General features: G+C 34.1%; 51 protein-coding genes, 1 tRNA gene and 2 pseudogenes (1 of these 54 running past the window's edge). 31 read left to right on the forward strand and 23 right to left on the reverse strand.

Annotation, left to right across the window (positions count from 1 at the left end; translation table 11 throughout):
- Positions 1-124: 124 nt before the first annotated feature.
- From CW751_RS11310 to prmC, 10 genes and pseudogenes are all read right to left on the reverse strand, one after another.
- Positions 125-199 (reverse strand) — tRNA-Pro (locus tag CW751_RS11310).
- Positions 200-244: 45 nt separating this feature from the next.
- On the reverse strand, positions 245-1,141 hold the full coding sequence (locus CW751_RS11315) for an FKBP-type peptidyl-prolyl cis-trans isomerase (protein ID WP_101335146.1): 897 nt from the start codon (positions 1,139-1,141) through the stop codon (positions 245-247).
- A 2-nt stretch (positions 1,142-1,143) separates the two neighbouring features.
- On the reverse strand, positions 1,144-1,674 hold the full coding sequence (locus tag CW751_RS11320) for an FKBP-type peptidyl-prolyl cis-trans isomerase (RefSeq protein ID WP_165779295.1): 531 nt from the start codon (positions 1,672-1,674) through the stop codon (positions 1,144-1,146).
- Positions 1,667-2,674 (reverse strand): DHH family phosphoesterase, encoded by a 1,008-nt coding sequence (locus CW751_RS11325; protein WP_101335148.1) that lies wholly within the window; start codon positions 2,672-2,674, stop codon positions 1,667-1,669. The genes CW751_RS11320 and CW751_RS11325 overlap by 8 nt, the downstream gene beginning before the upstream one ends.
- Before the next feature lie 9 nt (positions 2,675-2,683).
- On the reverse strand, positions 2,684-3,184 hold the full coding sequence (locus tag CW751_RS11330; protein WP_101335149.1) for a hypothetical protein: 501 nt from the start codon (positions 3,182-3,184) through the stop codon (positions 2,684-2,686).
- Between the two features lie 9 nt (positions 3,185-3,193).
- The gene (locus CW751_RS11335; protein ID WP_101335150.1) at positions 3,194-4,075 is read right to left on the reverse strand and encodes a hypothetical protein; all 882 of its coding nucleotides are present in this window, start codon (positions 4,073-4,075) and stop codon (positions 3,194-3,196) included.
- A gap of 63 nt (positions 4,076-4,138) precedes the next feature.
- Positions 4,139-5,026 (reverse strand): 4-hydroxy-tetrahydrodipicolinate synthase, encoded by an 888-nt coding sequence (dapA, locus tag CW751_RS11340; protein ID WP_101335151.1) that lies wholly within the window; start codon positions 5,024-5,026, stop codon positions 4,139-4,141.
- Positions 5,026-5,463: a DUF6913 domain-containing protein gene (locus tag CW751_RS11345; protein ID WP_101335152.1), complete on the reverse strand. Its 438-nt coding sequence runs from the start codon at positions 5,461-5,463 to the stop codon at positions 5,026-5,028. Before CW751_RS11345 ends, dapA begins: the two co-directional genes overlap by 1 nt.
- Positions 5,464-7,475 (reverse strand): annotated as a pseudogene (ligA, locus tag CW751_RS11350) (NAD-dependent DNA ligase LigA).
- A 3-nt stretch (positions 7,476-7,478) separates the two neighbouring features.
- Positions 7,479-8,327: a peptide chain release factor N(5)-glutamine methyltransferase gene (gene prmC / locus CW751_RS11355; protein ID WP_165779296.1), complete on the reverse strand. Its 849-nt coding sequence runs from the start codon at positions 8,325-8,327 to the stop codon at positions 7,479-7,481.
- Positions 8,328-8,438: 111 nt separating this feature from the next.
- Between prmC and CW751_RS11360 the strand changes: the two genes are divergently transcribed.
- The 4 genes from CW751_RS11360 (at position 8,439) to CW751_RS11375 (ending at position 12,922) form a co-directional block, all read left to right on the forward strand.
- Positions 8,439-9,281 (forward strand): transketolase, encoded by an 843-nt coding sequence (locus tag CW751_RS11360; protein WP_101335154.1) that lies wholly within the window; start codon positions 8,439-8,441, stop codon positions 9,279-9,281.
- Between the two features lie 24 nt (positions 9,282-9,305).
- On the forward strand, positions 9,306-10,658 hold the full coding sequence (locus CW751_RS11365) for a vWA domain-containing protein (RefSeq protein ID WP_133122205.1): 1,353 nt from the start codon (positions 9,306-9,308) through the stop codon (positions 10,656-10,658).
- On the forward strand, positions 10,658-11,614 hold the full coding sequence (locus tag CW751_RS11370) for a transketolase family protein (RefSeq protein ID WP_101335156.1): 957 nt from the start codon (positions 10,658-10,660) through the stop codon (positions 11,612-11,614). The genes CW751_RS11365 and CW751_RS11370 overlap by 1 nt, the downstream gene beginning before the upstream one ends.
- 99 nt (positions 11,615-11,713) lie before the next feature.
- Complete coding sequence (locus CW751_RS11375) at positions 11,714-12,922, forward strand: aspartate aminotransferase family protein (protein ID WP_101335157.1); 1,209 nt, start codon at positions 11,714-11,716, stop codon at positions 12,920-12,922.
- Positions 12,923-13,076: 154 nt separating this feature from the next.
- Here CW751_RS11375 and CW751_RS11380 read toward each other — a convergent pair whose 3' ends face one another.
- Both CW751_RS11380 and CW751_RS11385 read right to left on the reverse strand, forming a co-directional pair.
- Complete coding sequence (locus CW751_RS11380; protein WP_101335158.1) at positions 13,077-13,769, reverse strand: Crp/Fnr family transcriptional regulator; 693 nt, start codon at positions 13,767-13,769, stop codon at positions 13,077-13,079.
- Positions 13,770-13,930: 161 nt separating this feature from the next.
- A complete protein-coding gene (locus CW751_RS11385) occupies positions 13,931-16,114 on the reverse strand; it encodes a glutamine synthetase III family protein (RefSeq protein ID WP_101335159.1) in 2,184 nt (727 codons plus the stop codon).
- 189 nt (positions 16,115-16,303) lie between these two features.
- Here CW751_RS11385 and CW751_RS11390 point away from each other — a divergent pair, with 189 nt between their 5' ends.
- The 4 genes from CW751_RS11390 (at position 16,304) to CW751_RS11405 (ending at position 19,152) form a co-directional block, all read left to right on the forward strand.
- On the forward strand, positions 16,304-16,663 hold the full coding sequence (locus CW751_RS11390; RefSeq protein ID WP_101335160.1) for a hypothetical protein: 360 nt from the start codon (positions 16,304-16,306) through the stop codon (positions 16,661-16,663).
- Entirely contained in the window at positions 16,590-17,537 is a 948-nt protein-coding gene (locus tag CW751_RS11395; protein ID WP_133122206.1) for an alpha/beta hydrolase, read from the forward strand. The genes CW751_RS11390 and CW751_RS11395 overlap by 74 nt, the downstream gene beginning before the upstream one ends.
- Before the next feature lie 817 nt (positions 17,538-18,354).
- The gene (locus CW751_RS11400) at positions 18,355-18,912 is read left to right on the forward strand and encodes an REP-associated tyrosine transposase (protein WP_101335162.1); all 558 of its coding nucleotides are present in this window, start codon (positions 18,355-18,357) and stop codon (positions 18,910-18,912) included.
- Positions 18,913-18,963: 51 nt separating this feature from the next.
- Positions 18,964-19,152, forward strand: coding sequence for a hypothetical protein (locus CW751_RS11405; protein WP_101335163.1), 189 nt, complete (start codon positions 18,964-18,966; stop codon positions 19,150-19,152).
- A 48-nt stretch (positions 19,153-19,200) separates the two neighbouring features.
- Here the strand turns inward: CW751_RS11405 and CW751_RS11410 are convergent, their stop codons facing one another.
- Complete coding sequence (locus CW751_RS11410; protein WP_101335164.1) at positions 19,201-19,533, reverse strand: hypothetical protein; 333 nt, start codon at positions 19,531-19,533, stop codon at positions 19,201-19,203.
- Between the two features lie 40 nt (positions 19,534-19,573).
- Positions 19,574-19,909 (reverse strand): helix-turn-helix domain-containing protein, encoded by a 336-nt coding sequence (locus tag CW751_RS11415; protein WP_101335165.1) that lies wholly within the window; start codon positions 19,907-19,909, stop codon positions 19,574-19,576.
- A 463-nt stretch (positions 19,910-20,372) separates the two neighbouring features.
- Here CW751_RS11415 and CW751_RS11420 point away from each other — a divergent pair, with 463 nt between their 5' ends.
- From CW751_RS11420 to CW751_RS11425, 3 genes are read left to right on the forward strand one after another with little or no spacing between them, the layout of a single operon-like run.
- Complete coding sequence (locus CW751_RS11420) at positions 20,373-20,930, forward strand: REP-associated tyrosine transposase (protein ID WP_101335166.1); 558 nt, start codon at positions 20,373-20,375, stop codon at positions 20,928-20,930.
- 51 nt (positions 20,931-20,981) lie between these two features.
- Positions 20,982-21,158: a hypothetical protein gene (locus tag CW751_RS15450; protein WP_165779297.1), complete on the forward strand. Its 177-nt coding sequence runs from the start codon at positions 20,982-20,984 to the stop codon at positions 21,156-21,158.
- Positions 21,139-21,867, forward strand: a complete 729-nt coding sequence (locus CW751_RS11425) for a hypothetical protein (RefSeq protein WP_101335167.1) — start codon at positions 21,139-21,141, stop codon at positions 21,865-21,867. Before CW751_RS15450 ends, CW751_RS11425 begins: the two co-directional genes overlap by 20 nt.
- Before the next feature lie 521 nt (positions 21,868-22,388).
- Here the strand turns inward: CW751_RS11425 and CW751_RS11435 are convergent.
- From CW751_RS11435 to CW751_RS11445, 3 genes are read right to left on the reverse strand one after another with little or no spacing between them, the layout of a single operon-like run.
- Positions 22,389-22,928, reverse strand: coding sequence for an NADPH-dependent FMN reductase (locus CW751_RS11435; protein WP_101335169.1), 540 nt, complete (start codon positions 22,926-22,928; stop codon positions 22,389-22,391).
- Positions 22,925-23,791 carry an aminotransferase class IV gene (locus CW751_RS11440; RefSeq protein ID WP_101335170.1) on the reverse strand — a complete coding sequence of 289 codons (867 nt, stop codon included), beginning with the start codon at positions 23,789-23,791 and terminating at the stop codon, positions 22,925-22,927. The genes CW751_RS11435 and CW751_RS11440 overlap by 4 nt, the downstream gene beginning before the upstream one ends.
- Position 23,792: 1 nt before the next feature.
- Positions 23,793-24,422, reverse strand: coding sequence for a rhomboid family intramembrane serine protease (locus CW751_RS11445; RefSeq protein WP_101335171.1), 630 nt, complete (start codon positions 24,420-24,422; stop codon positions 23,793-23,795).
- A gap of 78 nt (positions 24,423-24,500) precedes the next feature.
- On the opposite strand from CW751_RS11445, the gene CW751_RS11450 reads away from it, so the two are divergent.
- Positions 24,501-26,093: a L,D-transpeptidase family protein gene (locus CW751_RS11450; protein ID WP_101335172.1), complete on the forward strand. Its 1,593-nt coding sequence runs from the start codon at positions 24,501-24,503 to the stop codon at positions 26,091-26,093.
- A gap of 46 nt (positions 26,094-26,139) precedes the next feature.
- Positions 26,140-26,790 carry a ribulose-phosphate 3-epimerase gene (gene rpe / locus CW751_RS11455; RefSeq protein WP_101335173.1) on the forward strand — a complete coding sequence of 217 codons (651 nt, stop codon included), beginning with the start codon at positions 26,140-26,142 and terminating at the stop codon, positions 26,788-26,790.
- Between the two features lie 101 nt (positions 26,791-26,891).
- Here rpe and CW751_RS11460 read toward each other — a convergent pair whose 3' ends face one another.
- Complete coding sequence (locus tag CW751_RS11460) at positions 26,892-27,374, reverse strand: Dps family protein (protein ID WP_101335174.1); 483 nt, start codon at positions 27,372-27,374, stop codon at positions 26,892-26,894.
- A 50-nt stretch (positions 27,375-27,424) separates the two neighbouring features.
- The gene (locus CW751_RS11465) at positions 27,425-27,625 is read right to left on the reverse strand and encodes a hypothetical protein (protein WP_101335175.1); all 201 of its coding nucleotides are present in this window, start codon (positions 27,623-27,625) and stop codon (positions 27,425-27,427) included.
- A gap of 233 nt (positions 27,626-27,858) precedes the next feature.
- Here CW751_RS11465 and CW751_RS11470 point away from each other — a divergent pair, with 233 nt between their 5' ends.
- Together CW751_RS11470 and CW751_RS11475 are read left to right on the forward strand one after the other, a co-directional pair.
- Complete coding sequence (locus tag CW751_RS11470; RefSeq protein ID WP_101335176.1) at positions 27,859-28,434, forward strand: RNA polymerase sigma factor; 576 nt, start codon at positions 27,859-27,861, stop codon at positions 28,432-28,434.
- Positions 28,409-29,563 carry a tetratricopeptide repeat protein gene (locus CW751_RS11475; protein ID WP_101335177.1) on the forward strand — a complete coding sequence of 385 codons (1,155 nt, stop codon included), beginning with the start codon at positions 28,409-28,411 and terminating at the stop codon, positions 29,561-29,563. The genes CW751_RS11470 and CW751_RS11475 overlap by 26 nt, the downstream gene beginning before the upstream one ends.
- Positions 29,564-29,671: 108 nt before the next feature.
- Here the strand turns inward: CW751_RS11475 and CW751_RS11480 are convergent, their stop codons facing one another.
- Both CW751_RS11480 and CW751_RS11485 read right to left on the reverse strand, forming a co-directional pair.
- Entirely contained in the window at positions 29,672-30,829 is a 1,158-nt protein-coding gene (locus CW751_RS11480) for a 3-hydroxyacyl-CoA dehydrogenase NAD-binding domain-containing protein (RefSeq protein ID WP_101335219.1), read from the reverse strand.
- Positions 30,830-30,874: 45 nt separating this feature from the next.
- A complete protein-coding gene (locus tag CW751_RS11485) occupies positions 30,875-31,648 on the reverse strand; it encodes an enoyl-CoA hydratase-related protein (protein ID WP_101335178.1) in 774 nt (257 codons plus the stop codon).
- Positions 31,649-31,752: 104 nt separating this feature from the next.
- Here CW751_RS11485 and CW751_RS11490 point away from each other — a divergent pair, with 104 nt between their 5' ends.
- The 13 genes from CW751_RS11490 to CW751_RS11550 all read left to right on the forward strand — a co-directional run bounded on the left by CW751_RS11490 (position 31,753) and on the right by CW751_RS11550 (position 48,677).
- On the forward strand, positions 31,753-32,343 hold the full coding sequence (locus tag CW751_RS11490; RefSeq protein ID WP_101335179.1) for a pseudouridine synthase: 591 nt from the start codon (positions 31,753-31,755) through the stop codon (positions 32,341-32,343).
- The gene (locus CW751_RS11495) at positions 32,312-32,995 is read left to right on the forward strand and encodes a hypothetical protein (RefSeq protein WP_101335180.1); all 684 of its coding nucleotides are present in this window, start codon (positions 32,312-32,314) and stop codon (positions 32,993-32,995) included. The genes CW751_RS11490 and CW751_RS11495 overlap by 32 nt, the downstream gene beginning before the upstream one ends.
- Before the next feature lie 8 nt (positions 32,996-33,003).
- Positions 33,004-33,645, forward strand: coding sequence for an NUDIX hydrolase (locus CW751_RS11500; protein WP_101335181.1), 642 nt, complete (start codon positions 33,004-33,006; stop codon positions 33,643-33,645).
- A 241-nt stretch (positions 33,646-33,886) separates the two neighbouring features.
- Complete coding sequence (locus tag CW751_RS11505) at positions 33,887-39,469, forward strand: alpha-2-macroglobulin family protein (protein ID WP_101335182.1); 5,583 nt, start codon at positions 33,887-33,889, stop codon at positions 39,467-39,469.
- An 8-nt stretch (positions 39,470-39,477) separates the two neighbouring features.
- Entirely contained in the window at positions 39,478-41,322 is a 1,845-nt protein-coding gene (pbpC, locus tag CW751_RS11510; RefSeq protein WP_165779298.1) for a penicillin-binding protein 1C, read from the forward strand.
- A gap of 2 nt (positions 41,323-41,324) precedes the next feature.
- Entirely contained in the window at positions 41,325-41,885 is a 561-nt protein-coding gene (locus CW751_RS11515) for a penicillin-binding protein 1C (RefSeq protein ID WP_101335184.1), read from the forward strand.
- 230 nt (positions 41,886-42,115) lie between these two features.
- Positions 42,116-43,870, forward strand: a complete 1,755-nt coding sequence (locus tag CW751_RS11520) for a BatA domain-containing protein (protein ID WP_101335185.1) — start codon at positions 42,116-42,118, stop codon at positions 43,868-43,870.
- A gap of 80 nt (positions 43,871-43,950) precedes the next feature.
- A complete protein-coding gene (locus tag CW751_RS11525; protein ID WP_101335186.1) occupies positions 43,951-44,154 on the forward strand; it encodes a hypothetical protein in 204 nt (67 codons plus the stop codon).
- A 1-nt stretch (position 44,155) separates the two neighbouring features.
- Positions 44,156-45,418: a dihydroorotase gene (locus tag CW751_RS11530; RefSeq protein WP_101335187.1), complete on the forward strand. Its 1,263-nt coding sequence runs from the start codon at positions 44,156-44,158 to the stop codon at positions 45,416-45,418.
- Positions 45,419-45,422: 4 nt separating this feature from the next.
- A complete protein-coding gene (locus CW751_RS11535; RefSeq protein ID WP_101335188.1) occupies positions 45,423-45,989 on the forward strand; it encodes a class I SAM-dependent methyltransferase in 567 nt (188 codons plus the stop codon).
- Between the two features lie 352 nt (positions 45,990-46,341).
- Positions 46,342-46,536, forward strand: coding sequence for a hypothetical protein (locus CW751_RS11540; protein WP_101335189.1), 195 nt, complete (start codon positions 46,342-46,344; stop codon positions 46,534-46,536).
- 461 nt (positions 46,537-46,997) lie between these two features.
- Positions 46,998-47,807, forward strand: coding sequence for a universal stress protein (locus CW751_RS11545; RefSeq protein WP_101335190.1), 810 nt, complete (start codon positions 46,998-47,000; stop codon positions 47,805-47,807).
- Between the two features lie 39 nt (positions 47,808-47,846).
- Positions 47,847-48,677 carry a CvfB family protein gene (locus tag CW751_RS11550; RefSeq protein ID WP_101335191.1) on the forward strand — a complete coding sequence of 277 codons (831 nt, stop codon included), beginning with the start codon at positions 47,847-47,849 and terminating at the stop codon, positions 48,675-48,677.
- A gap of 421 nt (positions 48,678-49,098) precedes the next feature.
- Here the strand turns inward: CW751_RS11550 and CW751_RS11555 are convergent, their stop codons facing one another.
- Together CW751_RS11555 and gyrA are read right to left on the reverse strand one after the other, a co-directional pair.
- Positions 49,099-50,313, reverse strand: a complete 1,215-nt coding sequence (locus tag CW751_RS11555) for a tetratricopeptide repeat protein (RefSeq protein WP_101335192.1) — start codon at positions 50,311-50,313, stop codon at positions 49,099-49,101.
- Positions 50,314-50,331: 18 nt separating this feature from the next.
- Entirely contained in the window at positions 50,332-52,911 is a 2,580-nt protein-coding gene (gene gyrA / locus CW751_RS11560; protein WP_101335193.1) for a DNA gyrase subunit A, read from the reverse strand.
- 221 nt (positions 52,912-53,132) lie between these two features.
- Here gyrA and CW751_RS11565 point away from each other — a divergent pair.
- The 3 genes and pseudogenes from CW751_RS11565 to CW751_RS11575 all read left to right on the forward strand — a co-directional run.
- Positions 53,133-55,681: pseudogene (locus CW751_RS11565) on the forward strand (ATP-dependent Clp protease ATP-binding subunit).
- A 59-nt stretch (positions 55,682-55,740) separates the two neighbouring features.
- Positions 55,741-56,598, forward strand: a complete 858-nt coding sequence (locus CW751_RS11570) for a hypothetical protein (RefSeq protein ID WP_101335194.1) — start codon at positions 55,741-55,743, stop codon at positions 56,596-56,598.
- A gap of 40 nt (positions 56,599-56,638) precedes the next feature.
- On the forward strand, positions 56,639-57,671 hold the 5' portion of the coding sequence (locus CW751_RS11575; protein WP_101335220.1) for a CCA tRNA nucleotidyltransferase. It continues 380 nt past the right edge of the window; only the first 1,033 of its 1,413 coding nucleotides appear in the window; the start codon lies at positions 56,639-56,641; the stop codon falls past the right edge of the window.

Consider the following 57,671-nt stretch of genomic DNA (forward strand, 5'->3'; position numbering starts at 1 on the left):
GTGGTAGACATCAAAATTTATAACGCATTGCATGCGTTTAAAACCAGAAGACCCAATAAAATTAAAAACGAGTTTTTAATTTTATTGGGTCTTCTGGTTTTGCCTTCGGCTATAAATTTTGATGTCGGGATGAGAGGATTTGAACCTCCGATCTCTCGCCCCCCAGACGAGCACTTTAACCGGACTAAGCTACATCCCGAATATTGCAAAAAGGCAAATATAGAATTTTATTTGAACTTTTAATTTATTTTGATTTGATAACTTTTGCTATCTGAATATCATAGAATATATCTTCATTAGGTTCTACCTGATTAACAAGCCCTTCACTTCCGTATGCTTCTTTGGCAGGAATTTTAATCATTAATCTATCTCCTTCTCTACCAAAATGCAGTGCCTTGTAAAGTCCAGGTACAATGTTGCCATCTCCCATGATTAATTTAAATGGCTTTCCACGCATATAATTATTATCATAACGAGGTTTACGCTCACTACTAACCCAATAATTTAAATGTACTTCGTCTTTAAAACCTATAGAATCTCCGGGTTCGTCTAATTCATCATATTTCCATATTTGGATATCATCTACAACCTTAGTAGGTTCGAATCTTTCTATAATGCGGAGTGAAATGATATTATTAGCATTAGGAGGCACAAGCCCTTTAATTCCTTTCTCTCCTCTAGCATAAGCAGCCGGTAAAAAGATATCAACATCATCACCTACTTTTAACTCCTGTAGTGCAATATCCCATCCTTTCGTTTGCTGATTCCATCCTACTAAATAAGGAATAGACTTCTTTTTAACCAGATGATTTCCATCGAATACTGTCCCGTCTTCTAACTTTGCACGATAATCAATCTTTATCATTTCACCTTTTTTAAGTTTGGGCCCACTACCCTTCTTAAAATAAGTGATTCTTATTCCATTTTGGAGTGTAAGTGTATCACTAGGCTCTTCTTTAATCTTTACCTTTTCCGAACTATCATTTTCTAATTCGTTAGCATTAGTATCCTTTAGACTTTTTGTCGTATCTAACTGCTTGTCTATATCTGTTTTGTTTTCTACAGACCCAGAATCAACGCCTTTAAGTTCACAACTATAAAGAAATAATAATGCGAATACGCAATAACTAAATTTTATCATTATCAATAAATTTTTACAAGCTCTAAATCAATCAACAATACTTCAATAGGTGGGATTTTTCTAAAATCCCCGAGCAGTCCATGCCCTAAATGACTGGGAATAATCATTTTGGCTTTATCTCCTTCAGACATATACTTAATCCCTTCCATGACACCTGATTCAATATCGGATTTATCTACCTTAAAATTACTCAATTCGTTTTCTGATGTACTGTATAACAATGAATCGTTTAAAAGTCTTATTTCAAAACGAACATCCACAATATCATTTTCTTTCGCTTCAACACCTTCAACATCTTCGTAAATCCATAATCGTAAACCTGAACCTGTTTCAATCACATCCCAATGTTCACGGAGTTTCAGATATGACTTAATTTTAAGATTCTCATCAAAACTCAATCTTTTATTTAATTCGGAAGATTGTTCTTTTGTCCAAATCGGTTTATCAACTGCTTTATTTGATTCAGATTGACAAGAAAAAAGCAGATAGAAAGAAATAATTAAAACAATAGATGGTCTCAATACTTTAATCATATTCTGGTAATACATTTTTAATTTTTTGGATCGCTTCTGCTAGCGTACCATTCCATTTTCCTCCAGAAGCATTAGCATGCCCACCTCCTTCGAAGTGAGTTGCGGCCATTACATTAACTGGATTGTTCTCTCCTTTCGAACGAAAAGAAATCTTAATTATTCCATCCTCTTTTAAAAAAATTGATCTTTTGATTCCATTTATAGATAAACCTACATTTACCAAACCTTCGGTATCACCTTTAACATAGTTATACTTCTTGAGTTCTGCTTGAGTCAAAGAGATTATAGCAGTTTGAGAATCGGGGATAATTTCTAACTTTTCATTAATTGCATAACTTCGTAAACGAAGTTTATCTAATGTATTGGTATCAAAAACAGCTTCATGTATTTTATATGGTTTCACACCATATTTCATTAGCAATGCAATTACCTCATGCGTATGAGAAGTAACGCTAGAAAACCTAAAAGATCCTGTATCTGTCATTATCCCAGTATATATGGCTTCTCCAATATTTTCATCTAACAATTGCTCATCGTTCATACACAATATAAAGTCTGCTATCAATTGTGCAGTTGAACAAGATGCTGGGTCAGAAAAATTGATATCAAATTCATCACTTGGATGTAAATGATGATCAATCATAATTTTTTCTGCTTTGGAATTCTCAACTACTTTGCTCATTCCTCCGATCCTATTCAAGGTGTTAAAGTCCAAACAAAAAATCACATCAGCTTCTTCTAGCTTTGCTTTAACAGCATCAGGTGTTTGCTCATAGTTGATGATTGTTTCTGTCCCCTTCATCCAATCTAAAAAGTATGGATGCGGATCTGGGTGACATATTGTAACATTGATTTTTTTCTTTTTAAGATAATGGTATAATGCCACAGAACTACCTATAGAGTCACCATCGGGTGATTTGTGAGCTGTAATAACAAAGTTCTTTTTTTCTAGAAAAAGGTTTTGAACTTGAGTCAGTTTTGACTCAGTAAATATCTGCATATAGAGAAATTAATTGAGACCGAATTTAGAAGCTTTTTTTGCTTCTACTAAAATTGCTGCACATTGAACCAAATTTGATTTTTCACCGCCTTTTATTTCCACCTTAATTGTTAATCGGCGGGTGCGTTCTGATAGAAAAATTGCTTCATCATCAGAAGATTGACTATCATACAAAACTACCTCTTTTGCTCTGTAAGATGTTCTACCATTCTCTTGTGACTTTTCGATTTGCTTACCAATTACTTTAAAATCCACATTATCCTCAGAAAAATCTTCAACTCCTGCAGCAGCACTAATGCGGTATTTAATGCCTCCTTGAATAATAAACCTCATTTCATACGTTTCTCCTGGTCGAAGTTTTCCAGATTTTGATTGTGAATTTTCACCCCAGTCGTTCTTTGTGTCAACTGAAATGACCTTACTAGCTGAAGGACATTGAGCATTTGTAATACCCGAAGAAAATACACTTAATAAAACTGTTAATGCTATTGTTTTAATGTTTGTCATCATGATAATTTTTTAGGAAACAATTGAATTTCTGATTTCGAAAACTGTTGATTTCATTTTAGTGAAAGTTGATTCGTCAAATACACAAGATAATCCGCCGTTAAGCATTACCGTTCCTTCTTTTTCTTCAATTTCAAGATTTGATTCTTGACAATCCATATCCTCATAAACTGAATTTATTTGATTTAGTTGAGCTAAAACATTCGTGACTCCGTCATTTTGATCATAATTTTTGATGAATCCAATTAGATTTTCAAGTACATAACGTTGATCAATGATATATTCTTCTATTTCATAATGCTTATCATATTCTTCAGCAGTGTTGAATAAAATATACATAGTTTCAATCCAAGAACCAGCCAAAATCATAGACAATTCAGCTCCTTTCTCATTTTCTATGAGCTGATCATAAATTGAAATATAATTTTCAGAAGAAATTTCATAGAGTCTTTCGTCGTCTGCTCCTACGTTTTCTATTTCCTCTATTAATTCTTCTCCGTAAATCTTAGTTATATCAATATTTTGTCCCAGCTTATCTAAAGAAGATAAATAATCTAAGAATACCTTCTTCCCTTGTTCATATCTCAAAAGATAAGCAGCATCAGAGAGGTAAACTCCGAAATTCAAGGCTTGTTTTTCTATTGTTGTGTAGTTATTAACAGCAGAAAGAGGATTAACGATTTCCTTTTTTACTTCTTCACTTAATGAACGCAATAAATCGTATTGATCATTTGGTGATGGAATAGCATAAACAATTTCGTTCTTAGGCGTATCTTCCTCTGAGGTCACTGTAACATCCTCTTTTGAAACGTCTTTCAACTTTTCTTGTTCTGTATTACAAGAAGTCAAAGCGAAAAAAATAACAGCTGATGAATATATGTATTTTTTAAACATTAGTTAAAATTTAAATTTTTATCAAACTTAGTTAAATTTAAAAATAAACTCTAAAAAAACAATTTATTTCTTTGAAATTAAATCGATTCCATTGAATTCTTGTTGCATTTTAGCTTTCAATTCATCACTTATTGTAGTTAGTGGAAGTCGGACTGTTTCCTCTCCCAATCCGAGTAACTGAAGACAGTATTTTATACCTGAAGGATTTCCCTCTTTAAATAAACTTTCCGTGATTGCTAATAAATCGAAATGATGTTTCCTTGCCAAACTTAAATCCCCATTATTAACTGAACGAATCATAGTTGAAAATTCAGCAGGAAAAGCATTAGCAACAACTGAAATTACTCCATGTCCTCCCATTGCGACTATCGGCATGGTTAAGGCATCTTCTCCTGATAAAACCACAAAGTTTTCCGGAACAGATTTAAGAAGTTCCATCACTTGATTAATATCTCCTGATGCTTCTTTAACACCTATTATATTATTGATTTGCGCGAGTTCTAGAATCGTAGTCACCGACATATTACTCCCTGTTCTTCCTGGAACATTGTATAAAATAATTGGTTTTTGAGCTACTTCTGCTATAGCTTTAAAATGAGCCACAATTCCTCTTTGACTGGGTTTATTATAATGTGGTGAAGCACTTAAAAAAGCATCAATTCCTTTGTGATTAAAGCCAGAGATTGATTCTACTAACGCAGCAGTATTGTTATCAGCCAAACCTAAAACGATTGGGATTTCTCCATTCACTTCTTCAACAACTGTATTCAGTACCTGTTCTTTTTCCTGGTTATTTAAAGTTGCTGTTTCACCTGTTGTACCTTGCACAACAAGAAAGTCCACATTGTTAATGATATGATACTTTACAAGCTTTCGTAAATTGTCTACATCTACACTTCCATCTTTTTTGAAAGGTGTAACCAAAGCAACACCTGTCCCTTTTATTTCCATTAATTTTTAATTTTATGTAAATAATTATTTGTTTTTTCAAAAAACTCTTCTGTTGTGCCAGCTTCTATAGCAATTGCCAAGTTGTTAAATGACAAATCAGATAAGTTTATTCCCACACTAATCAATCGTGAGTTTTTTATGATTTTTTTAAGTATACTTCCAGACCCTTCAACGTTAATAATTAAATAATTAACGTCTTTTTCCTGAAGAATCTGTTTAAGCATTGTATTTCTTAACTTTCCAAATAAAGAAAAGTCTTTTGAAGTCAGATAAATATTTTTTTGAGGACAATCTTCAAACGAGTGTTTTTTATCATGGGTGTAAAATACATAATCAATTCTAGAGAACCCTAAAACTTTACGTTCAACAATAGACTCAATGTCTCGCATTGTTTTTTTATCAATCCACTCAGAAACTATAACAATCCCCTTCTCCATTCAACTTTCTATTAATGACTTAAACTCTTCTTCATTCAAAACATCAATTCCTAATTTATTGGCCTTTTCTAATTTTGCTGGTCCCATATTCTCACCGGCAACAACAAAAGACGTTTTAGAAGAGATACTTCCTACGTTTTTACCTCCATGCTGCTCAATTACCTCTTTCAGCTCCTTTCTTGAGAATTGGTGAAAAACTCCAGAAACCACTATTGATTTTCCTTTTAATTTATCACTTGCCAAAACTTTCTCTTCAATTTCAAATTGCAGTCCTGCTGATTTTAATTTTGAAACTATTTCTATATTTTCAGGTTGTTTAAAATGCTCAATAACAGCAATTGCAATTTTTTCTCCTACTTCATCAATGGCAATTAACTCATCATAACTAGCACCAACAATCGCGTCTATATTTTTGAGTGCTTTCGCAATTTTTTTGCAACAGTTTCTCCAACATACCGAATACCTAGAGCAAATAAAACACGTTCAAAAGGAACATTTTTCGACTTTTTTAGACCTGCCAGCAAGTTATTAGCTGATTTGTCTCCCATTCGTTCTAAAGATGTAATTTGATCGAAAGTTAAACCATACAAATCTGCGCTATTTTTAATCAGTTTTTCATTGAACAACTGCTCAACAGTTTCTGATCCAATACCATCGATATCCATTGCTTTTCTCGAAATAAAATGGATTATTTTTCCAGTTATTTGAGGCGGACATCCCAATTCGTTAGGACAATAATGATGTGCCTCTCCATCAAATCGTTTCAGCGGTGTTTTACACTGAGGGCAAACTTCAATGAACTCAATTTTTTTGGCATTGTCTTTACGACACGACAAGTCTACTCCAACAATTTTCGGTATTATTTCACCTCCTTTTTCTACGTAAACTGTATCAAATTCATGTAAACCCAACTTTTCAATTTGATCTTGATTGTGAAGCGAAGCTCTTTGGACAATTGTTCCCCCCAAAGCAACAGGAGAAAGGTTAGCTACCGGTGTTACCGCACCTGTTCTCCCAACTTGATAGGTCACCTTTTCTAATTTTGCACTTGCTTGTTCGGTTTGAAACTTATAAGCTATAGCCCATCGTGGAGATTTAGCCGTGCTACCTAACTCTTCTTGTTGCGCGTAGCTATTCACTTTTATAACTACTCCGTCTATTTCTAAAGGCAAGTCTACACGATGTTCATCCCAAAAATGAATAAAGTCCATTATCCCCTCAATAGAATCTGTTTTTAGTATGTATTTATTATCTACATCGGGTGTTTTAAATCCCCAACGATTTGCTTTTAAAACAGAATCATAATGCGTTTCCGCTGGTAGGTCTTTACCAAAAACACCATACAAATAGCAATCTAATCCTCGATCAGCAACAACTTTTGAATCTTGCAACTTTAAAGTCCCAGAAGCTGAGTTTCTGGGGTTTGCAAATAACTCCTCACCTTGTTCTTCACGTTTTTTGTTGATTGCATTGAAGGTTGATAAAGGAAAAAATATTTCACCTCGAATTTCAAAGTATTCTGGAAAATCACCTTTTAATTGTAAGGGTATCGTTCGAATGGTTTTAACATTTGTAGAAACATCCTCTCCCTGTGAACCATCTCCACGCGTAACTGCCTGAAGAAATTTACCATTTTCGTAACGAACTCCAATAGCAACACCATCGTATTTCAATTCACAAACATATTCTACCTTTCCAGCGACTAACTTTTTAACTCTATTTTCCCAATCTACAATCTCTTCTTCTGAATAGGTATTGGAAAGAGATAACATTGGATATTCGTGAGCAACCGTTTGAAACTTCTTTGTTATATCACCTCCTACTCTTTTCGTTGGACTATTTTCATCTGCTAAATCAGGAAATTGATCTTCCAATTCCTGAAGCTCTTTCAAACGCTTATCATATTCAAAATCAGAAACTTCAGAAATATTCTCCACATAATATTTATGATTATAGTGATTTAATTCCCGAGAGAGATTTTCAATTCTTTGAAGTGCTTCTGCTTTTTTCATCATTTATAATTGTGCGTGAATCATTCTTTCTTTGTCTTGCAAATCTTTCTTTACTTCTATCTTTGAAAATCCTAGCTTTTGTAACGTAGACTTAACCAACTGCGCTAAATTTTCATGTACTTCAAAATATAAACTCCCACCATCATTCAAATGATTTTTGGCATAAATACCAATTGCTTTGTAAAAAATCAACGGATTTTCGTTAGGAACAAACAAAGCTGTTTTAGGCTCATGTTGAATCACATTGTCTTGCATTTCTGTTTCTTCCTCAATTGGTATGTAAGGTGGATTAGAAACAATTACGTCCCATTTTTTTGAAGAAAAGGAAGACAAATTCATTGCATTTGCAAATTTAAAAGACACATCAAGGTTTAGGTTTTCTGCATTTTCATTTGCTAAATCGAGCGCATGCTGAATCACATCAACACCTGTAACTCTGCTATTTTCCAAGTTAGCTTTTAAAGCTAAAGCTATACAACCAGATCCTGTTCCTACATCTAAAATGTTAATATTTGTATCCTTCCATTTTTTAAGGATCCAATCTACAAGCTCTTCAGTTTCTGGTCTTGGAATAAGAGCTCTAGGATCAGATTTTATTTCTAATCCATAAAAATGAGAGGCTCCCAATACATATTGCACCGGTGTACCGTTATTAATTTCTGTAATGACCGTTGAAACACGATTTTTAATATTCTCTGGAACCTGTTCATTTTTATTCAATATCAATTCAGAACCATCATAAGACATATAATCCATCATAAACAACTTCCCGATTTGTTTTTTTTCTCTATTTGAAAAATCATCATTCAATTCAGTATTGAATTTTAAAAGCATTTGGCCAACTGTATTCATATCAAATATCATTTGTGCAAAAGTAGTAATAAATAAAGGAGCTTAACCACTAAAATTATCACAAATTAACTCTAAGTTTGTAACCATATTAATTTTGTATAATAGTTGAGTATGGATAACAAAACATTGGAGCAATATGCTTCACAAACCAGAAGAGATATAGTAAGAATGGTAGCAGCCGTTAATTCAGGTCACCCTGGAGGTTCACTCGGATGTGCTGATTTTTTTACCGTTATGTATCATAAAATAATGAAACATAATCCAGAAAAATTTACCATAGACGGACAAAATGAAGATTTATTTTTCTTATCTAATGGTCATATTTCTCCAGTTTGGTACAGCACACTTGCCAGAGCAAAATACTTTCCTGTATCAGAATTAGCTACTTTCAGAAAATTAAATTCACGATTGCAAGGTCATCCAAGTATAGATCACAACCTTCCAGGTATTAGAGCTGCTTCCGGTTCACTTGGTCAAGGTTTATCTATGGCTATTGGAGCAGCTGAAACAAAAAAATTGAACAATGATGATCGTTTTGTTTATGCTTTAATGGGTGATGGAGAATTGCAAGAAGGACAAATTTGGGAAGCAGCAATGTATGCGGCTGCAAATAAGGTGGACAATTTAATTGCAACCGTAGACTACAACGGACGTCAAATTGACGGAGATGTAGAAGATGTCTTATCTTTGGGTAATCTAAAAGATAAATGGCAAGCTTTTGGATGGGAAACTTTAGAGGTTGACGGTCACGACATGCAAGCATTAATTGATGTTTTTGAAAAAGCACAATCATTATCAGGTAAAGGAAAACCAATTATTGTTTTAATGAAAACTGAAATGGGACAAGGCGTTGACTATATGATGGGGACACACAAATGGCATGGAGCCGCTCCAAATTCAGAACAATTAGAAAGTGCATTAAATCAATTAGAGGAAACACTTGGAGATTATTAAACAATAAGGAAAAAGAATTTATTCGTGAAAAAAATACTTTTCATACTTTTTATTGGATTGGCTAGTTTTAGCTATTCTCAGGAGGAGTACACACGTATTTTATTTATTTTGGATGCTTCCAATTCCATGAATAAAAAATGGGGAAATGAATCTCGATTTATAACTGCAAAAAGAATATTATCAAATGCTGTTGATAGCTTAAAAAATATTCCAAACGTTGAAATCGGCCTGCGGGTATATGGTCATCAATCTCCTGTTACAGCAACTTATCAAGACTGTGCTGATACAAAACTCGAAGTACCATTTGGTAAAAACAACCACCAAGCAATTCTTAACAAAATAAAAACCATTCGGGCCAAAGGTACTACACCAATTGCACGATCGCTTGAACAAGCAGCAAGCGATTTTCCGGATCGAAAGGCAAGAAACATAATTATTCTTATTACAGATGGAATTGAAGCGTGTGATGACGAACCTTGTGTTATTGCTGATAAATTAAGAGAGAAAGGAATTACAATTAGTCCATTTGTCATAGGATTAGGACTAGATATGTCTTATTTATCACATTTTGACTGTTATGGAAATTACAAATCGGCAGAAGACCCGATGGCTTTTGAAGCTGTATTAAAAAATGTTGTAAATAAAGCTTTAGTTAACACCACTGTTCAAATAAACTTGAACACCATCAATGGAAGACCACTCGAAACAGATGTATCTATGTTGCTCTATGCGTCAGGAACTAAAGATTTAAAACATGCCTACACCCATACATTAAACAAGGTTGACCTTCCTGATACTCTTGTTTTAGATCCGAGTATAAAATATGATATACTCGTTAAAACCCTGCCTCCTGTTGAAAAGAGAAATATATCTTTAAAACGAAACATACACAACACCATAAACATTGACGCACCACAAGGTATTTTAAAGTTTGAATTTTTACAACCTACAAAATACAGCTTTGTTGATGTACGGATAATGGAGAAAGGAAAATCTAAAACACTAAATACTCAGAAATTTTCTGAACCTCAAAATTATATTGTTGGTCAATATGATGTTGAAATCCTTACACTTCCTCGCAGATACAAAACTGTTGATGTTCATCAGAGTTCTACAAATACCGTTTCAATTCCAGCACCCGGCATCTTAAACTTATCGAGTTATAAAATTGTCACTGGACAAATATTTGAAATCAAAGGTAAAAATGAGCTTGAATGGGTGTGTGATCTTGATGAAAATACTACCCGTAATAAATTCATTCTTCAACCAGGTAATTACAAAATAATTTACCGTCAAAAAGAATTAAAAGAAACCACCTATACTAAATCAAAAGAATTTAATATTTACTCAAATAAATCATTAACGATAAATTTATAATGGAAAAGGAAATAAAAATATTAGGAAAACAAGATACGCGTTCAGGATTTGGAGAGGGTTTACATGAATTAGGAAAATCTCATCCCAATGTTGTGGCTTTGTGTGCAGATTTAACTGGTTCTTTAAAAATGAATGCTTTTGAAAATGATTTTCCAGATCGTTTTTTTCAAGTAGGAATTTCTGAAGCAAATATGATCAGTATGGCAGCAGGAATGACCATTGGAGGTAAGGTTCCATTTACTGGAACTTTCGCTAACTTTTCTACAGGAAGAGTTTACGACCAAATTCGTCAGTCGGTAGCTTATTCTGATAAAAACGTAAAAATTTGTGCATCACACGCTGGATTAACTTTAGGTGAAGATGGCGCAACGCATCAAATCTTAGAAGATATCGGAATGATGAAAATGATGCCTAATATGACCGTTATTGTTCCTGCAGATTTTAACCAAACAAAACAAGCAACGAAAGCCATTGCAGACCTAGACAGTCCTGTTTATCTTCGTTTTGGTCGGCCAAAAGTGCCTATTTTTATTGCTGATGATGCAGAATTTGTAATCGGAAAAGCGGATACCATTTTTGAAGGTAAAGATGTTTCGATTATTGCATGTGGACACATGGTTTACAAATCCATTGAAGCTGCACAAGAATTAGCGAAAGAAGGAATTGATGCTGAAGTAATTAACATGCATACAATTAAACCTTTAGATGAAAAAGCGATTTTAGAAACAGCTAAAAAAACAGGTTGTATAGTTACCGCAGAAGAACATATGATTAATGGCGGTTTGGGTGATGCGGTTGCACAAGTTTTGAGCAGAAACAATCCGACGCCACAAGAATATGTTGGGGTTAATGATACTTTCGGAGAAAGTGGAACGCCAGATGAGTTGATGACAAAATACAACATAGACACAGCGGACGTTATTAAAGCAGCTAAGAAAGCAATCGCTAGAAAATAATATCTTAAAAATTCCCTGTGGAGATTTTTCACGGGGATTTTTTATCTCCTTCACTCCTATTTCATTCGTTTAATTTTTTTCAACTATTCACTTTTTTTTATGGAGAAAAAATCTTCAATTGCAGAAAAATTCAAAAGCATTCAAGGACAAACCAGTCCATTTCCTTTTTTAATCGAAGTTGATTATGCAAAAGGAAGTTACCTCTACGATAAAACTGGAAAGGCTTATTTAGATATGATAGCAGGCGTGGCGGTAAACAATATTGGTCACAACCATCCAGAAGTTGTAAAAGCCCTAAAAGCACAAATTGACCGACACTTGCATGTTATGGTTTATGGAGAATTTATTCAAGATGCTCCACTAGAAATGGCTGAACGTTTAACAGCAATGCTTCCCTCCTCTTTGAACGCTGTTTATGCCGTAAATTCTGGAACAGAAGCCAATGAAGCTGCAATAAAACTAGCCAAACGAGTAACCGGGAGAAGAGAAATCATTTCTTGCTACGGCGCTTATCATGGAAGTACAAACGGAAGCTTGAGTCTTTCAAGTAAAGAAATTAAGAAAAAGCCATTTGAACCGCTTTTGCCAGAAGTTAATTTCATTCACCATAATATTATTGAAGATTTAAGTAAAATTACAGAGAAAACGGCGGGTGTTTTTCTTGAAACAATACAAGGTGACGCTGGAGTTCGACAAGCAACAACTGAATACCTTACAGCGCTTAGAAAAAGATGCGATGAAACTGGAACCCTATTAATTTTCGATGAAATTCAATGTGGTATGGGACGTTCAGGAAAGCATTTCGCTTTTGAACATTCAGGAATTGTTCCCGATATTCTGACACTTGGAAAGGCCTTGGGCGGAGGAATGCCAATTGGAGCTTTGGTGAGTAGTCAAGAAAATCTTGATTTATTTAGTCATGATCCAATGTTGGGGCACATTACAACATTTGGTGGACATCCGGTAGTTTGTGCAGCAGCTGCGGCTGGATTAAAAGTTTTGTCAGAAATTGACTACGAAGAAGTAGATAGAATTGGTCAATTTATTGAAGACGAACTACTCAATTTTAAAATTGTTAAGGAAATTAGACGTGTAGGAATGATGTTCGCCATTGATATGGAAGATGCCGAAATCGTGAATCAAATTGTTTTAAAATGCCTCGAAAAAGGAATGCTGTCGTTTTGGTTTTTATCTCATCCAGAAAGTTTTAGATTAAGTCCTCCATTAACATTAAGTTGGGATGAAGCGAAAGAAGCGGTTGATATTTTGCGAGCAGCTTTTGGGGAATGTTTGATTAATTATGAATGATGAACGATGAATTATGTACTTTGTACTTCCCTAAATAGCGTTGACCGTTTTGGTAATATTCATCATTTACTCCAATTAGATAATTATTGTCTGTCTTATTTTAAAAGAGAGAACAGCATTCTGCATACATTTTTTTCCTAAACAAATAAAACAACTACCTCAACATTTTCAAATCATGAACAAGAATAGCGTTTCGCTCTAAGTGAATTAAGCCTTCCTGCTTCAATTCATTGAGTATGGTAGTTACCTTTTGCCTAGATATACCTGTCATATTCGCAATTTCTTGATGTGTTAAATTGTGCTTGATTAAAGTTTCGTAGCCAATAGGTCGGCCGATGTCAACTGCTAATTCATTTAAGAAATCAATGATAATTTGTTTCGACTTTTTCAGCATTATTGAGCTCAACCGATTATCAACTTTTCTGAACGTGTTTACCGTTTTCTGATATAATAATTGGAAAATTTGTGGATGCTGATTGCATAATTTCTTGAAAAAGTCGAGTGAAACAGCAGCTACGATCGTTTCCTTATCCATTGCTTTGGCTGCACTTTCGAAATGATTAGCCTCCTTTACATCTACAAGCGCATATTCTCCCCAGAAATCTCCAGCATACAGAATACGCTTGATACTTGTTTTTCCATTTTTAAAGGAGTTTAATATTTTTACTCGTCCTTGGAGTACAAAATAAACACGGTCATTGGTTTGCTCATTATCAAAAAGATAATTATTTTTCTTTAAAGTCAGAATTTCAAGATTATTTAAAACTTTGTCTTTACTGTTTGCTGGCAAGTTTTCAAACAAACTAATTTCGTTATAAAAATGAGTTTTTTCTGTATTGTTTAGCATTTTAAATCACTTTGATTACACACGTTTGTAATGTTCTGTCGAGAATAAAACAAAGTGAAGTAAAAAAGGTTCGAAAACCCTGACAATAAGACAAAAAAATGCTGCAAATATATTACAGCATTTTTTTTATTTTTTCAAGATACCATCTCCACGCTACTCACTTAACTAGTAAATAACATTTCTCTTAATTTAGGAAAAGGCCATGTTTCATCATCAACTAAAATCTCTAGTTTATCTGTATGATATGAAATTTTATCAAAGTAAACACGCACAGTATCACGATAGGCTTCCGATCGTTTCGCAATGTCTTCGATTTTATTTGCCTTTTTTCGGTTTTCTAGCATTTCACGCGCATACTCTTGCATTTTATTCATGTGCATAGAAAGATCAACCAAAATTCCTTTTTGAGCGACGATTCCCTGTTCAGCATCCTTTCCTAAAACACTTTTTATTCCTTGAATATTTTCAATTAACTTATTTTGATAATCCACCACAACAGGAATAATGTGGTTTTGCGTTAGATCACCAATCAAGCGTGCTTCAATTTGAATACGCATAATGTATTTTTCATATTCAATTTCTTGTCGTGCTAATAATTCCCTTTTTGAAAAGACTTGCATTTTTTCAAAAACATCAATTACATCTTGGCGTTCCCAAACTTTCAAAGCACTTGGTGCATCTTTTAAATTACTTAAGCCTCTTTTCTCTGCTTCTTTAATCCAACTTTCACTGTATCCATTTCCTTCAAAACGTATAGATTTAGATTCTTTTATCAACTTTTGAAGCTCCTTGAGAATTGCTTCATCTTTGCCATTACCAGACTTAATGCGCTTATCAACAGCAATTTTAAACTCTTCCAGCTGATTAGCAACAATCGTATTGATTGTAATCATAGGTTGTGCACAATTGGCCAATGATCCAACCGCTCTGTATTCAAATTTATTTCCAGTAAACGCAAAAGGTGAAGTTCTATTTCTATCGGTATTGTCCAATAATATTTGTGGAATTTTACCAATATTAAGTTTCAACTCTGTTTTATCCGCAGGTGTCATTTTACCGGCTTTAATATTTTTTTCTAAATCATCCAACAAAGTAGTTAAATACGAACCAATAAAAGCAGAAACAATCGCTGGAGGAGCTTCGTGTCCGCCTAAACGATGGTCATTTGAAGCACTTGCAATAGAGGCGCGTAAAGTATCTGAATGTTCATGAATAGCCTTTATTGTGTTAACAAAAAACGTAAGGAACTGTAAATTACTTTTGGGATTTTTCCCAGGAGCCAATAAGTTCACACCCGTATCTGTAGCCAATGCCCAGTTGTTATGCTTTCCAGAACCGTTTAATCCCGGAAATGGCTTTTCATGTAAGACGACTCTATAATCATGTTTTCTAGCAACTTTCTCCAGCAAATCCATCAATAAAAGATTATGATCATTGGCTAAATTACATTCTTCAAAAATCGGAGCACATTCAAATTGATTAGGAGCAACTTCGTTGTGGCGCGTTGCAACAGGAATACCCAATCGAATGGCTTCCATTTCAAAATCACGCATAAAATTGGTTACACGTTCTGGAATAGATCCAAAATAATGATCATCTAACTGCTGACCTTTCGCCGGCGGATGTCCAAATAAAACACGTCCCGTCATCATTAGGTCAGGTCGGGCATTATAAAATGCTTTATCAATTAGAAAGTACTCTTGTTCCCAGCCTAAGGTAGCATTAACTTTTGTTACCTTTTTATCGAAATATTTACAAACTTCCACCGCTGCTTTATCTACCGCATTTAAAGCTTTTAAAAGTGGCATTTTATAATCTAATGCTTCACCTGTGTAGGCAATAAAAATCGTTGGAATACATAATGTATTAGATATTACAAAAGCAGGAGAAGAAGGATCCCAAGCTGTATAACCTCTGGCCTCAAAAGTATTTCTTATTCCTCCATTTGGAAATGAAGATGCATCAGGTTCTTGTTGAACCAATAAATCTCCACTAAATTGCTCTATGGCCCTACCAGGACCGATAGGCTTAAAGAAAGCATCGTGTTTTTCAGCTGTTGCACCTGTCAATGGCTGAAACCAATGCGTATAATGTGTCGCCCCTTTTTCAAGCGCCCATTCTTTCATAGCAGAAGCAGCAACATCAGCAATATTTCTATCTATTTTCGTTCCGTGTTGAATCGCACTTTTTATTGATTTGTAAGCTTGATCTGGCAAGTACTCACGCATTTTATCTTCATAAAATACATTTTCTCCAAATTTCTCTGATATTTTCCCTTCCCATTCAAATTTTTTAGAAGTTCGATGTAAAACATCTTGGTATGCATTTTTTCTCGCTGATGACATTTTATATTTTTTTGTCAAAAGTAGAAAAAGGAAAAAGAAAGTTATGTTAATTTTTATATTTTTTTTCAACACCCCTATTTTTTAAGGGGTATTTTTGGAATAAATCATATTTTACTTAAATCAACCCTATAAAAAAAGAACCTATTCACAAAAAATAGACACAAAAGAGCAGGAACGAAAATTGAAGATATGACTTACCGTTATCAGAAAGATGGAGATGGTAACTTGTTGCGTAATCGATTGTACCATATTAATGATGCTGTTGCGAGCAATATTGACAGTACAGATATTGATGATATGGGATTATATACTTCAGATCCAACTTTGATAAACACAGATAACAATTATTCTTATGATGCTGAAGGACGATTGGTTAAAGATAAACAAGAAGAAATTGATACAATAATCTGGACGGTGAGCGGAAAAGTAAAAGAAATACGTAGAAGTTTGGCAAGTGAAAAGAAAAACGTTATTTTTGAATGGAAGTGGAAATGGATATGTGGTGATGGGAGGATATCGTTATGGCTTCCAAGGTCAGGAAATGAATGACGAGGTTAAAGGTGAGGGCAATAGTGTGAATTACAAGTATCGTATGCACGATCCAAGGGTTGGAAGGTTCTTTAATGTTGACCCATTAGCTTCTAAATTTCCACATAATAGTCCATATGCTTTTAGTGAAAATAGAGTTTTAGATGCGATTGAATTGGAGGGGCTCGAAGCCTTTTTTATACATGGAACTAAACAAGATGGTCAGTCATGGTCTAATAATGAAGCTGATAGAAAGTTAATGAAAGAGCTTCTGAAGTTTACTAATAATCAGACGACAAATTCCACTTTTGATTGGTCGGATTTGGCTTTTCAAACAAACTCAAAAGGTGAAAGACGTGAAGCAGCTGGAAGGTTGGTTGAATATATAATACAATTTAGAAAAGAAAATGCTATAATTGACGAAGAAATCACTTTGATTGGATATAGTCATGGTGGAAATGTAGCTATACAAACAGCAGATATGATTTATGAAAGATTTGGTATTAAGGTAAATTTAATAACATTAAATACACCTGTCAATCCTTCTGCTGTTGACTTAAATCCATTTGAATATAAAAGTTGGGAAGATCCTGAGGCAACAACGGGAGTTAATGACCATATACATTTTTGGACGTTTGAGGATAAAGTCGCTGGTGGTCTTAGCGGTTCAGATTATTATGGACAAAGGATCTTTTGGGATGATAAAGTGAAAACAACTAATTACATGTTGCGTAGCAAATCTAATGTATCAGGATTATTTAACAGTCATTTTTTAGAGAATGTTGGACCAATGAATATCAAGCTTAAAAAGGATAGAAAGTTAGATCCATTAGATAAACCTACAAGAATTCCTAGTATTGAGGTAGGAGACCTTGAACAAGAACAAATGAAATAATTCGACACTTATCTGATTTATGAAGGCTTTACGATTGTATATTTCAATATTTTGTAGTATCTGTATTTTATACCTTGCAATTTGCTTATTAGATTCCAAATATGGATATGAGATTTTCTTAATTTTTGGTGTTTTTGCTCCTATAAGAATAATTATGATTTTAACGAATGATGTCTTAATTCTAAAAAATAGATTTATAATTTTAATATCTTCTGTAATAATTATCTGTTTATCGGTTTACTGGGGAAAACATAATGAGACATACTTATTAGCATGCATTCTAATACTTTCCTTTATAGACTTACTTATAGACTTAATCATTTTATACCGACTAAAGAAGAATCGTTTTTGAGTGCATATTCCGCAACAAGAAAATATCAATTGATAAATGGACATCAAGGCTATTATTAGTCAAGGTAAATTAAAAACGTATGGTGTAAACAGTAGCTTTTTACAAATTTATTGGTCTCATCCATCACTAAAAGAAAATAATTTTTACTTGTTTGTATTTACCGCGCAAGTCCCGAGACAAAAGCGAAAAGAACTCTTCGTTACAACGAAGTTGATAAATAAGGGGGAATACTATAAATCCCAATTTTTAATTCTTTCAGGTGCAGATTTTTACCAATAGAATTTGAAAAGAATGAATAAGAAAGTAATCCCCAAGCTGCCGCGAGATTTAGCGCAGCTTCTCGTGGCCTTGGGTCTCCAAACATATATCTCAGTCAAAAAAGCTCACAAAAAACATCATTCCATAAACCTTGATTGAATAATTTTCACTAACTTATTTAGTATTAACCCAATAAGCCTAAATCAAATGAGTAGAAATTATCGGTTTCACAACCCTGAAGCACCTTATTTTGTAAGTTTTTCAGTTGTAGAATGGTTAGATGTATTTACAAGAAATGAATACAAAGACATTTTAATTGACAGTTTACATTATTGTCAAGAAAAAAAAGGAATGGAAATTTACGCATGGTGTATAATGTCAAATCATGTCCATTTAGTTTTTAGAAGTACTGAAGGAATACCACCAGGTCAGTTACTCGGAAGTTTTAAACGACATACAAGCATGGCTGTCGTAAAAGCAATTAAAGAAAATGACAGGGAAAGTAGAAAAGAAAATTTGTTGGAAACTTTTAAACACAATGGAAGTAAAAAATCTAATGTAACATATAATCAATTCTGGCGACAAGACAATAAACCAATCGAATTATGGAGTAATTTTGTAATTTCTCAAAAAATTAGATATATCCATAATAATCCTGTAGAGCAAGGACTTGTTTTTAGACCAGAAGATTATCCATACAGCAGCGCAGTAGACTATAGTGGTGAGAAAGGTGTTTTAAATGGAGTTGTGGTTGTTGGATTGTAAAATATTTGTATTTTTAAACAAGGTAATAGTTAGGATTCAGACTACCACGAGATGAAATCTCGCGGTAGCGGGGGGATTACTAAGCATTGGAGAGAAGATGGTATTAAAGAAATTGAAAATACAATTCGACGCAATGAAAGTGAATTACAAGGTGTACAGAATAGTTTAGAAGTTAAAACTAAAGAACTTAATTATCTTATAGATAACTATACTGAGGGGATTAAGAAACAGGAGGATTGATTTAATGAATTGTATGTTATGTATTTGAGTCTATAAGGATAGCATAAACTATTTTTTTATAAAAGTTTTACGCACTATTTTTCCTTTTTCTTTCAAAGCTAAAACGAGAGTATCTTTTGAGGCCTGTATTACTTTAATAGAATCTTTTAATTTTAGTTCATTAGTGAAGTATAGATAGTCATTCTTATTCTCATAGTTAAGCTTAAGTTGATGATTCTCTTCAGGTATTTTAAAAGTCAGTTCATTTTTGTTAATTTCTAAGATGATGTTTGAATCTTCATTAAACCAATGACCAATGATTTTATTCTGCCCACAACTGTAGAGTAAAAAAGCTATGAACAATGAATAAATGTATAAATGTTTATTTTTAAAGACTTTCATTAGGATAATTATTTGCTTTGAATTACTTTGCTGTGCACTTTCATAGCGCAGTAATATTTTTAAGTTTAGCAGCTTTAATCAAATTATCAAGGGCATAAAATATATGAACTTTATCTTCTTTTGAAAGTTGTTCTATGTCTTGTAATCGTTGCATTGTTTTTTTATCCAGAATCATTTTGTCTGTTTTCCCGAGTAAGTAATCCATACTTACGCTTAACGCATCTGCAATTTTAGAAGCTACCTCAATAGACGGTTTAATTTCTCCTCTTTCATATCTTCCTACAATAGGTGCAGAAGTTCCAATTTTCTTAGCTAAATCATCTTGCGACAATTTTAGTTGCTTTCTTAATATTGATATTTTTTCTCCAAAAGTCATACTTAAATGCTTTATAACCCTCTAAACACAAGGTTATGGCAAATATACAATACTTTTTGGTGATAAAAAACATCTATAAAAACAAAAAAGCCGAGAAAGTTACCAACACGAATGCACACTCCACATAACTCCGCAACAAAACTGTTCCAATATTGGTCAGCCGTGAAAAGTCACCTCAATTTCAAGGATTTTAAATTTTCTCAATCCAAAATTTCTTGATTTGAGAAATTGATTTGATATTTGGCCAAACTCAGTGAATTTGTCGAGTGAATAACTCTTTTATCGTTATAGTTTTGAAAACAAGACGCCCCAAGCTGCCGCGAGATTTAGCGCAGCTTCTCGTGGCCTTGGGTCTCCAAACATATATCTCAGTCAAAAAAGCTCACAAAAACATCATTCCATAAACCTTGATTGAATAATTTTCACTAACTTATTTAGTATTAACCCAATAAACCTAAATCAAATGAGTAGAAATTATCGGTTTCACAACCCTGAAGCACCTTATTTTGTAAGTTTTTCAGTTGTAGAATGGTTAGATGTATTTACAAGAAATGAATACAAAGACATTTTAATTGACAGTTTACATTATTGTCAAGAAAAAAAAGGAATGGAAATTTACGCATGGTGTATAATGTCAAATCATGTCCATTTAGTTTTTAGAAGTACTGAAGGAATACCACCAGGTCAGTTACTCGGAAGTTTTAAACGACATACAAGCATGGCTGTCGTAAAAGCAATTAAAGAAAATGACAGGGAAAGTAGAAAAGAAAATTTGTTGGAAACTTTTAAACGCAATGGAAGTAAAAAATCTAATGTAACATATAATCAATTCTGGCGACAAGACAATAAACCAATTGAACTATGGAGTAATTTTGTAATTTCTCAAAAAATTAGATATATCCATAATAATCCTGTAGAGCAAGGACTTGGTTTTAGACCAGAAGATTATCCATACAGCAGCGCAGTAGACTATAGTGGTGAGAAAGGTGTTTTAAATGGAGTTGTGGTTGTTGGATTGTAAAATATTTGTATTTTTAAACAAGGTAACAGTTAGGATTCAGACTACCACGAGATGAAATCTCGCGGTAGCGGGGGGAATACTCCAGCACAATCAAGAGCAAATGCCAATCAAATTCGGAATGATTTAATTGATGCAGGTGCGATTCCAGCAAATATACGTGTGATCCCGCTGTCAACTCCTCCTCCTTCAGCTAGTAGTACTGTTCCAGATGGACCAACTCTATGGTGATATTTTAAGAATTAAAAATGCAGAAATGTTGAAATTTTTATTAATAATAATTGTTATTCTAATTAGTAGTAAATCTTCTTGTCAAGAAAAGAATTATGGATATACTTTCTTAGGAGAAAATGGAGAAAGAATTATAGAGAAAACCTCTGTGACCCCTTCTTCAATGTATTCAAATTATTACATTGATTCTAGTTCACAAAAACTCTATACGGGAATTGTTATACAAATGCATGAATCAGTTAACAAACCTATAGACTCAATGTGCATTTTCAATGGGGTTTTAGATGGATACCATAAAGATTATGAGTCTATAATATGGAACGTAAAATACCCTAAAAGAATAAACTACATTAATCAAAATAAAAGATTTGGAGTATATATAAGAAATTCCTTATCAGACTCGACAAGAGCGTGGTGTTATTTAAAGCTATTCAGAGATAACGTTTATTATACTTATGAAATTGAATTTAAAAAGCGAAGAATAAAACTAAAACGGGCAAGAAGAGATGACAACTTAGAAAAATTGAAATTAGAAAAAGACAGGTTTAGGTTTAAATGCTTAGATGAACTTGAAGAATATTTTAAGTCAGAAGGGGAAAAAGGAATAATCTCAGATGAAATTTTAGATAAATGTAGAAGGCTTGGTTTTTTTAGTAATGAACCCATTGAAGAGCCTATTATTTTAGGGAATTGTAATATAAAAGAGTAATTGCCCCAAGCTCGTGCGCAATCCGTACAGCTGTCGGCGCTACTCCCGAGGTAAAAGCGAAAAGAACCCTTCGTTGTAACGAAGTTTATTGAAAAACATGATGTTACGTGTGCGTACTCTACATCATTCCGCAAAAAAACTGTTCCAATATTGGTCAGCTTTGAAAAATGAGCTCAATTTTGAAGATTTTAAATTTTCTCAATCTAAGTTCTCTTGATTTAAAAAACTTTACTGGTGTTTTGTTAAATTCAATATTTTTTCGTGAGAATAGTCTTGTTAGCACCGTAATTTTGATAGCAAGACGCACGCTCCCCATCAGACACAAACTAACGGACAACCATTGAACTCCCGATTCTCTTGAAGTCTTTCTTTCTGCTCATTCTTTATCTGTTCTCTATATTTTGCTTTGTCAGGTTTTTCACCATTTAAAACCCCAAGGGCTGCCGCGAGATTTGGCGAAGCCTTTTCGTGGCCTTTGTCATCATACAGATTATTTTCTAAAGAATCACAATCAAAAAATATCAACTTCTCTCTAAAAAATCAATAAATTTCTGCAAACATGCTTCATGTTCAATTTGTAAGTTTTCATATTTAATTCCTTCTTTTTCGGAAAAATGATCATTGAATGAAGGCAGTGAGAATACAGAGATTATATTTGCTCCAAATTTTGGCAGGCGTTTTTTAGCTGCATCCAATACATTTTTAGCACCATAACTTCCTGGTGATGTTCCCATCAAAAAAACAGGTTTATCCTGAAAAAAACCACTTTGATAACGTGAGCACCAATCCAATAAATTTTTTGCAGCAACCGTATATGAGCCATTATGCTCTGCTAAAGAAATAATAATTCCATCGGCAGAATGAATTCGCTCTAAGAAAGATTTAATCGACTCGGGATAGCCTTCTTTTTCTTCTAAATCTACACCAAATATTGGCAAGGGATAATCAGTAATATCCAACCATTCAGTGTTTTGATTTTCAATTTTATCTAGGGTATGTTTTACCAATTTTTTGTTGATCGAATTTCTACTATTACTCCCTGCAAATCCAATTATTTTCATTCTGCTGTCATTGTTTGATTAGAAAACTTTTCGTTTAACAAATGTATAAATTTCATTGAAATTGTGTTCATATATCGTTTTGTTCTGTATCCCCCTACCCATTTCACACCGTTTATGGCGTTGCTTAAAAATACTTCATCGGCTATTAATAAGTTCTGTGGTGTAATTGCAGATTCATAAACCTTAATGTTGTTTTCTAAAGCCATATTAATAATGGTCATTCGCATTGTTCCACCTAAACAACCTTCATCCAATGATGGAGTGTAAAGAACGCCATTGCTCACTACAAAAAGATTTGAATTCGTTGATTCTATAATTCCTCCTTTATTATTTAAAATCAATAGATCATCTAAATCTTTCTCTTGTGCTTCAATAGCCCCCAAAATATAAATCAGTCCATTTTTAGTTTTAAAATTAGCGAGCTTGTTGTTTTCCTTTTTTATTTCTGTGAATAAATCCACCTCTAGCCCTTTATTATTAAGCAAAAACTGATTATTCTCTAATGGATGTGCTTCAATTAAAAAAGACACTTCATTTGTGGCTGGCGTATAGGTTCCTCCTCTTGATCGATCAACAGAAAGTCTAATTCGTCCGCCATTTTTTATTCCAGAATGAGATAAAAGCGTTTCAATTTGTTTTTCAAAGAAGGAAACTGTGAAAAAGTTAGGTATTCGCATTTTCAAGGCAGCCATTCCTTCTTTCAAACGTAAAATATGCACCTCTAGATTAATGGGTTTCCCCGATATGACACGAATACTTTCAAAAAGACCATCACCATATAAATGCGCCCTATTTCCTGCCCGAATACTCGGTTCGTTATTTTCTAATAATTCTCCATTGTTGTTTACGTATAATTTTTCCATATCAACTGAGTATATATTCAAAAAATGCTTTTCCCTTATCAAAATTAATTAGAAGCACATACACAATTCCAAAAACAGCACCTCCAAAATGTGCGTCATGCGCTATTCCGGTTCCTCCTTTTTTACTCATATAAAACTCAAACAATAAATACAAGATTCCAAAAAGCCAAGCTGGAATTTCAAAAGGTATGAACATGAGATAAATCCCTCCTTGAGGCAACCACAAAATTGAAGCAAACAAAATAGCAGAAACTGCTCCAGAAGCTCCTAAACTCATATAGTTTGGATTATCTTTATTTCTCACAAAAGGCCAAATAGCAGCTGCTAAACCTCCTAAAAAATAAAGTAAAAAGAAATGCAAACTTCCTAATCCTTGCCCATAAAAATCATTGAGCACAAATTCCATTTGTCTACCAAATGAAAATAAAACGAACATGTTAAAAAGTAAATGTAATCCATCGCCATGAATGAAAATATGCGATAAAATACGATAAAACTCATTTTCCTTATTGACTTTAAACGGGTAGAATATCCATTTATACTTCATTTCTGCATCTTTAAGCGCACGGAGTGAAATAATAACTGTTGCCACTATAATTACTAAGGTTACTGGAAACTGCTGTATTTGCATAAAAAGTTTGTATCTTTTTAAATTAAAAAAACGATTAGAAATAAAAAATCAGTACTTTCACTCTAACAAACCTACGTTATGAGGAGGATTTTTAGCCTATTTTTAATTCCATTTCTTGTTGTATTGCTTCTAATTAGTTGCAATGCTGCCAATGAATATAATGAAAACGAATTGAACTCAGGTAAGAATATCGATGAAGAACCAATTTTTATCGATGAAAAAAACATTCATGCACTTAACTTAGAAAAAAAATTATCAAATTGGTGTGTTGCTTTTTACAAATTAAGAAACAACCAAGCTGTATGGATCAAAAAATCTAAACCTTTAACTGATAATACTAAGCATTTTTTTAACTATGTTAATAATGATACCTTATTAAATATCCCCTTTCATTATTTTGAGTCAAATTTAGATCTAACCAATTCTACAAAAGAAGAAAAAGAGATTGTAACACTTTTGCGTATTGCATCGTTTCTTCACCTACAGCACAATCCTTTATTTGATTTAAAGAAAATGAATTTACATCCAAGTGAACGTGTCAGTCCTCACGTGGTATTAGAATTCATTAACTCTTTCGCTGCTGATCGTTCATGGATTGAACATTTAATTACCTACATGGCTCCTAACGCCAATGTTATTCGATTTCATTTTGCTCTTAATCATTTCTTTGCAAAACATCCTGTTGAACAGAATGTTAACGCAGTAAAACCAGAAGATTTAAAAGATTCTATTGCTGTTCATAAATTTATAGTTCAGCAACTCTATCATCGAAATTTCATATCTGATACCCTTCTAAAACATAAAGAAACGATTGAAAAATTAAAAGAATTTCAGTCCTACAATGGTTTAAATGAAGATGGTAAATTGGGAAAAAACACCCTATCTGTTTTAATGTCATCCAATCACGCAAGGTATATTAAAGGAATGATAACTTTAGACAAGCTAAGACGTCTTCCAGATTCTTTAATACAAAGCAAATTCATCGCTATTAATATTCCCAGTTTTTTATTACGATTTTATAATAAAGGTGAACGTATTTCAACCAACCGAGTTATTTTGGGAACACAATCCAATCAAACACCAATTTTCAGTGCAACCATGAAATATATTGTTGTAAATCCATATTGGAATGTCCCCTATTCTATTGCGAGTCAAGAAATACTGCCTCATTTAAAAAAAGACAGCACCTACTTAATGCGCAATCATTACACAGTGTTGAATCGAGACAAAGAAACTGTTAATCCAGACAGCATAGATTGGAACAAATATTCGGTTTCAACTTTTCCTTTTTTCATTCGACAAGAACCTGGAAGACTAAACAGCCTTGGACATGTTAAAATTATGTTTCCTAACCAGCATTCAATCTATATTCATGATACTCCTTCACGGTATTTATTCAATAGAGATGCTCGAACTTTTAGTCATGGCTGCATAAGAACACAAGATCCTTTTGACTTATCAAAGCATATTCTGGCTCTGGAAGAACATGCTTATAAAGATTCACTTCCGGCATTACGCAAACGAGATAAAGAAACATACTTAATATTAAAAGATACTTTTCCTGTTCATGTTGTATACCACACTGCAGGGATTAGTGATTCAACGCATCAAATTAGGTTTTATAAGGATGTTTATAATTTGGAAGCACCACTCTATTCTCTTTTTAAGTGAAAACAATTGGAAAGCAAAGAAAATTTGTACTTTTGGATAAAAAAAGATGGGCACAATAATTTCACCTTCTGTATTATCAGCAGACTTTTCTAATTTAGAACGCGATGTAAAACTCTTGAATGAAAGTAATGCGGATTGGATTCATATTGACATTATGGATGGACAATTCGTTCCCAATATTTCATTTGGTTTACCAGTAATGAAGGCAATTCATACGCACGCTCAAAAACCATTAGATGTGCATTTAATGATCGCCACACCCGATGATTATTTAGAGGATTTCAAAAATGCAGGTGCTGAAATCTTAACGGTTCATTACGAAGCTTGTCCTCACTTACACCGAACACTACAACGAATAAAAACATTGGGAATGAAAACAGGTGTAGCACTAAATCCGCACACACCAATTGATTTACTAAAAAACATCATACAAGATATAGACTTGGTATTAATCATGTCGGTTAATCCTGGATTCGGTGGTCAAAAATTTATTCCAGAAACGCTCAATAAAGTACGTGAGTTAAAAACTTTAATCAACAATTCCGGTAGTTCTACTTTAATTGAAATAGATGGTGGTGTAAATTTAGAAACAGGAAAAAAGCTCGTTGATGCAGGAGCCGATGCACTTGTAGCTGGAAGTTTTGTTTTTGGTTCTGATAACCCCAAAGAAACGATAACACAATTAAGTACACTTTAGTACTTTGCTTCATTCACAATCATAAAACAAAAAAAATGCTGAAATTAAACTCAGCATTTTTTTTAAACTTATCAGTAATTGTAGTTAAAACAACTACTTCATTATTTTTCTTCTGCGTTATAAGAAGTTAGCATCCAGTGCATTTTCTCTCTTCTACGCATAAAACCAGTAACCAAATCGTCTGTTGAGATATCTCCAATTTCGCGAGCAGTTTCAATGGTGTCTACCATAAAAGAAAATAAAATCTCGTAATCTTTTAAAATCTCTGAAACAATTTCTTTGGCATTCAAATCAGTGCCTGTTTCTTCAATTTCTGAAACTTCTAGATATTTTGCCATAGTACTATATGGAGTTGCTCCAAAAACTCGAATTCTTTCAGCAATTTCATCAATTTCACCAACTACCTCTGTATATTCAGCTTCCGTAGTTTCGTGGATATCAAAAAATTCACCACCTGTGATATTCCAATGGTAATTTCTTAACTTTTGATAGTGTACATGCAGGTTAGCAAGTAATAAGTTTAAATGGTTTACTACTTTTTCAGACTCTTCTGATTCGAAACCTAAATTTTTAAACGTTTTCATTTTAATTGTTTGTTTTTATTTGTTATTAATTATTGGCGATGATTTACTATTTAATCATCCTTTGTTAAAATTCCTTCTAGTTGATTTTTATACTTTTCTAGAGACTTAACAAAATCATCACTGTTTTTGTTCTGGTCGTTGGGAATAGTTTCTGGAGATTCCATCAAATGCTTGTAGGCTCCAGGCTTTTCATCTCTAATTTTATTTGTTAAATCGTTTATTTCTTTTTGTATTTCCTCTTTTTTACCCATGACTGATTGTTTTTCGTTTCGATTAAAGTAAGCATAAATTAACGACCGTCAGCATAAATACTATTAAAAAAACTTAAAAATTAAGTTATTCATGATATCTCATTAAATACCTTGTCTACCCGATAAATAATTTGAAACAATTTCGCTCTTCAAGTCAACCGCTTTTTTAAATTGTTTTAAGTTTTAAATGTATATTTATGGAAATTCGAGAATAATGAATCTCAAAGAAGTCCATGAGAATAAGACGGAAAGAAATAGCAAAGAAAACGGATGATGAATTGATTCAATTGTATCGACAAACGAGCAATGAAGATTTTATCGGTGAACTTTATAGGCGATATGGTCATTTAGTGATGGGAACATGTATGAATTATCTCAAAAACAAAACAACTGCGGAGGACTTTGTCATGGAGATATTTATGGATTTAGGGACCAAACTAAAAAAGCATGAAATTAAATACTTTAAATCATGGTTGTTTATCCTCACTAAAAACAAATGTTTGATGCTTTTAAGAAAGAAACAACAGCATCACTTGCCTATAGCTGAAGAAATTATTGAAGATTCAAACGAAGTAGAGGAAAAGGAACTTCAAGAAATCAAACTCACTTTACTTGAAAAAGCTATTGCTGAATTAATGCCACCACAAGATCAAATCATTAAACTTTTTTATTTAGAGAAGAAAACCTACAAAGAAGTAAGTGAATTACTTAACATCACAATCAAAAAGGTTAAAAGTGGAGTTCAGAATGGTAAAAGAAATTTAAAAATAAAATTAAAAGAAAATGGTCTTTTTAAATATACTCAATAAAATATTTGGTCCTAAAAAGCCTTTGAGTCGCCATGAGATTCAAGACTATAAGGATGGCGAACATCAGCATGAAATTGAAATTAAAGCAGCAAGTTCGGCATTCAATGAAGAGGCTTTAGAAGGATGGAAGGAAACTAACGAATCGGTTGCTGAGGGAATGAAAACAACGGATGAGAAAATGGCACAACATCTCAATTCCAAATCCAACAATTCTTCAAAAAACGGAATGCTTTGGACACTATTATTTTTCACTTTAGTGATGACACTTTTAATTATTTTCACCTATCAAGGAAATAAAAACACTTCTAAAAACAATTATACTTCTACATCTGCATCATCTAAAGACACAGAAAACAAATCAATTAATGAATTGGCAACAATTTCTTCTGAGAAAATGATAACATCCTCTCAAATCAAAGCCAATCAAGAAGAAATTAAAGCTTTTGAAAAAAAACAGACCTTAAAATCACAAAACAGAGAAACAAAGATTCATACAAAGAATTCGAGTAAAAAGAAAGACACAGACACCGCTATTAATAACGTTTTACCTATTCAATCAAAAGGAAAAATTCCAAATGAAACAAGTTCAAATTTGAAATACAATCAGGCTAAGGAAGTGTATTTATCTGGACTAAAAAATGTCGATTACAGAGCATATAGAAGCAAACCAATTAAAGAGCGAAGTCTTGTTTCTTCAGGATTACCAGCAAATAAAGCGGCACATGATCAAGAAAGTGAATCACCAAGTTCGCCTTCTTATCAAACGAAAGAATACACTTATTTTAATTATTTATCAAATACGGCTGAACATTTTAGCAAGGGCAAATTTAAAATAGCATTAAGACAATATCTTGAAATACTAGATACTTATCCAAAGGATGTAAATGCAAACTTTTATGGAGGTTTATGTTACTTTAACTTAGGCGAATTTAAAAAAGCACAAAATTTATTGCGTTCCTCCTATACACTGGGTTACGGTAATTTCAGACAAGAAGCAAGGTGGTTTATCGTTCAGGCTCATCTGGAACAAAATAATTTTATGAAGGCCAGATATCTGTTAAAAAAGATTGTGAAGGAAAATGGATTTTACAGTCAGAAAGCCCAAGAAAAACTCAAGGAATTAGAGTAGTTAAATCATTACCATTTAACACCTAAAAGTTGATTACAATCAGGTGGACAGAGAATATTAAGAGCTCAGCCTCAAACATGGAAGCTGAACTCTTATTTTGATTAAAAATTAATCGTAAAACTTTGTTTGACTTTTAGCCATTCTTCTCAACAATGGACTTGGTCTGTAACGATCTTCTCCATATTCTTCAAACAATGCCTGTAATTGATCGAGAACATTGCTAATTCCAATTTCATCGGCCCATTTTAATAATCCTTTTGGATAATTTACACCTTTAGTCATTGCTAAATCAATATCATCTCTTGTTGCAACATTCAAAAATAATGCATCCGCAGCCTCGTTTATCAGCATAACTAAAATCCGATTTAATATCAGCTTACCTACCACTTCATTCTCTTGAGCTTTTGGGTTAACAGCATTTTCAGCGTAATCGTAGTAACCTCTACCTGATTTCCTACCTAAATACCCTGCCTCAGCGTGTCTTTTTTGCGTAAAAGAAGGTTTGTATCGTGGATCGTAATAAAATGCTTCAAAAACTGTTTCCGTAACGGTATAATTGATATCATTTCCAATATAATCCATCAAAGTAAAGGGTCCCATTCTAAATCCACCTAATTGAGTCATTGCCCAATCGATTGTAGCAAAATCAGCAATCCCTTCCTCGTAAATTCTTAAGGCTTCTCCATAAAAAGGACGTGCTACACGATTTACAATAAAACCGGGTGTATCCTTGGCAAGAACAGTAACTTTGTCCCATGAGTCAATTAATGTTCGTGCGGTTTTCACAACGCTCTCGTTGGTTTGAACTGCTGGGATGATTTCAACCAAAGGCATAAGTGGTGCTGGGTTAAAGAAATGTATTCCCAAGACACGATGAGGTGATTTTAACACCGAACCGATAGCAGCAATTGACAAAGATGAGGTATTCGAAGCTAAGATACAATCTTGATCAACAATAGCCTCTAACTTTGAAAAAACAGCATGTTTTATTTCAATATTTTCAACAATTGCTTCTATTACTAATCCTGCACCTTCAAAGTCATTTAAATCAGTAGAAAAAGTAATACGACCAAACAATGCATCTCCAAAATCTTGGGTCCACTTTCCTTTTTCAATTAACCGTTCTGCAATGCGATGTAATTTTATTTTTGCAGTTTCAATTGCACTTGCATTCACATCAACTAGCACGACTTTATGCCCCGATTGTGCAGCTACCTGAGCTATTCCGGCGCCCATCGTTCCAGCTCCTAAAATCCCTACTTTTATTTTACTCATTATATATTTCTCTTTATGCTTAAAACTATTTGCTTGTTATTTCCCCGTGAAATTTGGTTTTCTTTTCTCTAGAAACGCTTGAGTTCCCTCTTTAAAATCGGAGGTGCTACCTGCGATGGCTTGTAGTTTTTCTTCTAAATCTAATTGTTCTTTTAAGGAATTATTAAACGAAGCATTAATTGCTTTCTTTGTCAAACCATAACCTCTTGTTGGCATCTTTGCCATTTTAGCGGCCATTTTTGTTACAAATTGATCAAACTCATCATCTGCAATAGATTTATAAATCATATTCATAGCTTCAGCTTCATCTGCGGAAACCTTATCTCCAGACATCATGAGCGCCATTGCTTTTTGGGCTCCAACAAGACGTGGAAGAAAAAATGTTCCACCTGAATCTGGAATAAGTCCAATGGCTGCAAAAGCCTGAATGAAAGTAGCTGATTTTTTAGCAACAACAATATCACATGCCAAAGCTATATTTGCACCTGCTCCAGCTGCGACACCATTTACAGCCGCTATAACTGGTTTTTCAATATCTCGCAATTGAGTTATGATTGGATTGTAATGTTTCCCTACTATATTTTTTAAAGGTGGACCGTTTGGATCTGTTGCTTCTGCTAAATCTTGACCCGCACAAAATGCTTTCCCCTCTCCAGTCAGAACAATCGTGCGTATATCATCATCTTTTTTACAATCATCCAATGCTTTTTGAACTGCGAAGGCTAATTCTTGATTGAAACTATTGTATTTATCTGGACGATTAAATTTTAGTGTCGCCACTCCATCTTTTTTAACAAAATCTAAAACCATTTTCTTTCTTTTTGCCTAAAAATATAAAAGAATCTTCCACTTTATCCTTTTAGAACTTATTATTTTGATTAATTCAATCCATTTTTAATACTTTAGAGGTCAAGATGAAAAAAAAATATTACGCCATATACAAACCGTTTAATATGCTCTCACAATTTACAGGGGCTGAAAATGCTAGTCTTTTAGGTGATTTATATACATTTCCAAAGGATGTTTATTCCATTGGAAGACTCGACAAAACAAGTGAAGGTCTACTTTTAATGACAAACGATAATCAATTCAAAAACAAAGTATTATCACCTTTAGACAAAATTGAAAAAACGTATTATGTGCAAGTTGATCAAGAAATTACAAATCAAGCTTGTGAGGAATTAGCCGCAGGAACAATTCAAATAAAACACAATGGGAAAACACATCAGGTTGCTCCAGCGAAGTGTATAAAAATTGAGTCTCCAAATCTTCCAGAGCGGAGTGTTCCGATAAGATTTCGAAAAGATATTCCTACGAGTTGGATCGCTTTGACTTTGAAAGAAGGAAAAAACCGGCAAGTTCGTAAGATGACAGCTGCAGTAGGATTCCCAACATTGCGACTTGTTCGTTTTTCAGTAGGTGCACTTACTTTAGGTAAAATGCGACCTGGAGATGTTATAGAAATCAACCCAAATGAAGTTATACCTAATTGGAATGAAAAGTAAGACAACAGTAAATACGCGCACTCAAAAGATCTTGATAAAACAAGCTGCTTTTTCACTGTTAATCATATTAACTTACAGTCTCCTCAGTGGTTGTCAGGCTGAGAAAAAGCCCGAAAGCATTTACAAAACACCCTTAAAACACTTTGAAAATGAAGTCTTTGACTTACATATTCCAAATCAACACATATCCGAAGTTACCCTAACCCTGCCTAGTTGTTTTCGTAAAATATATCAATCTATTAGTTTAAACAATGAGCACAATTATCATTGTCGAGATAAAGAAGTTTATATATCGATTGATGAAATCCCAAGTCAATCAATGTCGTTTTATAAAAGTTATTTTACCCATCGAAATGAATCCCCAAAAAATAATATGCAAGTTATTTTGAATTATGCTATACAAATCAAAAAACAAGCTTTATCAGAAGCAATAATCTCTACAGATTCAAAAACAACCACTTATGAAGGAGTGCCCATAATCACAAAAAGCATAAAAGGAAAAAAGAATCGATATATGTCCGAAATTTTTCACCAATTCGGTGTTTTTCAAGTTGGAAACAAGTATTATTTACTTCAAGGAATTATGAGTACCCGTAATGCTCATTTTATGCATCAAGATTTAATAGAAATTTTTAAGAACATTAAATTATAAATAAAACAGTGTCCATTACATTAACAGAGATTCAAAAACGATTAAAACTCCAACTCCCAGGTGAAAATGCACATATTCCCATGTCACCTTCAGGTCGTGGACGTTCTTCTGAAGCCATAAAGAATGCTATCAATTACCGCAAAAGCGCTGTTGCATTGGTCATTTATGAAAATAAGAGTGAACTCAAGGGAGTTTTAACCGAGCGTTCACCGTATGCTGGTTTTCATAGTGGAGAAATTTGTCTACCAGGTGGAAAAAAAGAAGAATTTGACCAGGACTTAGTGGAAACAGCTGTTCGTGAATGTGTTGAGGAGACTGGACTCATTCATGATCATTTTAGTTTTATGGGTGAACTCACTCCTGTCTTTATTCCGATTAGCAATTTCAGTATACAACCTTATGTATTTCACTACTTAGAAACCCCAGTTTTTACACCAAACCCAAGAGAAGTAGCCGAAATTTTCACCTTTCCCCTTACCCAATTATTAGAAAAAAATGCAATCAAAAAAACCAATATTGAAATATATGGAAATAAGACACTAAATAACATTCCCTATTTTGACATTAATAATAAAGTTGTTTGGGGTGCAACTGCGCTTATTCTACACGAGTTTAAAGAGTTACTCGAAAAAAAACATTTTGACTTATAAAATCAACCTAACAATATAACTAAAACTAGTATATTTCTCTAAGAAGACCCTTGACTGCGCCTGAAGTTCCTAAGCTAGCCGAATGGATCGAAGGCAACACTTTTCAATATTTCAAAACAAAACACCATCTTTTTTCAACACTAATTTCATTTTTGTTAATAACAAATCCACTTAAATACCAATTTCTCATCTATTTATCATTAATTTCATTCAATCATTCATCATTATAAAAAGATTATCAATGAGTAAAGTAATTTCACTTCGACCACTACTCTATTTTTTAACCACATTGCTTCTCTTTTCCGCTTGCAGCGAGGAGGATCCAGCAGAGTTTAAAATCAATCCCGATTTTCAAAAGCATATTAGTTCTTTTACATCAGGGGTGATTTCAAGTGCATCTCCTGTTCAAATTCAATTATCTCAACCTTATCCAAAAGAGATTAAACCCAATCAGCCAATTAAAGAAGATTTTATCTCCATTTCTCCCGAAGTGAAAGGAAAAACAGTTTGGAAAGATCAATATACTTTGGAATTTATTCCAGAGGAAAATTTCATATCAGGTCAAGATTATTGGGTGGAGTTTGAACTGGGGAAAGTGAGTGATGTTCCCAATGAATTAAAAACTTTTAAATTCCCTTTTTCAATCATTAAACAAGCCATCAATTTTGAAGTGGATGGATTGAAAAGTTATTCTAATGAATCCATGGAGTGGTATCAATTTTTGGGAACGGCCATTACCGCTGATGTGATCAATACAAAAAAATTAGATGAGATTTTCAATGTAACGATTAATGGAAAAACCAAAAAAGCCACGTTCTCAGAATTCGGTGTTGATGGTTTGTATAATTTGGTTGTGGATAGCGTTGAAAGAAAAGATCAGACCGGAGAAATCAAAGTTACTTGGAATGCCAATCCAAATGGCGAAAAAGAAGAACGAGAAATGCGTCACGAAATCCCTGCCATGGGTGATTTTAAAGTTACGCAAACTACAGTCGTTCAACATCCAGAACAATATGTGAGAATTCGTTTTTCAGATCCTTTATTGGCCAATCAAAATCTGAATGGTTTGGTAGAAATACAAGGAGATAACAATTTAAAAACGGCCATAGCCACCAACGAATTAAAAGTTTATCCCTCCAAAAGATTAGAAGGCAATCACACTTTAGTTTTAAATGCAGCCATTCAAAACGTGAAGGGATATAAATTCAAGAAAACCGAACAAATCTCCGTTGATTTTCAAGCAATAAAGCCTGCAGTGAAATTAGTGGGAAAAGGAAGTATTTTGCCTTCCTCTAACAACATGATGGTACCTTTTGAAGCCGTCAACTTGAAAGCCGTGGACATTCGCATCATTAAAATCTTTGAAAGTAACATCAAACAATTTTTCCAAAACAATGACTATTCTGGCAGTGATGAATTGAAACGCATTGGTCGAGTGGTGAGAAAGAAAACGATTTACTTAGGAGAAAAAAAACCTTTAGATTTAGGTAAATGGAACCGTTTCAATTTAGATTTATCCGAATACATCGAAGTTGATCAAGGGGCTATTTATCGCGTAGAAATTGGATTTAGAAAACACCATTCAGTTTATCCGTGCACTAATGCTCAAAAAGAAGACATCGAAAGAGATGAAAGTGATTGGGACGAAAAAGACTACGCCGATGCCGACAAATGGGAATACATCAACGATTGGAATCATCATTACAACAATTATGATTATTTCCCAGGTTACGATTACAACAGGCAAGATGATCCTTGTTCTTATTCCTATTACAGAGGAAAAAATGTAGTCAAAAATATCTTCGCTTCCGATATTGGAATTGTAGCTAAATCGGGAACTAACGGCGAAACTTTTATTGCGGTAACTGATATCGTAAGTACCCAACCCATTCAAGCAGCTACGGTTCGTGTTTACGATTACCAACAGCAAAAAATTACAGAAATACAAACTAATCAAAAGGGAATTGCCCAAACAAAAGCGTTAAAAGCAAAACCGTTTTTCATTGAAGTAGAACACGATTTGAAAAAAGGTTATTTACGTTTAGGAAATGGAAACAACTTACCCCTCAGTCGATTTGATATTGACGGAGCCACGATTCAAGAAGGAATCAAAGGATATATTTATGGAGAACGTGGTGTTTGGCGACCAGGAGACACTTTGTTTTTAAACTTTATTTTGGAAGACAAGGACAATGTTATTCCCAACAATCATCCTGTGATTTTTGAATTGCACAACGCCCGAGGCCAACTTGTAAAAAGAAATGTACAAAAAGAAGGATTAAATGGATTTTACAATTTCACTACGCCAACAAACGTAGATGCACCAACAGGAAATTGGACGGCGAAAGTGGAAGTTGGTGGAGCTACTTTTACCAAAACCATAAAAGTAGAAACCATCAAGCCCAATCGACTAAAAATTAATTTGGACATTCAAAATGATTTGATCAGTTCAGCGAATCCTTATGTAAAAGGAGATTTAATCGTAAAATGGCTACACGGTGCGCCGGCCAAGGAATTAAAAACTGACATTTCATTAAAATTTGTCCCCACTTCTACTGATTTTAAAGGATTTAAGAATTACACTTTCGATGATCCAAGCAAGAACTTTTTCGCTTCAGAAGAACAGTTTTTAGAACGAAATCTCAACGCCGAAGGAAAATTGTCTTTCAATGAAAAAGTGGAAGTGCAAGACCAAGCGCCAGGCATGTTGAAAGTCATATTTAAAACCCGAGCTTTTGAAAGAGGCGGAGATTTCAGTACCGATCAAATGGCGGTAAATTATGCGCCTTACGAATATTTTGTAGGTGTTCAATCGCCAGAAATCAATAAATACGGAGCATTAGAAACAGACACTACTTATCAATTCCCTATTGTTTCGCTAAACAAAAAAGGAGAAAGAGCAGCCAATAGAAAAGTTAAAGTAGAAGTTTACAAAATTGAATGGAGCTGGTGGTGGCAAAGTGGTTCCGACAATGTGGCGCGCTACATTAATAGAAATAATGTGCGTCCGATTTCAAGTGAGACAATCACTACGAATGCCAGCGGAGAAGGCTTTTCAAAAACGAAAATCGATAAATATGATTGGGGTCGCTACCTTATAAAAGTAGAAGATATGAATAGCGGTCACTCTACTGGAATTATGACTTATTTCGATTGGCCAAGTTGGATGTCGAGAGCTGGAAGAGCAACGCCAGACGGTGCAAATATGTTGACATTCTCAGCAGATAAAGAAGAATATACCACAGGAGAAAAAGCCAAAATCAGTTTCCCTTCTGCAGAAGAAGGACGCGCTTTGATTTCCATTGAAGATGGCAAAAAAGTGATTGATGCTTTTTGGATAGAAACCTTGGATAGCGAAACCTCTTTTGAGTTGCCGATTACACCAGATTTAGCACCGAATTGTTATGTGCATATCACGTTTTTACAACCGCACAAAAGCACCAAAAACGACGCTCCGATTCGCATGTATGGCGTAGTTCCAATTATGGTAAAAGATCCACTCACGATTCTTGAACCTGAAATAGAAATGCCCGATGAATTGGCTCCAGAATCGTCATTTACGATAAAAGTCAACGAGAAAAATAGTCGTGACATGACGTATACAATCGCCGTTGTGGATGAAGGATTATTGGATTTAACCCGATTTAAAACGCCCAATCCTTGGAATCATTTTTACGCACGTGAAGCCTTAGGCGTAAGAACTTGGGATTTGTTCGACCATGTCATTGGAGCTTACGGAGCGAAAGTGGAGAATATTCTCACGATTGGTGGTGACCAAGCCATCAATCCAGGAGACGATACCCCAATTCGATTCAAACCGATGGTACGATTTATTGGCCCATTCAAACTTAAAGGAGGAAGTTCAGCGAAACACAAAATTGATGTTCCGAATTATATTGGATCGGTAAGAACAATGGTGGTTGCCGGTCAAGATGGTGCTTATGGAAGTGCGGAAAAAACAACGCCTGTAAAGAAACCATTGATGGTCTTAGCAACTTTACCGCGTGTATTGGGACCCAAAGAAAAAGTACAACTTCCGATTAACGTTTTTGCCATGGATAAAAAGGTGAAAAACGTACAACTAAAAGTCAAAACCAACAAATATGTTAGTGTTGTTGGTTCACCGAACAAGCAAATCACTTTTAATGATGTTGGCGATCAGGTGGTGAATTTTGAACTCGAAGTCGGCACATTAACAGGCGCTGCAAAAGTGGAAGTCATTGCCACCAGTGGAAATGAAAAGTCTACACACACCATTGATTTAGCAGTGCGTCAACCGAATCTCCCAGTAACGATTTACAAAGAAGGCGCATTAGATGGAAAAACGTCGTGGAAGGAGGAAATCAACTTGCCGGGAATGGACAACAGCAATTCTGCGAAATTAGAATTGTCGAACATCCCTCCTATTAATTTGGAAAAACGGTTGGGTTATCTCATTCGTTATCCGCATGGTTGTTTAGAGCAAAAAACATCGGGTGCTTTCCCACAATTGTATTTGTCGAGTTTAATTGAAATTGATGCCAAAACAAAAGCGAGAATCGACAATAATGTGCGTTCGGTACTCAATAAAATTCAAAGACATCAACTCAACGATGGCGGATTTGCGTTTTGGCAAGGTGGCGGAACTTCAAGTGATTGGGGAACAACTTATGCAGGTCATTTTATGCTAGTAGCTGAAAAGAAAGGTTATGCTCTCCCCTATGGATTGAAAGAAAAATGGATTAAATACCAGAAAAATCAAGCCCAGCAATGGAGTCCGCGCAATCACAACAATTACCGCAATAATGATTTACCACAAGCTTATCGTTTATATACTTTGGCTTTGGCGGGAGATCCTGTTTTGAGTGCTATGAATAAATTAAGAACGCAAGACGATCTATCCGTTCAAGCCGCATGGAGATTAGCAGCCGCTTATCAAATTGCAGGTAAAAACGAAGTGGCCAAACGCATTGTAAAAGATAAGTCGACACGAATCCAGCCGTACACGGAATTGGGGCATACTTTTGGAAATAATCACCGTGACCAAGCGATGATTATTGAAACCTTGACCTTAATGGGGGAAAAAGCAAAAGCCGCTGCATTGGTAAAAAAACTTTCCGAAACCTTGAGTAAAGACCGATGGATGAGTACGCAAACCACTGCTTATTCTTTAATGGCCATTGCGCAATTCACGGAAAATAATAACCCCAAAGACGGCATGAAAGCTTCCTTTGTTTATAATGGCAAAACAACAAACATATCCAGTTCAAAAGCCATAGAGTTGATTGATTTAGATGTTTCTGGAACGCAAAAATCGGCAGCAGTAGAAGTAGAAAATAAAGGCGAAAGTTATTTATTTACTCGATTAATTGCCACTGGAGTTCCTTTAGCCGGCAATGAAGTTTCTCGTTCCGACCATTTATATTTGGATGTCGTTTATCGCAACGCAGCAGATGAAATTATATCTGTTGATCAACTGGAACAAGGAACTGACTTTTCTGTGGAAGTAACGGTTTCTAATCCAGGAAATCGCGGAGACTATAAAGAACTCGCTTTATCTCAAATATTCCCAAGCGGTTGGGAAATTCACAACCAAAGAATGGACATGAATTACAGCGGAAACGATGGTCAACACATCAATTATCAAGACATTCGCGACGATCGAGTTTATACCTATTTCGATTTACGCAAGAATCAAAGCAAGACGATTAAAATCAATTTACATGCGGCTTATGTGGGCGAATATTATATGCCTGCGATTCACATTGAAGCCATGTACGACGCAACGATTTCTGCTTTAAAGAAAGGTAAAAAGGTGAAAGTCGTGAAACCCGGCAGAAGATAATTGTGTATTTGAAAATAGGAAAATATCATTTCTATTTTGCACCTAGAAAGTTAACAGCCTTTGCATTTTTTGCTTTTGTTGTTTACTTTCTGGGTTGCTTGCCCAGTACTTTATTCGACCAACCGACTTCCACTATTCTGCTCAGCAAAGACGGTCGGTTGATGAACGCACGAATTGCCACGGATGGTCAATGGCGATTTCCTCCGATGAACAATACACCCGAAAAGTTCAACGCCGCAATTATCGCTTTTGAAGACCATGATTTTTATACCCACGCTGGCGTAAGCTTTTTGGCCATTGGTCGAGCAGCGTTGAGCAACATGAAAGCAGGAAAAGTCGTTAGCGGAGGCAGTACGATTACCATGCAAATCGCTAGAATGGCGCGAAATGGAAATCGAACTTTCTACAATAAATTTATCGAAGCGATTTGGGCTTTGCGCATGGAATTTCGCTACTCGAAAAAAGAATTGCTCAATATTTATGCTGCTAATGCACCGTTTGGTGGAAACGTGGTTGGATTAGAAGCTGCGGCTTGGCGCTATTATGGTTTGCCGCCCCATGATTTATCGTGGTCGCAAGTAGCTACTTTGGCTGTGCTTCCGAATGCTCCAAGTTTAGTTCATCCTGGGAAAAATCGTAAGAGATTACTCGAAAAGCGCAATAAAGTGCTTAAAACATTACTGGAACACGGAGAAATTGACGAAATCACTTATGAATTGTCTTTAGAAGAACCGTTAATTGGCGCACCAAAAAGATTGCCTTCCTTGGCTCCTCACCTACTTGATCACGCTATTTTGAATGGACAAAAAGGACAACGCATTACAACTCATCTGGATGATAGAAAACAAAAAAGATTAAGCGAAGTTTTGGAACGCCATCAATATCATTTGAATCAGAATTACATTCACAATGCGGCACTTTTAGTCATTGATGCTAAAACCAACGAAGTCGTTACTTATATTGGGAATTCTGCAACGGAAAACGAACACCAAAAGTTTGTTGATATCGTGCGTGCGCCAAGAAGTTCAGGGAGTGTGCTCAAACCTTTTCTTTATGCAGCTATGACGCAAGAAGGCATGATTCACAACCGACAATTGATTCCCGATGTACCGATGTATTTCGATCATTTTTCTCCTAAAAATTATGACGAAAAAAACCAAGGAGCCGTTCGTGCTGGAGAGGCTTTGGCGCAATCTTTAAATGTGCCGGCTGTTTATTTACTTAAACAATACGGCATCGATAAATTCTTGCATAAGTTGCGCTCCATTGGTCAAACGCATGTTTCTAAAAGTGCCCAACACTATGGATTATCTTTAATTCTTGGCGGCGGAGAATCTTCACTTTGGGAAATCACCAACGCTTATGCGGGCATGACAAAAACATTGAACTTTTATAATGAGGAGAATATGTATAGTGCGGGAAGTTGGGATAAAGCTGAAGTTTTTTTTGAAAAAAAACTTCAGAGTGGGACTTCGACTACGCTAAGTCTCCACAGAGATAGGGAGAGTGAAAGGGAGAGAACTAGAACTACTTCAAAATTTGATGCGGCTTCTATTTATGAAACTTTTCAGGCTTTGCTGAGTGTAAATAGACCTTACATGGATGCTTCTTGGGAACAGTACGCTTCTTCTTCCAAAATTGCTTGGAAAACAGGAACGAGTTATGGCAATAGAGATGCTTGGGCTGTGGGCTGTACTCCCGATTATGTGGTTGGGGTTTGGGTTGGAAACGCCACCGGAGAAGGTCGGCCAGGGATTATTGGAACAACTGCAGCAGGTCCGATTTTATTTGATGTTTTTTCGCATTTAACCCAAAAAGGTCTTGGTTTGTTCCTCCCTATGATGAATTGGTAAAAATGAGTATTTGCAAAGAAAGTGGACATCGAAATACGATGAATTGTACCAAAATAGATACTGTTTCTGTACATCAAAATGCTTTGCGTGGTCCAGCCTGTAATTTCCACGAAGTTTTTCTTACCGATGAAAAAGAACAATTCCGTTACCATCAATCTTGTGCGCCAAATGTTCCACTAAAAACAATCTCTCAATTTGTATTGCCACCATTGCAAGCCTACTTTTATAAAAGTGCTCATCCCAATTACAAAACGCTTCCTCCCTTCCATCCCGATTGTAAAAGCGGTAATGAAAACAAATCATTTACGCTTATTTATCCAGAACACAATAGTCGAATGGTAGCGACCACAGATTTAGACGGCGTTTCCAAAGGAATTATTTTTGAAGCTTCTCATCCCGATCGTTCTGCGACTTTGTTTTGGCATGTAGATGATGAATATTTAGGACAAACAAGAGGTAATCACACGATTCAGTATCTTCCAGAAAAAGGAGAGCATTTGTTGACGGTATTAGATGAATTGGGGAATCAGAAGAAAGTGTTGTTTGAGATTTTAAATAAGTGATCAAATGTTTAATAAAATTTAGAAACTCAACTATTTTTAAAAGAGAAATGCGGTAAACCTTTCAAATTAATCTGGAATATTCACTGTACTTTTTATTTTAAGAGAAGAAATATTTTTCTATTAGATGAATAGCTTATTTTCAAATCCCCATAAAACTATGCTCCTTTAGAAATGAAGATTTTTTTCATTTAAAACCTATTAAACCCCCGATTTCTATTAATTTTGGAACGATGAGTTTTGTATATCCACATATTCTGTATTTCTTGTTTTTGTTAATCATACCGATTATCATTCACTTATTTAATTTCAGAAGATATAAAAAACTATATTTTTCTAGTTTACAATTTATTAAGAAGGTTGAAAAAGAGACCAATGCTACAAGAAATCTAAGACATTACCTTATTCTTGCTTGCAGAATGTTAGCATTTACAGCAATAATATTAGCATTTGCACAACCCTACATTCCCACCTCAACTCAAAACAAATCCTTTGAGCGTGTTGTACCAATTTATATAGATAATTCGCTTTCTATGTCTGCCAAAGGATCAAATGGAGATCTTTTGAATCAAGCAAAAACAGCTGTTCAAGAAATAGTTGACGCTTATCCTAGAGGTCAAAAATTCATGCTTTTAACCAATAAATTAGAAGGAAAAGAATACCGTATCATTAATAAAACAGAACTTGAAGATCGGCTTGCTTTCATTGATTTTTCTGCAATTTCTAGATCAATAACAAGTCCCCTAGAAAGCACTAACGCTTATTTAAATTCCATTGATTTTGACGGTCAGGTACATTATTATGTATTATCAGACTTTCAGAAAAGAAACTTATCTGCAACTGAAGATTTGTTAGACACAAATGCTACCTATTCATTTTTACAAATGAAACCACAAATGAAACAAAATCTTTACATTGATTCTGTTTGGTTTGATCAACCCTTTCAGCGTGTAAATCAAAACAACACCCTGAATATAAGAGTTTTTAACACTGGAGACACAGACCTTACTAACGTTGCTTTAAACCTTGAAATTGATGATTTAAAACGACAAACATTAACAGATGTAAAAGGTAAAGATTACACAATAGTTTCTATGAACTACACCGATAAAAGTGTTGGTAGCAAGGCTGGTTTTATAGAATTGGTAGATGAAAACCTATACTTTGATAATCGATTTTATTTTAGTTATGATGTTACATCAACTGTTAAAATACTAATAGTGAACAATGAAAATAGTACACCTTATCCTGGATTGGTTTATGCTACTGATGATTTTTATCAAATTGAACAAAACAATGTTAACCAACTCAAAACAAACATCCTAAACGAGGCTAATCTAATAGTTTTAAATGAATTAGAATCGATTAGTTCTGGTTTACAAACACAACTCAAGCAACTAACAGACAATGGTACTCATTTATTAATCATCCCCTCCCCTTCTTATGACCCTAAATCGTATAATAATCTTTTAGCTTCAATGCATTTACCATTAATTAACCAAAAAAGGAATAAAGAAATAAGAATTGGAAAAATCAATTCTTCCTCCCTATTTTTCAAAGGTATGTTTGATGAAAAAGTTGAAAAAATCACCATGCCTCCGCTAAGTAAATATTTCACGAGTACGGTTTATACTAACGCAAACTATCGCTCCCTCATTAACTACGAAAATGGTCAGCCTTTATTTGTAGAACAAGGAGAAACAGAATCTATTTACATGTTATACAGTGCCATTCAAGATAGCTTTAACAATCTTGGAAAATCTGCTCTATTTTCATCACTTTTATTACGTGTTGGTGAAAAAAGTCAAGGAAATCAACCACTTTCATTAACATTAGGCTCTGGAGAAAATTATAAAATTAAAACAACTGAGCAAGATCAAAACCCTTTGCAGCTTCAAAATGAAGCTCTTGTTTTTATTCCTGAAATGACAAAAAAACAGGACATACTTCTATCTCTGTTAGAAACGCAAATAAAAATCACGCGATAAAAGACGGAATTTACAATATTTTACAAGGTGATAAAAAACTGGGTAAAATAGCTTTAAACTTTAATCGTTTAGAATCAGATATGCAGATTGCGGCACCAAATGAAATCAATGCGTATTTTGAATCAATAAACTTGCCTCATATACGTGTTGAAGAAATGGTTATTTTTGACGATTTACAAAACATAAACCTCAATGAACCTAACACGTATTGGAAACTTCTTTTAATTTTAGCATTAGCGTTTTTTATCTTAGAAATGCTAATCATCACTTTTTGGAAAGTATAAAATGAAAATTTTACTGAAACAAGCAAAAATATTTGATCAAGCATCTTCCTTTTTTAATCAAAGAAAAGACATTCTCATTATTGACGGGAAGATTGTAAAAATCGAAAATGAAATACAAGATGAATCTGCTGAATCAATAAGCAGTAAATCTTTATGTGTTTCACAAAGTTGGGTAGATTTGAAGGCGGATTTTTGCGATCCTGGAAATGAACAAAACGAAGATCTTCAATCGGGTTTAAAACTTGCCGAAAATGGAGGTTTTGGTCATGTGTTTTTAGTCCCTTCCACTTCACCTGTAATTGATAGTAAAGGTCAGGTAAGTTATATCAAAACAGAAAGTAAGAATCATATTGTTGATCTTCACCCAATGGGTGCTATCTCAAAAACATTATCCGGTGAAAGCTTATCTGAAATGTATGACATGTATAAAGCAGGGGTTCGACTATTTACTGATCATACACAATTTACTTCTTCAGGAATTCTTTATCGGGCATTGTTGTATGTAAATAATTTTGGAGGTAGAATTATTTCATTTCCTCAAGACGAATCATTGAGCAAAAATGGTCAGGTAAATGAAGGTATTGCTTCGTTAAGAACGGGACTCAAAGCCATTCCTTCAATTGGAGAAGAAATACAAATTCAACGTGATTTAAGCTTATTGGAATATACCAACGGTGCAATTCACTTCACGGGCGTCTCAACGAAAAAGTCACTTGAATGCATACGAGAGGCTAAATCAAATGGAGCTAAAGTGACATGTGATGTACATTTACATCAACTTTTATTTAATGAAAAAGCAGTCTTGGGTTATGATACTAATCATAAGGTTTTTCCACCATTCCGACCAGAGAAAGATAGACTTGCTTTATGGCAAGGAATAAAAGACGGTACGGTTGATTGTATTGTATCTAATCATCAGCCACATGCAGTTGAAGAAAAAGATATTGAATTTGATAATGCAGCCTTCGGAAATATTACCTTGCAAAGCTTTTACTCCGCATTAATTACAGATAATGAAGAAAACCAAGTTGATTTTATCGATAAAATAACTGTTCAACCCCGTAAAATTGCTAATTTTGAAGTTGATTCAAGTATAAACACTAACAATATTGCTGATCTAACGATTTTTGACCCAACGATAAAATGGAGATTTAGTTCGTCTAACAATTATTCGAAAAGTAGTAATACTCCATTTTTAGGTCAAGAAATGAAAGGTAAAGCAATCGGAATCATTAAAAATGACACAATTATTTTAAACCATTGAAGCCTTGAGTAAAAAGAAAAATAATTTTCTAAAGGAATTTTTTAAAGAGCGAAAAACAGTCGGAGCAATAAAACCTAGTTCGAAATCTTTAGCAAAAAAGATGCTTAAACATATCGATTTTGAAACCGAAAAAGTAATTGTAGAATTCGGTCCAGGTACAGGTGTTTTCACAAGAGAAATCATTGACAAAATGAGAGATGATGCAATTCTTTATGTTTTTGAATTGCACGAACCATTTTTTATAAAATTGAAAAAAGAGTTTGAAGAAAACAAGCAGGTTAAAATCATCAATGATAGTGCTGTAAATGTAAGAGAGTACATATCAGCAGACAACTATGAAAATGCTGATGTCATCATATCATCACTTCCATTAACCAATTTTGATCAAAAATTAACCATGCGTATTTTAAAATCGGCTGAAATTGCCTTAAAAAAGAATGGTAAGTATATTCAATTCCAGTATTCTTTAAATGCTAAAAAAATACTCAACAAGATTTTCGATTCGATTGATTTGCAATTTACGATAAACAATCTTCCCCCAGCCTTTGTTTATACATGTATAAAAAAATAAGCCCGAGGATTCGAGCTTATTTTTAGTTTTCATCAGTAGTAGTGTAATGTTTTCTAATAAAAAAACGTCTTCAGGAACCTTAAGGTTGCTTCGCTTTCCCTAATAAAATAAGGTTTTTTAACGGTTTTTTAACAACCCTCTGATTAACAAATATTTAATAATAAAAAAATCTTAAATTATTTTTGTAATTGTTAAAATAAAAGATGTGTTTCAGTCAAATTACCACTAAATTTTTCCTCCACTAGAGTTAAATAATAGAACTGGGGTATCAAGATAGGTCGTTAATCACTAGTCTTAAGGTTGTGTTTTTTCAATAATTACAGCCGAGAATCGTATCAATTAATTTTATCTAGTGTTAAACTTTATCAAAAAAGAAAGAAGGGATTTAGTCGAAGGTCTGAGAACTCCTCAGTTGTTAAAATCTAATGTTTTATCAACTACTGGAATGACAGCTCATAAGGAGGTCTTTGGGGTAAAATTGGCTCAAGCTAAGCTAGAGCAAACTTTACCCCCGCCAAGCCACAGAAATCCTGCTATTCCGAAGTAGTCCCGAGAACTTGGGGCGACGAGGAATCTATCTTTAAATAATTACGATTTATTTTGGTAACCCAATAATAGAAATTGAGTTATTTTATTTAAAAAAGTTATCCTGGATAAACATCAAGATTTCTAATGCGCAATAAAAAGTTAGGGTTATCTCTTTAAATCGCAGATTGTAACAACCAATTTACGTCCCATCCAAGTCCACTTTTTTATATTGATGGTCAGTGTTTTGGCTTCTTAATGTTAATAGGGACATATCAAAATAAACCCTTTGTAAAATAAAAAATTGTGATATTTTATATTACAAAGGATGACATTCTTAATAGAGTTAGGAGGTCAAAATCAGGTTTTAAATAAATAACCTGCAGAATAAGAACCAGATACAAAAATAATATTTGTCATAAAAGCAACTAAACATATCACCTATTCGTTTTTTTGTTATATTTGATATATAAACCAAAACTTATGAGTGCCAATTTATTCATTGTACCCCATGATTTTACTAGCGTTGGAGATGCCGCGCTCAAATATGCAATTTTTCTAGCCAAACCACGGAAAACTACCATCATGTTACTGCACATTGTTAGCAACAAATCAAAAGCGAAAGCAGCGCATGAAAAACTTCAAAAAATAATTAACAATTTAGACCTAGGTGTTGGAGATGGTAGTGTTGAACCTAAAGTGATAGAAGGAAATATTTTCGAAGATATATCAAAAATTGCAGAGAAAAATGAAGCCCGTTTAATCATTATGGGAACACACGGCGCCACAGGAATGCAAAAATTATTTGGTTCTTATGCGATGAAGGTTGTAAGTAATTCGAGTATTCCTTTTTTAGTCGTTCAAGATGGTGTTGATCAAAGTAAACTCAATAAAATTGTCGTTCCAATAACCACTTCTAAAGAAAGTTTGCAAATTATTCATATTGCTGGCGAAATTGCCAAGACTTTTGATGCGAAGATTTATGTAATTGCAGAAAAACAATCGGATCAAAGATTAGCCCAACAATTAAAAGTTCGAATTTCCTTGGTGAAAAATCAATTTGAAGAAAAAGATATTGATGCTGAAATTGTTCAAATTGATTCTAAAAAGTCTTTCCAAAAGGAAATTGTTAATTTTTCAAAGGAAAATAAATGTGATTTAATCGCTGTAGCCCATCATTCTTCAAGTATTTTTGCACAATTTGAAAAATACACACAAGATCTAATTACCAATGATGAATACATGCCTTGTTTGGTTGTTAATGCGAAATTGCTCTCAAAACTGTATTACTAAGAAAGTTCAATTAACTTTGCAGAAGCAAAAAAATTGAATATGACTTATATCGGGGAACATGTTAACCTAAGAATTGATCGTTTTACTAGTGTTGGAGCATATCTTGAAGATGATAATGGCTTCGAGGTTTTACTTCCTAATAAATACCTGACAGACGATTTAGAATTAGATCAAGAAATATCTGTTTATATCTATAATGATTCTGAAGATCGACCTGTTGCGACTACGGAAACACCTAAAATAGAACTCGATTCTTTTGCTTTTCTAATTGTTAAAGAAGTAAGTAACTTTGGGGCATTTCTCGATTGGGGTTTAGAAAAAGATTTATTGGTTCCTTTTAAAGAACAAACCGCTAAAATGGTTGAAGGAGGTATCTATCTAGTTCGACTTTATCGAGATGAACAAACTAATCGATTGGTCGGTTCTGCTAAAATCAATAAATTCTTAACAGATCAGGTAGAAGGGTTAAATCAAGGCGACGAAATAGACTTATTTATTGGTGAAATAACTGATTTAGGTAGAAAAGTAATCGTCAACAATCGATATAATGGTTTAATTTTTAAAGATAGACTCGTCAAACCTTTAAAAACAGGAGAAACAACCAAAGGTTATGTTGAATTTATTCGTGAAGATGGTAAAATTGACGTGTCTTTAGTTCCTGTTGGACTTGAGAAGTTTGATGCATTTTCGGAAATGGTTCTTGCCTACCTCAAGGAAAATGATGGTGAAATTTCGGTGACTGATAAATCGAGTCCAGATTTAATTCGATCTGAATTAAAAATGAGCAAAAAATCCTTTAAAAAAGCGGTCGGAAATCTTTACAAAAATAAAATTATCAAAATCAATTCAGATTCGATCACACTGTTATAACTATAAAAGCCGGTTTGGCTGTTTCTTCAACAAGTATAACCCGAATTATTCACCAATCTTAAAGTTTATGAATATTAACATCTGTAAGTCAGTATTTTAACTGTATTTCCTGTAAAATTTGAGAAACCCATTTTTGGGTATTTATGTATTTGTAAGATTTTGATTTAATTTTGATCTATTCGTCGTTACAAGCCCCGCGAAATATACATATATTACTTTAGGTCTTGTGCCTAGAATAGATTTAAAATTAAATGCATGAATAATCCGGGATAAATTAAGAATCAAGTCTCTTTATGTTTTGCTTTATACTTCAGGTGCTAATTCAAAAAATCAATATTTTTAATATGTAAAGTTAAATTTTGAAGATAAAAAAAGGCTGTCCCGAAAAGACAGCCTTTTTTGTAAGTTTAAATTCTTCGTTTTAATTTCCTGCAGCAGCCTTTTCAGCTTTCTTTTTGTATTCTAAAGCTTCCTCCGAATTACCTGCATTTCTATGAACTTGATAAAGTACATTTAATACTCCTGCATTATTCGGATCTTGTTTAATGTAAATCTCTAAGGGTGCAATTGCCTTTTGATACATTTCCTGACTCCTTTTACTCACTGCCTCATAATTAGGATTGTTATAATCCATTTGACCTGCAGTGTTTTTTAGCTTTTCACCTCTACCTAAATAAAGAACACCTAAGTTATATGCAGCTTCAGCATATTCAGGATCTATCTCGATAGCTCGTTCTAAGTTTGTCTCAGCTTTAGTGTATAACTCCTCTACTTCATCAGATTTTTGTTGATACCCATCATCTGTTATTTCCATTGCAGCAAACTCATTATAAGCTTTGTCGGCAGCTGATAAGTAAATAGAACCCATATTTGAAAATAGAACTTTATTTTCAGGCGAATTTTCCGCAGCAGCATTGAAAAAGCCCTCTGCCTGTTCTAGGTCGTCCTTGCTCAATGCTAAATTTACACCAGCAATTGCCAACTCTTCACTTTTAGGAAACATCTCTAAAGCACCATTGATAAATTCAATTGCTTTTTCAATTTCATTCGTTTTCTCTAAAGTATCAATATAATTTCTAGCTGAGATAATTGCATTTGTTCGCATTGCCTCGCGCTCTTCTTCAATGTTGGCTATTTTTTTAACTTGGTATGCACTTGCAAATCCTGCATAAGCCATCTGAAAGTTTTTCTGCTTAAACATCATTTCACCAACAGAAACAGCTTGACTTACTTTTCTATTGAAGAAATCTTCAAGCTCTCTTCTCCATCTTTTTTTAGCTGATGCCTTTTCAGTTGAATTTTCAATAACATCAATAATCGAGTCGTTTTGATATACCTCTAACTCAGCATATTTACCTAGACTAGATAATTCTACTAAACTGTAATTAATTAATACATTGTAATAATTACCTTTTTCATCATTGATCGTTGATTCATTCTTCATTGCCAAATCGATATAAGATTTAGCTTCAATCAAATGAGTTTTAGCTTTGTCAAAATCCTGCTGCATAAAAGCAGGTTGGTATTTATTAAACTCTAACGCTGCAGAGATTACGTTGCTACTCTGTGCAAACACTTGAGATGTAATAAATAAAGTTGAGGCAATAATTCCTATGCTAACTTTGAATAATTTCATTTCGTTTTAATTTTAAATTTAATCTTTATTTTCACTGTCTGTATCAGCATTATCTATGCCATTGTTTGAATCTTCAGTGTTTTCTTGATTTTCATTGTTCTCTATTCCATCAATATTTTCTAAATCTTCATCCTCTTCTTTTGGTACTTTAGCCACCGCTGCAATTTCACCACCTTTTGATAAGTTAATTACTTTTACACCTTGAGCAGCTCTACCCATTACACGAATTTGATCTACACGAGAACGAATGGTTATTCCTCGTTTGGTGATAATCATTAAATCATCATCATCCGTAACATTCTTAATTGCAATTAAGTTTCCTGTTTTTTCGGTTACAGAGATCGTTTTAACACCTTTACCTCCTCGATTAGTTACACGGTAAACCGGCTCTCCTGTTTCGGGATCATTAAAGAACGAACGCTTTCCATAACCATTTTCTGAAACTACAAGAATACTATTTTCACTATCTGGCTCTAAACAAATCATACCGATAACTTCATCATCAGGTTTACTCATTTTTACACCTTTCACTCCTATAGAGTTTCTTCCAACTGTTCTAACCGTTGATTCATTAAATCGAATGGCATATCCAGATTTTTTAGCTAGAATAATTTCTTGATTTCCATTAGTGAGTTTCGCTTCAAGGAGCTCATCACCTTCGTTAATATTTATGGCATTAATACCATTAGAACGTGGCCTTGAGTAGGCTTCTAATTTTGATTTTTTAATGATACCATTCTTAGTACACATTACAATGAAGTTATTATTTACATATTCTTCATCTGTAAGATCTTTTACATTAATGTATGCCTTAATTTTATCATCCTGCTCAATATTAATAAGGTTTTGAATTGCTCTTCCTTTTGATGTTTTACTACCTTCCGGCACTTCAAACACACGCATCCAGAAACATTTTCCTTTTTCAGTAAAGACCATCAAATAATTATGGTTTGTAGCCACAAATATAGACTCTAAAAAGTCTTTGTCTCGAGTAGTTGAGCCTTTCGATCCTGTTCCTCCTCTATTTTGAACCTTGTATTCAGATAGACTTGTTCTTTTAATATAACCTGCACGTGAAATAGTAACCACTACTTCCTCATCTGGAATTAAATCCTCGATACGCATTTCTGATGCCGAATATTCAATAACAGAACGACGGTCATCTCCATATTTATCTCTGATATAAATAAGCTCTTCTTTAATGATTTGCATTCTACGCGAGCGGTTTGCCAAGATGTCTTTCAAATCAGCAATGGTTGTCATCAACTCCTCATACTCAGTTCTTAACTTATCCTGTTCTAGTCCAGTTAATTGTCTCAATCTCATTTCAACAATTGCACGAGACTGAAGCTCAGACAAATCAAAACGTTTAATTAAATTTTCTCTGGCAACTTCTGGACTTTTAGAAGCACGAATAATCTTAATAACTTCATCTATATTATCTGAAGCAATGATTAATCCTTCTAATAAATGCGCACGTTCTTCTGCTTTTCGTAATTCATATTTCGTACGCCTAACAATCACCTCATGTCTGAACTCAACAAACTTTTCAATCATTTGCTTGAGGTTCAACAATTCTGGGCGCCCGTCTACTAAACAGATATTGTTTACAGAGAAGGATGTTTGTAATGCAGTAAACTTAAACAGTTTGTTTAAAACCACATTAGGAATTGCGTCACGTTTCAGTTCATACACAACACGTAAACCATTTCTATCTGATTCGTCACGTATATCAGTAATCCCCTCAATCTTACCATCATTAACAAGATCAGCAGTCTTCTTAATCATATCCGCCTTATTCACCAAATAAGGAATTTCGTTGACTACGATATGTTCTCTTCCGTGTTTATTTTCTTCTATATTTGCTTTCGCTCTTATAACTATACGTCCTTTCCCAGTTTCAAAAGCAGATTTAACCCCTTCATAACCATAAATAGTTCCGCCTGTTGGAAAATCAGGAGCCGTAACAAACTTCATCAAACCTTCTATGTCGATATCATTATCATCCACATAAGCGATAGTCCCGTTAATTACCTCAGTTAAATTATGCGGAGCCATGTTGGTAGCCATTCCTACTGCAATACCACTTGCCCCATTAATCAAAAGATTAGGAATCTTTGTCGGAAGTACAGTCGGCTCTGTTAAACTGTCATCAAAATTGGCAACAAAGTCAACCGTTTCTTTATCTAAATCGCCAAGCATTTCCTCAGAAATCTTTCTTAATCTAGCCTCAGTATAACGCATTGCTGCAGGACTATCACCATCCATTGATCCGAAGTTACCTTGCCCGTCAACCAATGGGTAACGCAACGACCAATATTGGGCCATACGCACCATAGTATCATAGACAGAGCTATCTCCGTGCGGATGGTATTTCCCTAAAACCTCACCAACAATTCTTGCTGATTTTTTATGGGCTTTATTAGAGTAAACTCCTAAATCTTGCATTCCATATAATACACGTCTGTGTACTGGTTTAAACCCATCACGCACATCTGGAAGAGCACGTGAAACAATTACCGACATCGAGTAATCGATGTAAGCGGATTTCATTTCATCTTCGATGTTAATCTTAATGATTTTTTCTCCTTCTGCCATCTTGTCATTTAATTTATTACTGCACGAATCTTGCGTGCGTTAAGAATGTTCGAAAATAAGGATTAAAATCAATATAGCGTTTAGAAGAGTAGTAATTTATAAACAAAAATCTGTGAATAATTGTGAACAACTTAAACCATTTGAATAGAAAATCGTTTTATTTTTGAAGGTGTGGTTATAAATATTAAAAAAGCCACTCAAATTATGTATATTCGTAAACTATGGAAGCAAAATTTTCACCAAGAGTTAAAGATGTTATAAATTTTAGTCGTGAAGAAGCATTACGTCTCGGAAATGACTATATAGGTGTTGAACACCTTTTGCTTGGTCTAATTCGCGAAGGTGAAGGACTAGGAATACAGGTTTTAAAAGAATTTAATCTAGACTTGGAACAAATTAGGTATCAGATTGAATCTTACTTGAAAAAATCTACTGGAAAACCAGGTCAAGATCTCACCAACGTACCCCTTGTAAAACAAGCAGAAAAAGTTTTAAAAATCACTTATTTAGAAGCAAAGTTATTTAAAAGTACAGTTATAGGTACAGAACATTTACTTTTATCAATTTTAAAAGATGAAAATAATGTTGCTTGTCGTACTTTAAATAGATATGGAGTTATATACGACAATGTAAAAGATGAAATAGAAGCTATGTTAGAAGAAAATAATCCAAAATTTGAATTTCCAAGTTCCAGTGATGGTGACGATGCTGGCTTTGCTGGTGGTTCTGGTTCGCCATCCGGTGGTTCTCGAAAATCAAGCGATACCAAGTCTAAAACTCCCGTTTTGGATAATTTCGGAAGAGATTTAACCAAATTAGCCGAGAATGATCAATTAGATCCTATTGTCGGAAGGGAAAAAGAAATTGAAAGGGTAAGTCAGATCTTATCACGAAGAAAGAAAAACAACCCTATCCTAATAGGAGAACCTGGAGTAGGTAAAAGTGCAATTGCAGAAGGCTTAGCACTTAGAATAGTACAGCGTAAAGTATCACGTGTTTTATTCGACAAAAGAATTGTATCGTTAGACTTAGCATCTCTTGTTGCGGGCACAAAATATAGAGGTCAGTTTGAAGAAAGAATGAAAGCCGTAATGGCAGAAATTGAAAAAAATAGAGATGTAATTTTATTTATTGATGAAATTCATACCATTGTTGGCGCAGGAGGAGCTAGTGGCTCATTAGACGCTTCAAATATGTTTAAACCTGCTTTGGCAAGAGGCGAATTGCAAGCGATTGGAGCAACAACATTAGACGAATACCGTCAACATATTGAAAAAGATGGTGCTTTAGAGCGTCGTTTCCAAAAAGTTTTAGTTGAACCTACAACGATTGAGGAGACTGAACAGATACTAGAGAATATAAAAAGTAGATATGAAGATCACCACAGCGTGTCTTATACAAAAGAAGCGATTCAAGCTTGTGTGGCTTTGACGGATCGATACATTTCGGATCGACACTTACCAGACAAAGCCATTGATGCATTGGATGAAGTTGGTTCTCGTGTACATCTAACCAATATCAATGTTCCACCAGTAATTGTGGAAATTGAGAATAAAATTGAAGAAATTAAGGTTAAAAAAATGATGTTATCAAATCTCAGCAATATGAAAAAGCAGCTGAACTAAGAGATACCGAGAAGAAACTTCAAGACGAGTTAGTCGAGGAAAAGATAAAATGGGAAGAGGATACAAAGAATCATAAAGTTACCGTTACTGAAGAGAATGTTGCAGATGTTGTAGCCATGATGACTGGGATTCCTGTTCAACGAATTGCTGAGAAAGAAAGCGGTAAGTTGGCCAAGATGGAATCAGAAGTTAGAGGTAAGATTATTGGACAAGATGATGCTGTAGCCAAAGTTGTTAAAGCGATTCAAAGAAATCGTGCCGGACTTAAAGATCCGAATAAACCCATCGGTTCATTCTTTTTCTTAGGACCAACTGGGGTGGGTAAAACCCTTTTAGCTAAAGTTCTTGCTAAACATATGTTTGATTCAGAAGAAGCATTGATTCGTGTCGACATGTCAGAATATATGGAGAAGTTTTCTATTTCGAGATTAGTTGGAGCACCTCCGGGTTACGTAGGATATGAAGAAGGCGGTCAATTAACCGAAAAGGTAAGAAGAAAGCCATATTCAATTATATTGCTTGATGAAATAGAGAAAGCTCATCCCGATGTTTTCAATTTGCTCTTGCAAGCATTAGATGACGGGCACATGACAGATGGTTTAGGACGAAAAATTGATTTTAAAAATACAATCATTATTATGACTTCTAACATCGGTGCGCGTCAGCTACAAGATTTTGGTACGGGTGTAGGATTTAGCACTGCGGCAAAAGAGGCGTCGACTGATGATGATCAAAAATCTGTAATACAGAATGCACTCCGTAAGGCTTTTTCTCCAGAATTCTTAAACCGAGTGGATGATATGATCTTATTCAAATCATTAGAACGTGATGATATTTATAAGATTATTGACTTAGAGTTAGTGACTTTATATTCAAGAATTAATGAGTTAGGTTACCAAATTGAACTTCAGAAAGAAGCCAAAGACTTTATTGTAGATAAAGGTTATGACTCAAAATTTGGAGCTCGTCCTTTAAAGCGTGCGATTCAGAAGTATATTGAAGATCCTTTAGCTGAAGAAATTATCAATTCAACAATTAAAGAAGGCGACAAAATTTCACTTTCTTTAAATAAAGAAGGCAATGGATTAAAATCTGAAGTAGTTAAGAGCGAAACTGAAGATGAAAATACAGAAGAGAAAAAATAATATTTGTTATTTAACCATTCTAAGGGAGTTTCATTAACTCCCTTTTTTTAATTTTCATTATGAAGAATACAGTATTTTTTATTTTATTTTTTTCAATTTTCATCAATTTACATGCTCAAGTTAATCCAACGCTTGTAAATATTCCACATGAAGTATTCGTAAATGATGGTAGAACAGATTTCAACAAGCTATTTGTTAAAAATGATACTTTAAAAGAACAAGTCAAACTATTACATACACAAAACGAATTATCTCATGATTTTTCTGTTCAAGTTAGCAACTTTGAACAATATTGGAATCACTTTAAAGCAGATTGGAACTATGTTAGATTTAAAAAAAATGCAACACCCCTACTCCTATTTAGCGGTTATAAAAATGCAAATGACGAACGCGAATACGTGGAGGTATATAATGCAAAGCAAGACAGAAATCAACGGTTACTTTTCAGTGAAGTAGGAAATCTACTGGCATACAAAATAAATCCTCACACACAAGAAAGCATATTATATGTACACAAATATCCCTGTTGTAGAAGCGCAAGTCATAACATTTACAAACTTAGACAAACCGAACAAGGAGTTCACATAACTGACCGATTTTTTGTGGGTCGAGATAGAGGCGACATGCAAGGTGATTTTTTTCCTGAAAAAACACAATTTAATAAAGAGTATAAAATCTTAAAGAAAAAAACTGCACTAAGATGGTCGCCAGAAGTGATTGAAAAAGATGCATTTGTGGGGTGGACAGAAAGCAACCTAATGATACATTATAACAAAGGAGCAATTTACAAAGTGCTAGCAGAAAAAGATGATTGGTATTTTGTTTTATTTCTTTCAGGCATAGTAGAAGAGCAAAGCATGATGTTAAACTATACGAATTTTAAACACAAAGGTGTTTATGGATGGATTAAAAAATAAGTTTCTTGAATCACAAAAGACACGTATATTTGCAACCGAAATGAAATTAAATTATTCAGATAAACTTAAACATCCTGTTTTTAAAGTAACCCGAGAAATTGTTACTGAGTTAGGACTAGAAACCTACACCATAGGTGGATTTGTTCGAGATTTACTTTTAGAGCGTCCTTCAAAAGATATTGATATTGTTGTGGTTGGAAATGGATTAGCTTTGGCTGAAAAAGTAGCTAAAAAGTTAAAAGTAAAAAAAGTAACACGTTTTAAATCGTTTGGAACTGCTCATTTTCGGTATAAAGATTTAGATGTTGAATTCGTAGGTGCAAGAAAAGAATCCTATCAACGAGACTCACGAAAGCCAATCGTTGAAAACGGTACACTTTCCGATGATCAAAAACGTAGAGACTTCACTATAAACGCCCTTGCATTAAGCCTTCACGCTGACAATTATGGAGATTTAATAGATCCTTTTGACGGAATTTCTGATTTAGAAAAAGGCATAATTAGAACACCTTTAGAACCCGCTACAACCTACTCAGACGATCCTTTGAGAATGATGCGTGCAATAAGGTTTGCTACGCAGCTCAACTTTAAAATTGAAATAAATAGTTTAAACGCTATAAAACAGAATGCTGAAAGATTATCCATCATTTCTATGGAACGTATAACCGAAGAATTAAATAAAATTATTCTTAGTGATACCCCTTCAAGAGGTTTTAAACTACTGTATTCAACTCATTTACTTCATCAGTTTTTTCCTGAAATGGTTCAATTAGCAGGAGTTGAAACCATCAATAACCATTCACATAAAGACAATTTTTATCATACTTTAGAAGTACTCGATAATATTTCAGAAAATACCGATAATTTATGGCTAAGATGGGCAGCAATACTTCATGATATAGCTAAACCTCCAACCAAAAGGTACAAGAAGAAAACTGGGTGGACCTTTCATGGTCATGAGGATTTAGGAGCGCGAATGACGCCTAAAATTTTTAGAAAGTTAAAATTACCGATGGATACAAAAATGAAATACGTACAAAAACTGGTGCGTTTACATTTACGTCCAATTGCTT

Source organism: Brumimicrobium salinarum (genome assembly GCF_002844555.1).
Lineage (GTDB): Bacteria > Bacteroidota > Bacteroidia > Flavobacteriales_D > Crocinitomicaceae > Brumimicrobium > Brumimicrobium salinarum.

What these genes read in the sequence shown, in the direction of transcription:
- CW751_RS11325 (WP_101335148.1), bottom strand. Translation starts at nt 2,674, where the DNA reads ATGCAGATATTTACTGAGTCAAAACTGACTCAAGTTCAAAACCTTTTT.
- CW751_RS11360 (WP_101335154.1), top strand. Translation starts at nt 8,439, where the DNA reads ATGGATAACAAAACATTGGAGCAATATGCTTCACAAACCAGAAGAGAT.
- dapA (WP_101335151.1), bottom strand. Translation starts at nt 5,026, where the DNA reads ATGGAAATAAAAGGGACAGGTGTTGCTTTGGTTACACCTTTCAAAAAA.
- CW751_RS11505 (WP_101335182.1), top strand. Translation starts at nt 33,887, where the DNA reads ATGAGTAAAGTAATTTCACTTCGACCACTACTCTATTTTTTAACCACA.
- CW751_RS11440 (WP_101335170.1), bottom strand. Translation starts at nt 23,791, where the DNA reads ATGGAAAAATTATACGTAAACAACAATGGAGAATTATTAGAAAATAAC.
- CW751_RS11380 (WP_101335158.1), bottom strand. Translation starts at nt 13,769, where the DNA reads ATGCTAAACAATACAGAAAAAACTCATTTTTATAACGAAATTAGTTTG.
- CW751_RS11495 (WP_101335180.1), top strand. Translation starts at nt 32,312, where the DNA reads ATGAAGTTATACCTAATTGGAATGAAAAGTAAGACAACAGTAAATACG.
- CW751_RS11555 (WP_101335192.1), bottom strand. Translation starts at nt 50,313, where the DNA reads ATGAAATTATTCAAAGTTAGCATAGGAATTATTGCCTCAACTTTATTT.
- CW751_RS11545 (WP_101335190.1), top strand. Translation starts at nt 46,998, where the DNA reads ATGAGTGCCAATTTATTCATTGTACCCCATGATTTTACTAGCGTTGGA.
- prmC (WP_165779296.1), bottom strand. Translation starts at nt 8,327, where the DNA reads ATGAATACAGTTGGCCAAATGCTTTTAAAATTCAATACTGAATTGAAT.
- CW751_RS11465 (WP_101335175.1), bottom strand. Translation starts at nt 27,625, where the DNA reads ATGGGTAAAAAAGAGGAAATACAAAAAGAAATAAACGATTTAACAAAT.
- CW751_RS11385 (WP_101335159.1), bottom strand. Translation starts at nt 16,114, where the DNA reads ATGTCATCAGCGAGAAAAAATGCATACCAAGATGTTTTACATCGAACT.
- CW751_RS11530 (WP_101335187.1), top strand. Translation starts at nt 44,156, where the DNA reads ATGAAAATTTTACTGAAACAAGCAAAAATATTTGATCAAGCATCTTCC.
- CW751_RS11335 (WP_101335150.1), bottom strand. Translation starts at nt 4,075, where the DNA reads ATGTTTAAAAAATACATATATTCATCAGCTGTTATTTTTTTCGCTTTG.
- CW751_RS11470 (WP_101335176.1), top strand. Translation starts at nt 27,859, where the DNA reads ATGAGAATAAGACGGAAAGAAATAGCAAAGAAAACGGATGATGAATTG.
- rpe (WP_101335173.1), top strand. Translation starts at nt 26,140, where the DNA reads ATGGGCACAATAATTTCACCTTCTGTATTATCAGCAGACTTTTCTAAT.
- CW751_RS11375 (WP_101335157.1), top strand. Translation starts at nt 11,714, where the DNA reads ATGGAGAAAAAATCTTCAATTGCAGAAAAATTCAAAAGCATTCAAGGA.
- CW751_RS11390 (WP_101335160.1), top strand. Translation starts at nt 16,304, where the DNA reads ATGACTTACCGTTATCAGAAAGATGGAGATGGTAACTTGTTGCGTAAT.
- gyrA (WP_101335193.1), bottom strand. Translation starts at nt 52,911, where the DNA reads ATGGCAGAAGGAGAAAAAATCATTAAGATTAACATCGAAGATGAAATG.
- CW751_RS11515 (WP_101335184.1), top strand. Translation starts at nt 41,325, where the DNA reads ATGAGTATTTGCAAAGAAAGTGGACATCGAAATACGATGAATTGTACC.
- CW751_RS15450 (WP_165779297.1), top strand. Translation starts at nt 20,982, where the DNA reads ATGAAATCTCGCGGTAGCGGGGGGAATACTCCAGCACAATCAAGAGCA.
- CW751_RS11420 (WP_101335166.1), top strand. Translation starts at nt 20,373, where the DNA reads ATGAGTAGAAATTATCGGTTTCACAACCCTGAAGCACCTTATTTTGTA.
- CW751_RS11410 (WP_101335164.1), bottom strand. Translation starts at nt 19,533, where the DNA reads ATGAAAGTCTTTAAAAATAAACATTTATACATTTATTCATTGTTCATA.
- CW751_RS11400 (WP_101335162.1), top strand. Translation starts at nt 18,355, where the DNA reads ATGAGTAGAAATTATCGGTTTCACAACCCTGAAGCACCTTATTTTGTA.
- CW751_RS11320 (WP_165779295.1), bottom strand. Translation starts at nt 1,674, where the DNA reads ATGATTAAAGTATTGAGACCATCTATTGTTTTAATTATTTCTTTCTAT.
- CW751_RS11570 (WP_101335194.1), top strand. Translation starts at nt 55,741, where the DNA reads ATGAAGAATACAGTATTTTTTATTTTATTTTTTTCAATTTTCATCAAT.
- CW751_RS11445 (WP_101335171.1), bottom strand. Translation starts at nt 24,422, where the DNA reads ATGCAAATACAGCAGTTTCCAGTAACCTTAGTAATTATAGTGGCAACA.
- CW751_RS11450 (WP_101335172.1), top strand. Translation starts at nt 24,501, where the DNA reads ATGAGGAGGATTTTTAGCCTATTTTTAATTCCATTTCTTGTTGTATTG.
- CW751_RS11520 (WP_101335185.1), top strand. Translation starts at nt 42,116, where the DNA reads ATGAGTTTTGTATATCCACATATTCTGTATTTCTTGTTTTTGTTAATC.
- CW751_RS11485 (WP_101335178.1), bottom strand. Translation starts at nt 31,648, where the DNA reads ATGGTTTTAGATTTTGTTAAAAAAGATGGAGTGGCGACACTAAAATTT.
- CW751_RS11315 (WP_101335146.1), bottom strand. Translation starts at nt 1,141, where the DNA reads ATGATAAAATTTAGTTATTGCGTATTCGCATTATTATTTCTTTATAGT.
- CW751_RS11405 (WP_101335163.1), top strand. Translation starts at nt 18,964, where the DNA reads ATGAAATCTCGCGGTAGCGGGGGGATTACTAAGCATTGGAGAGAAGAT.
- CW751_RS11475 (WP_101335177.1), top strand. Translation starts at nt 28,409, where the DNA reads ATGGTCTTTTTAAATATACTCAATAAAATATTTGGTCCTAAAAAGCCT.
- CW751_RS11460 (WP_101335174.1), bottom strand. Translation starts at nt 27,374, where the DNA reads ATGAAAACGTTTAAAAATTTAGGTTTCGAATCAGAAGAGTCTGAAAAA.
- CW751_RS11425 (WP_101335167.1), top strand. Translation starts at nt 21,139, where the DNA reads ATGGACCAACTCTATGGTGATATTTTAAGAATTAAAAATGCAGAAATG.
- CW751_RS11435 (WP_101335169.1), bottom strand. Translation starts at nt 22,928, where the DNA reads ATGAAAATAATTGGATTTGCAGGGAGTAATAGTAGAAATTCGATCAAC.
- CW751_RS11490 (WP_101335179.1), top strand. Translation starts at nt 31,753, where the DNA reads ATGAAAAAAAAATATTACGCCATATACAAACCGTTTAATATGCTCTCA.
- CW751_RS11330 (WP_101335149.1), bottom strand. Translation starts at nt 3,184, where the DNA reads ATGATGACAAACATTAAAACAATAGCATTAACAGTTTTATTAAGTGTA.
- CW751_RS11370 (WP_101335156.1), top strand. Translation starts at nt 10,658, where the DNA reads ATGGAAAAGGAAATAAAAATATTAGGAAAACAAGATACGCGTTCAGGA.
- CW751_RS11550 (WP_101335191.1), top strand. Translation starts at nt 47,847, where the DNA reads ATGACTTATATCGGGGAACATGTTAACCTAAGAATTGATCGTTTTACT.
- CW751_RS11345 (WP_101335152.1), bottom strand. Translation starts at nt 5,463, where the DNA reads ATGGAGAAGGGGATTGTTATAGTTTCTGAGTGGATTGATAAAAAAACA.
- CW751_RS11415 (WP_101335165.1), bottom strand. Translation starts at nt 19,909, where the DNA reads ATGACTTTTGGAGAAAAAATATCAATATTAAGAAAGCAACTAAAATTG.
- CW751_RS11525 (WP_101335186.1), top strand. Translation starts at nt 43,951, where the DNA reads ATGCAGATTGCGGCACCAAATGAAATCAATGCGTATTTTGAATCAATA.